Below are 57,671 nucleotides of genomic sequence, written 5' to 3'. Positions count from 1 at the left end.
GGACGCGATGTCCAGAGCCACGATACTGGCGCTGTATTTCTCCGACTCGTCAGTACGGTCGCCGCCCCATTGATCCGGAGTCTGGTTGCCCATCGGCAGGTAAAGCATGCCGAGTTTTTCGTCGACGGCGAACATCGACCACATGTTGGGCGAGTTGCGGGTGTAAGACTGGCCCGCTGCAAGCGGAGTCGTATCGTCCGGATTGCCGCTGTCCCAGTTCCAGACCAGACGGCCGGTGTGGACGTCGAACGCGCGGATCACGCCCGAAGGTTCATCAACCGAAACGTTATCGGTGACGTGGCCACCAATCACTACCAGGTCCTTGGTCACGGCAGGTGGCGAGGTGGAGTAGTAACCGCCCGGCGCGAAAGTGCCGATGTTGGCGCTCAGGTCGATGGCGCCCTTGTTACCGAAGTCTTCACAGACTTTGCCGGTGTCGGCGTTCAATGCGATCAGGCGAGTGTCGGCCGTTGGCAGGAAGATACGGCGTGGGCAAGCGTTGCTCGCCGCGGAAGCAGCAGCCGGTGCTGCCGGGCTTTGCGCTGGCGCTGCGGCATAAGCGGCGTCATCGTGATACGACACGCCACGGCAGGTCATGTGCGCCCAGCCTTTGAAGTTGGCTGCGTTCTGGGTGCTGATCTTCGGATCGTAGCGCCAGATTTCCTTGCCGGTGTCCGGATCGAGGGCAATCACCTGGCTGTGCGGAGTACACACGTAAAGCATGCCGTTGACCTTCAGCGGCGTGTTCTCGGCAGTGGTTTCACCTGGATCGTTCGGCCCCGGAATATCGCCCGTGCGATAGGTCCAGGCCGGTACCAGTTTGCTGGCGTTGTCCGGCGTGATCTGTGCCAGTGGCGAGTAACGGTCACCGAAACCAGTGCGCCCGTAGGACTGCCAGTCGCCATCAGGCATGGCTGGCGCGGCACTGGTGGTGCCCGCAGTGTCACGGTCCAGTTGACCCTTGATTTCACCGGGGTTGGTGAACTGGCTGGCCAGCGCAGTGAGGCCTGCCAGCACTACGGCAACGGTCAGTGCGCCGGTGCCTTTACCGCCAGGCTCGCCACGCAGGACGGGGCGGCGGAACCATGGCAGCAACATGACGATGCCCAAGGCAAACCACAGCGCCAGACGCGGCACCAGTTGCCACCAGTCAAGACCCACTTCCCACAAAGCCCAGACGGTGCTGGCGAACAGGATCAGTGCGTACAGGCCGAATGCCGCCCGGCGTCCGGTGATGAGCAGAATGCCCGTCACCGCGAAGCCAATGCCTGCCAGCAAGTAATACAGCGAACCGCCCAGCTGCAGCAGTTTGACGCCCAGGCCCAGCAGGACCAGGCCCATCAGCAGTATCACCAGCCCGAGCAATGTCGGTAGCAGGCGATTTTTACTCAAAGCACCGTCAGTGCTCATAGTGTGAATCTCCAAGGACAGATTTAAGTGATGAAGCTTTGTTATTCGCGCAGGATTCGCGGAGGAATTGCCTGCAATACTTTGAAACTAGTTGTTGATACGAACTAATGACAGCAGAAATCAGCCGTCGGTCAGAACGATGACTGAATTTTCAGGCCCGCCACCAACGCATCGTCCACCTTGTCCACGCCACCGGGATGGCGAACGAACTGCAGATTCGGGCGCACCGTCAGCCAGTTGGTCAGGTGCACGCCGTAATACAGCTCGGCGTTGTATTCAGTGTCTTGCAGGGGCGTGAAAGCCGGATCGTTGTAGTCGAAAACAGCGGCCGCCTGATTACGTGCGGCGGCATTTTTGCGGTAGGCAGGGTTGACGTGGATGCGCGAGACGGCGAGGCCGATATCATCTTTGGGACGCGCGTCGAACGGGCCTTTATAAAACGCGCCGACAGCGACGTAGTTGTCGACCATGTTGGTCTTCTTGTCGTGCATTGTGCCGTTGGCGAATACGCTCAACCCGCGGCTTTGATCGCCGTCGCGGCTGGTCACCTGCTGCAACAGGTTCAACCACATGCCATGTTTGCTCGACGCTCCGCGGTAGGCGCTGTCGGTTAACGCCGCGGACTGCCCGTTGCTGTTGTTGTAAACGTCCTGGCTGTCGGCGGTGCTGTAGTAATAACCGGCGCGATATTCGCCTGGGAGACCATTGACCTTGGGCGACCAGACCAGCTCAACCGGCAAGACTGCGCCTTGAGTGCCGCTGCCGCTGAGCTTGAAGCCGTTGTCGTTTTCCAGATTCGACGGGTTTTGCTCGAATGCGCCGATCTGGGCGAAGAATTCGGGAGTGATCTGATATTTGATGCGCATCGCCCACTGGCTGACCGGCCAGTTGTAAACGGTGCCGCCATCCCAGTTACCGACTTGAGAGCCACAAAGTGAAAGGTTCTGGAAGTCGCAGGGGAAACTGCCGAAGTCTTCGCCCTGATTGAATCGGCCCAGCTTGATACTCAAGGCCTGATCAAAGAATTTTTGCTGATACCACAGCTGCGTCAGGCGGGTAACGCTGCCACGCCCCCAGACTTCTTGTGACGAAGACAGCGTGCCGGTGCGCGGGTCACTGACCCGGTCGTTGCTGATGTTGTCACCGTTGCGGTTGGTCACGGTCAGTTGAAACTCTGCATCGTGCCAGCCGAGAATCTTCTGCAGATCGAGGTGAGCACCGAGCGCGTACTGGTCGCTGTAACGCACCGCGTTGTCGTGGCTGTAACCACCGTGCAGGTTGGAGCCCATTTCGGCGGTGTAGTCGAGTTTGAAGTCGTAGCCTTGTTGCGACAGCTCGGTGCGTTTACCGCCCCAGTCGCCCAGCATCCATGGCGAATCACTGTCGAATGCCGGGGCGGCCTGAACACAGCTGGCAAGGCCTGCAGCGGCGAGCCCACAGAGCCTGGCAGTCAAGCGACGGCGTGAAGGGAAGGGCAGGGCAATAGCCAAAAAACGTCTCGGGTCGGCAGACATAGGTATCGTTCTTTTGAGTTATTTGAAAAAAGGCGTGCGGCGCTATGCCGCGGCTTCGCAACGTATTTAGAGGTTGCAAAATCGGTTCAGCTGGCAGGTTGTAATGATAGGGGGCTATCGAGTTTGTAAAAAGCAACAAAACTGACATGGATCATTGCGGGGATTGCAACAGTGGGGAGGACGGTCTGTTGGCGCGAGGCTTGCCGCGAATAACCGTCACGCGGTGTCTCGTTACTATCGATGTATTCCCTTCGCGGGCAAGCCTCGCTCCAACAGGTTCTACACCACTCCTGTAGGAGCTGCCGAAGGCTGCGAGGCGGTGTGTCAGACCGAATGCCATCGCAGCCTTCGGCAGCTCCTACAAGGCGATCGACGCAGGTTTTTACCACCCGCACATTGCGCGCGGGCGGCTTTGGATCTAATCAAAACGTCGTCCGCAACCCCACTTCTATACTGCGCCCTGGCGCGGGGGCGATGTCGCGCAGGATTGAGCTGGCGTAGCGCACGGTCTGGTTGGTCAGGTTCTCGCCGTTGACGAAAGCCAGCCACTGGCTGCCACCCAGATCAAACTTGTACCCGGCGCTGGCTCCAAGCGTCGTATAGCCATCAGTCCCGCTCTCGTTATCCGGCACGCGACGCTGAGCGCTGGCGTGCTCCACATCGATCCGGGCCTGCCATTTGTCCAGTTCCCACAACAGGCCGCTGTTCAAACGCAATGGCGCGATACGAGGTAACGCTTCGCCGGTGTCGAGGTTCTTCGCTCGGGTGTAATCGCCGGAAAGCTCCAGTGCCAGGCTACCGTACTGGTTTTGCCCCAGCTTCCAGTGATCTTGTGCCTCAACGCCACTGAACCGCGCACGAACGCCCGAGTAGTTGTATTCCGGAATGCCATCTGCGTCTTCTTCGCCATCGTCATCCAGCGTGCGACCTGTGCCCAGCAAACCGATGTAATTGGAGAAATGACTGTAGAAAACCCCAACGCTGCCTTTGTGGGTGCCATTGTCAAAGCGCAAGGCCAGATCGCTGGACACCGCTTTTTCTTTGGAAAGACCTGCATCGCCGCGCTCATAAGTGCCGGTCGCGACGTGTGCGCCGTTGGCGTACAGCTCATAGAAGGTCGGCGCGCGTTCGGTATATCCCAGCGTTGCGGCAAGCGACCAGATTGGCGTCAAGGTGTAGACAGCGCCCGACGACAGGCTTCCTGCGGTGAAGCTGCTGGAGTTGTCGGCGTTGGCGAAGCGCTCGTTGCCTTTGGCGTCCGGGTCGACCGTGGTGTGTTCGATGCGACCGCCGAGGCTCAACTTTAGCCGCTCAGTGGCTTGCAGCTCTTCGAGGATGAACAGCGCGCCCGCGTCAGTATCGGTCTGCGGCACGAACGCTTCTTCGCCCAGTGCAGAGAATTCGCCACGGGTAATTTGCGCGCCGACTACGCCTTCAAGCGGGCCAATAGGTTGATGACGCGCTTCAACGCGGGCCTCATAGCCCTTGTTCTTGAACGTGGTCCCGACTTCACCGCCTTCGATCTCACGGTGCTCGTATTCGGTATAACCCGCGTCAACTTTCACTGAACTGAAGGGACCCGACAGGTTGCGGATTTCCGACGCAAACGCATAGTGCTGTTGCTCCATGCGGATGCGCACGTCTTGTTCGGCAGGCGATCCGTAGTTGGAGTCATAGTTGCTGTAGGACACACCCGCGTAGCCATCGTCCCAGGTATAGGAACCGCCGACTGCGCCACCATCCTGTCGACCGTCGCTGTTGCTCAGGCGGTGTTTCTTGTCGTTACCTTCCTCGGCTGCGCGTTGCTCGCTGGTACGGGCATAGCCAGGGATGCGCAGGTCGTTGAACTCGCGGGCGTTGGCGTCGATGTGCAAAGCGAACTGGCCATTACCGGCTTCAAGTTTGCCGGCGCTGCTTCGCGTTGTGTCCGCGCCGCCGTAACGCAGTTCTCCTGCGCCGTGGATACCTTCAATGGCTTCGGTCGGGATACGGTTGTCGAAGGTGTTGACCACCCCACCGATGGCATTGCCGCCATACAACAACGCTGCCGGGCCACGAACGATCTCGATGCGCTCGACGTTCACCGGGTCTAGCGGAACGGCGTGGTCGTAGGACAGGGACGATGCGTCCAGCGCGCCCACGCCGTTGCGCAGGATGCGAATCCGGTCGCCGTCCAGGCCGCGAATGATCGGCCGACTGGCTCCCGGCCCGAAATAGGAAGACGAAACTCCTGGCTGTTTATTGAGCGTCTCACCCAGGCTGCCTTTTTGCTGCAACGTCAGGTCGTCGCCTTCAAGTACCGTTGCCGGGGATGCCAATTGGTCGCTGCCCAGTGGGTTGGCGGTAATCACCTGCGGCTGCAGATCAACAGTGTTGGCGGCGTGGGCAGGTGAGACGAGCAGCATGGCAGCTGCCAGTGGCGTGAGGTGCCAGAGCAAGAAATGGGAGGGACGAGACATGCGGAGTTCCTTGGCAGCCGGGCGCGTTCTGAGGCGCCCTGCACAGCGTTGATATCAAGTTGAGATGGATAACTGTTGTTACAATATAACATCTCTTTATCGGCTGAAAGAGGAACTTTTCGGAAACGTCCTACGCTCTAGGTAGGCGGAAGCTGACTGCCGATGCAAAGACTTCGCACGCTAAGCTCTTCCCGCTGTCTGAAGGCTCGGCTAAGGTGCGCAGCTTCCGGGAAGTGCCCCCTATCCATTCAGCTTGAAGGTCTCGCATGACTACACCCCACTCCAACCCTTTGCACGGTGTAACGCTGGAACAAATCCTCAACGCTCTGGTTGAGCATTACGAGTGGTCAGGCCTGGCTGAACGCATTGATATTCGCTGCTTCAAGAGCGATCCAAGCATCAAGTCCAGCCTGACGTTTCTGCGCAAGACGCCTTGGGCCAGGGAGAAGGTCGAGGCGTTGTACGTGAAGTTGCACCGCAGTAAAGGCTGGTAATTTCGCCCGGTTTGAAGGCCGGGTTTCAAGGAACAGTGATGTACTTCCAATACATGAAAAGTGCGCAAGGACAGCGCTGCTATACGATGATTGCTGCGTGCCTGGGATGGTCAGGGCTGGCCATTCAGCTTTACCTAATTTTCATCGCGCGTTGGGCCGATGACGCGAGCCTGATAGGTGGGCTGGTACGGTTTTTCAGCTTCTTTACGGTGTGGAGTAACACGCTGGTGGCGGTTGTGCTGACCAGCGCACTCACCGGCAGACGTTCCCCGGCGCATCGCTTTTTCCAGCATCCCGTGGTGTGCAGCGGGATTGCCGCCAGTATTGTGCTGGTCGGTCTGGCCTATAACGTGCTGCTGCGTCACCTCTGGCAGCCGGAAGGCTGGCAATGGATCGCCGACGAACTGCTTCACGATGTCATGCCGCTGGCGTTTCTGCTGTATTGGTGGCTGTACGTGCCGAAGGGAATGTTGCGGATCGAGCATGTGCTGCTGTGGATTCTCTACCCTGTCATCTATTTCTCTTACGTGCTGCTGCGCGGCAGTTCCATTGGCGATTACATGTACCCGTTTATCAACGTCGGCAACATTGGTTATGTGCAGGCGTTTACCAATGCGGGTGGGGTGTTGATCGGTTTTATCGTGATTGCGCTGGTGTTGCTTGGAGTGGACAGGTTACGCGCCAAGTGCTGAATCTGTAGGAGCGCCCCGGTGTCTTGCACCGCACGGTCTCGCGGCAAACATAGGATCTGTAGGAGCTGCCGGAGGCTGCGATCGCGGTGTATCAGCAGAAATGCTTCGCAGCCTTCGGCAGCTCCTACAGAAAATGCATTTTTGCATGTTGTTTGATGAGCACTACTTGTCCGTCAGCCCTCATCACTCCCATCCAGCCGCCAGTAACCCGCAGCCTTCACGAACTCCTCGTCCAGTCCGAACTCGCCAAGCAATACCCGGCGCAGCTTGCGCGACAGCAGCGATTCAGTCGCAACCCAGGCGTAGAGTTTGCCCTCAGGCATTTCCAGGCGGCGGGTGACGTCCACCAGATCCTGTTCGCCTCGCACGATCCAGATCACATCAACCTGCGCTTTGCTTTGAAAAACCTGCTGCTCAGCGGAGTCCGCAACTTCTACGACGACCAGCGCGCTGCGATTGGCTGGCAGCTCTTCGAGGCGTCGGGCGATGGCGGGCAGGGCGGTTTCGTCGCCGATCAGCAAATAGCTGTCGAATATATCCGGCACGATCATCGAGCCGCGTGGCCCGGCGATGTTCAGCAACTGCCCCGGTTCAGCCTGTGCTGCCCAGGTCGCTGCCGGGCCGTCGCCGTGTAACACGAAATCAATATCCAGCTCGCCGCTCACCGCATCGTAACGACGTGGCGTGTAGTCGCGCATGACCGGCTTTGGTCCGTCGCTGGGTGAGCCCGGTACAAAGTTATCCAGCGCGGCTTGTTCTTCGGGCGTGGTAGCGAAAATCAGCTTTACGTGGTCATCGGTGCCCAGACTGGTGAAGCCGGTCAAGTCCGGACCTCGCAGGGTAATCCGGCGCATTTTGGGTGTGATATCGGTTACACGCAGCACTTCCAGCTTGCGGCGTTTGATCTCATGGCTGACACGGTGGATGGATTGCTGTGAATTCATACCGGCTTCTCCGAGTTGACGTAGGGGCCATCGACGATGGCTTTGGCCGTGTTATTGAGCAGATCCCGAACCCGCAGGATTTCTTCCGGGCTCCAGCGACCGTGATGCAATTGCAAGGCATGGCGCAGGTTGTGCACGGCTTCATGGATTTCAGCGGGGCGGTCGTGGCCGCGCAGTGATCGCTTACTGACGTCGATACGCATACGCACGCCATCCAGCGCGATTTTCTGCTCAGCCAGTGAAGCGCGACCGGCGTCGGTTGCGGCGTAATGTTTCTTTCCACCCTGAGCATCGCCTTCAATCAATTCGCTTTCTTCAAGGAAGGTCAGGGTGGGATAGATCACCCCTGGGCTGGGGCTGTAGGCGCCGTCGAACATGCCTTCGATCTGGCGGATCAGGTCGTAGCCATGGCAAGGCTGCTCGGCGATCAACGCCAGCAGCAGCAATTTCAGGTCGCCAGGTGCGAACACTCGAGGTCCGCGGCCGCCACGTTCCCGCCCGGGTCGTTTTTCAAAACCATCTCGCCCATCGCCATGCTCGCGATGAGGTGGACGATGGTCGTTGTCGTGAGGGTCATCACGCATCTCTTCATCTCCTGTTACACGTTAGATATACCTTAAGATATATCTTAACTGTGAAGCAAGAGATAAAGACGAACGGTTCTCGTTTGCTACTTGGCAGCCGTGCATAGGCACAGTCGGTGTCCCTGACGCCGCACTGTCGCGCTGCAAACACCGAGCCTGTAGGAGCGAGCTTGCTCGCGATGGAGGCAGCTCAGGCGATGAATTTGTCGGCCAAGAAACCGAATCGCGAGCAAGCTCGCTCCTACAGAGGCTTTGTGAGGGCTGCGAGGGAGGTGTTCATAAGCAATGAGCTACATGAGCCCTGTTTTACAGAGCGTATGGCCACCCGGCTCCAGATACGGATTCAGAATCGGCGCCATGCCTTTGAGGACCTGCACCGGCAGTGCCGAGGTGAACCGGAACCCCTCTGCGGCCCGGCCGGGTACGAAGGCCGTTAGCGTGCCAAAGTGGTTATCGCCCAGATAGAACACAAAAGTCGCCGTCCGGTTGATCGCCCGCGAGCTGAGGACGCGTCCGCCTGAGCCGATACTTTCGATGCGGTTGTCGCCGGTCCCTGTCTTGCCGCCCATTGCCAGGATGGAGCCATCCTGCAACTTGAAGCTGCCGTGTACCCGCTTGGCCGTGCCGCTGTCGACCACTTGTGACAGCGCTTCACGCATGGCAGCGGCGACTTCGGAAGGCAACACACGCTGGCCCAGTTCCGGATTGTTCGCCAGGCGTGTTTCGTAAGGCGTGTCGGCTGCAAAATGCAGGCTGTCGATGCGCAGGGTTGGCGAACGAATACCGTCGTTCTGAATAATGCCAATCAGCTCGGCCAGCGCTGCGGGGCGGTCGCCGGAGCTGCCAATGGCGGTGGCCAGTGACGGCACCAGATGGTCGAACGGATAGCCCACACGCTGCCAGCGCTGGTGGATATCGAGAAAAGCCTCGACCTCCATCATGGTGCGAATCCGGCTGTCACGAGCGCTCTTGTGGCGACTCTTGAACAGCCAGCCATACACTTCCTGACGCTCATGGCGACTGGCGGCAACGGCGTCCTTGAACTGCGCTTCCGGGTGCTGCAGCAAGTAACCCACCAACCACAGATCCAGCGGGTGAGCCTTGGCGATGTAGCCCTGGTCAGGCAGGTTGTATTTGCCCGGCCCGTAGCTTTCATAGAGATCGGCCAAACGTTTTTCGCTGAGCTTCGGTCCGACTTTTTCCTCAGCCATGTGCGCGCGGATAAACGTGTTGAAATTGGCCTGACTGGCGCCTGGCAGTAGATACCGGTGTACGGCCGCAAGCCTTATGGGCGTCGGGACAAGACCATCCAGGAAGGTGTCGAGCCGTTCCTGAGTGGTCTTGTCCTTGTAGCGTTTCCAGAAGCGCAGCAGGAACACCGAGCCTTCCCGGTCAGCGAAGCGGCTCAGGTATTCCTGACGGCGCGGATCGTCGTCATCCTTGAGCAATTCTGCACTGTTGTTCGGTCCCTGGTAGGTGCTGTAGCGCACGACATCGCGCATCAGGCGGATGAACGGCAGGTTGATCGACTCACGCAACGATTCGCGCAAGGTCGGCAGGCGGTTGTCGTCTTCCTTGCGAAAGTTATTGAAGTGATGCATGCCGCCACCTGTGAAAAAACTCTCCGCAGGGCTGGCCGAATAACGCCGGTCCAGGGCCGCCGAAAGCATCTTCGTCAGGTCTCGATCCTTGTTCTGCATCAAGTAGTCCAGTGCCCAGCGTGTCAGGCGATCCTGATCGGCTACAGGTTCTTTCCCAAGTGCACTGAGACTCTGTTCCGCGTAACGGTCATGCAGTTCGGCAATGATTTCCAGGTAGGTGGTCAGCACCCGCAACTTGGCTGTAGAGCCCAGTTCGAGCTTGCTGCCTTCATTGATGTCGAACGGCTGATCGGTGCTGTCGGTCTGCACCCGAACCCTGGAACCGTCCGGGCCGCGTTCAAACAGGGTGAAGCTGTAACGAACCTGAGTCGTACTGGCGGGTGTCAGCAAGCGTTCGCCCAGCAGCCCGACCTGTGCAGCAAAAGCCGGGTCCGCCAGATCTTTGAGGTACTGACTGACACTGTTCTGCAGCTCGCTTTGCAAGGTGCTGGTGGCCGACAGATCCAGTCGATCAAGATCGTACAGCGGGCGGTTGAGCAGTGCCGACAGTCGGCTGCGGGCAACGCTGATCCCCTTGTTGGTCTCGATGGGCTGAATCGTGGGTTGTTCAACCCAGTTGCGATAGCTCAGATCCGCTTTGAGCGCGGCATTGGCCAAGGCACTATTGATCACCTGATTTTGCGCCAGCAGACGAATGTGGCTGTCCGTCAACTCGGCCAGCTCGGCACGACCTTTGGCCAGATAGTGCGAGGGCCGACGTTGAGCGATAACCAGTGATAGCACCTCACGTAACGCCAGGCCTCGTGCTGCAAGACTTTGCGGATCGCTGGCGCTGGAAGTGAGCACCTGATTGGTCTTGACGAAGTCCGCGCCATACCAGACCCGTAAACCCTCCGCCATGCCATGCACTTCGCCGTGCCCCGGCACTGCCGACAGCGGCACGCTGTTGAGGTAGTCACGCACCACTCGTTGCCGTGCCTCCAGGGTCTGCTGGCCCGGTTGATAGGCACGCACGCTGGCAGAAATCATCTGCCGAAGCTTTTCCGAACCCGACAACGTGAGGCCATCGGGGGAGTGCCGGTACTTCTCCAGTTGCGTCGCCAGCGTGCTACCACCGGCAGATTGTCCCGGCAAACCGATCAGTTTTGACACCTGGGAAATCGCCGCTTTGGCAAAACGTGGCCAGTCCACCGCAGGGTTGGCCATGGGTTGTTGTGGATCAAGCAAGTCCCGGTTTTCGATGAACAGCAGGCTGTGTACTAAAAGGGGCGGGATCGCGGCGAAGGTCGGGTAGAACTGTTGTGGGTAACGGAACTGGTAGAGGTCGATTCCGCGGCAGTCAGTGATCGACAGGCCCGCCTGAATCTTCTCTTCATACGGCACGAAGAAGCCACGCTTACTGTAGTCGAGCAAGTCCGAAGAAAATCTGACCTGTTCGGTAATCAGATAGTCGCGCTTGAGCAGGCGCGGCAGGAACTCATTCAGCGAGGAGTAGCCCAGACGTTTGTCGAACGGGCCTTCGCCAGGATAGAGCACTGAATCGCTCGGGCCGGGATGCATCGAGTAGCTCAGCTTTGCCGCAAACCGACTGAATTCCAGTGCCTGCAACCGCGAGCTGCGTGACTCGATCACCATCGCGACGGCCAGCGCCGCAATCCCCATGAGCAGTAATACCCAGAATACGCGCCACACGTAACTTTTGCGGCGAGGGGCTTTCGGCATGGGGGCGCGGTCACTACGGTCCGCTGTAATCACCGTCTGTTTCGTATCTGCATGCCGTAAAACGCCCATTTCGATTGGCCCGGTTAAACCTGTTAATCGCACCTGACTCAAGCTTAGTCGCTGACCGGGATTGCGGGGAAAATTGTCCAGGGCGATAGGGCGCATCCTGCGTACCAATCCCTGGTGTGCTCAGGCCGCAGGTCCATCAGCGGCTCTCAAGGTGTATCGGCCAGGGCCTGGATTTTTTAAATCCTTGCGTCGAAAAAGTCTCGAACCGAATGACAGCCCTTTTCTTGGCTTTCCTACAGCCTTTAGGGTGTAACTGAAGAATAGTGAGTAGGAAAATACGCTGATAATAGCGCTAGTGTAGGAAACGTCTGATTTTTAGTGTCTATTATTGACTCGGATATTAAACGCTGGTTACGTCAGTTTTGTCAGTGCTAACAGTGCCTGGCATAAATCGTCTAAACAGAAGTTTAACTATCTAGGAAATTTTATGAACAAGAACAAAAAATGGTTTCTCAGTACAGTCGCGTCTGCAGTTTTGTTAGCCTCTTCATGCCAGTTATTGGCGCAGGCGTGTAACTGCGATGATCCGGTTGTTCCGGACGTGGTTGTCGAAGAATACGTTAACGCTGAGAACGAGCCCGTTGTGACAGGTCTGGAGCCGCAGTTGGCTATCGAGCCAGCGGTAGTGCCTGAAGAACAGAGTGCGGCAGAAGCACCTGACTTCATTGTGCTATCGGACAAGATTCACCAGATTCAAAAGGTTTTGGAAAATAGCGCATCGGTGCATCACTATAGTTTTACTTCGGTTCGTGGCCAGGATGTATTGCTGGGGACGCCAGAGCCGGAGCGCAAGACGCTTAATCAACTTTGGAAAGTCGAGTATCAGGTGAATGGAGGCGATTGGAAGATCAAGGGTGCTTCAGCTCCAGAAGCTTTTCATGCGCTGGATATTGGCTCCGTTGTCAACGTTCGTGTGAGCGCAGTCAAGGGCGCTCAGATTGAAAATGCGCCTTACAAGATTGTATTAGGGTCCTACCCGCATCGTGATTACACCCTCCACCACGAGGAGGGGCTGGCGAGGTTTCCTCATGATTTCAGTAAAGATGGGTTTATTGCAACGCAAGCCATCGAAAAGTCGATGCTGGAGGTAAAGTTCTGGGATTCTAAAGGTGCTCCGCTGGAAGGGGGCGTTTTGGAGCTGAGATTTGGACATTTCGGTCCTGTAAACCTTGGCTCGATTACACTGGTCTCGGGTAGCGACGGCAAAGCTTCGAGACTTCTTGAGTTTGGTAAGTGTGAAGGGGGGACCTTGGCGAAAGAATTTACTCAGAACCTTGAGAAGGGTAGAGCAACGTGGGCCAGCCGTTATAGGACAGGGACGTATGTTGGCACCAATGTCCTGCTTGACCATTTAGCAGATAAGCCTCATGTCTACTTGTTTGGACATATTTGTAATCGATTCCTGATTAACTGGCAGAGCAGGAAATAGTTAAAGGAGGCGCTCTATCTCAAAGAGGGTAGAGCGCCCACTCATTACGCTTTCACGTCTATCAAAGAGTGGTCTCGTGTTTCAGCATTTTTATAAATTTGACTTTCCCAGTCATCGTTTCGATCTGTTTTGATGAAATTCATTATTCCGTAGTCAATGATGGTGTGAAAGTTAAGCAGGCTGATATCATATTTGCCCCCGAACTTCTCGGTGTCATGGTCGACTATACGCATGATGGTCTTGGCGTGATCCTGTATATTACTTTTGAATTCTTTAAATTTGTTCATCGCCTCGGTCAGTCGATCAGTTTCAGCTTCCGTCAGGTTACCCTTAGGGTCCAGTACTTTAACTTCTCCGTCAGGTCCTAACGTGTAACTCCAGTTTTTTACCGCTACGTCAGGGTCCATGAAGTGAAGTTCCTCCATGAATGCGTTAAATATCTTATGCTGCTTTCCAAGCAATATGAATGACTTATGATACTGCCCTTCAACGTATTCCTCTCTGTTGGTCGGAATACGCATTGAATAGTCGGTGTTGGTCATTTTTTTCCAAGGTTCCTCTTCCTTCGTGTAAAACTCCTTCGCAAATTTCTCCGCCCCGGTCAGAATGCGCTCCGGCTTCACGGCAGCGGCTTTTACCTCCTGTTCGATTTTGGTTGGAACAGGCACAGACACAGGCAGTTTTACTGGAGTTGCGGCAATGGCATTGTTGATGTTCACGAGTAGTCCCTCTCAGTGGTGTTTGTCTCCCTTTGCGTAACGGCCAGGCCAGAAGAAACTTGGCCTGATAACGTTGTGGGAAACTTCCGAGAGGGACTCTTATTGAGACGCTGTTCTCAAATAGCGACCGCGTTAGCGGGTTTGGGTTTACCGAGGCGCTTATTAAAGTCGAGCCAGGCAGCCATCAACATCATCAGGCCCAGACCGAGGATCGCGGTGCAGACTTGCATAGGCCAGGTGTCACCGGCCAACGCGTTGATCATGTCAGCCATCGGCGCGAGCAATACGCCCAGGCAGAAGATTTCCAGCGAATAACGACCCATGCGGCAGGTTTGTCGTGCGGGCCAGCTTTGCACCCAGGTGTTGCGGGCGGGCAGCAGTTTGGCGACGCAATAGGCCAACGCCAGAAAGTGCAGCAGACGCATCGGCCCCAGATCAGTCTTGTTGATCGGATACAGCCCGTCGGCAACGAATTGCGGCATGAGCACGGGGTGCAATGCCGGAAACTTCCAGGAGAATGCCATGACCGCAGCGGCCAATACGTATAAGGCTGAAATCGTGAACAGCGGTTGTTGTGTAAGCGGGCGTTGATCGACTTTGATCGCGGGCTTGGCTTCAGACGTCAGTGCGCAAGCGCCGCCAAGCACGAACAGCAATTGCCAGGCCACCGGGTTGAAGTACCAGACGCCGCCGCCTTCATAGGCGGAAATATTCCAGCCCTCCAGCGGCACCATCAAGTACAGCCCAATGGACAGGCCGACCGTCAGGGTCATATTGCGCAGCATCATCGGCAGGATCAACGGCAAGGCCAGCAGCAGCAGGATGTACAGCGGCAACGGGTCGGTCAGGTTGGGTTTAAAGCGCAGCAGCAGTTGATCCGCCAATGCCTGTTGAGGGTCGGCGACAAAATGTTGCAGGCCCATTTCCTGAATCATGTCGCGGGTTTCGACGTAATGATTGGCAACGAAAACAATGCCCATCAACAGCGTCAGCAAGAAGATGTGAACAACGTAGAGCACCCAGGTACGGCGCAGGATTCTCACGGTTGAAACGACAAAGCCGTCACGTCGAGCGATACGGCCATAGGCGAGGATGGCGGCATAGCCCGCCAGGAAGACGAAAATTTCCGCAGCGTCACTGAAGCCGAAATTGCGTACGGTCAATTGGGCGAGGGGGTTGTCCGGCACGTGATCCCAAAAAATGAAGATCAACGCCAGGCCCCGAAAGAAGTCGATGCGCAGGTCGCGTCCGTTATTCATAACGGTAGGCTCTTTAATGTCGTAATGGATAAAGATCAGCCGCGAGGGCTCTAGGTTCCGCGCCGCCGGTCACTCAGGGTGTCCTGACGGGTTCGGCGGCGCGGCAGGGTGGATGATTTTCAGCGCAATTGCAAAGGTGGGCTAATTACAGGATGTCTCGATTGCCTGCTATGCCCCTGATGAGTCTCCGACCATTGGTCATACGCCATTCAGGACGCTGTCCTTTACTAAAGGGGGCATCCAGCTGTGCTGTCGGTTGTCAGGGAAGCCGGTACCCAGAGTACAGCCAGGGACGATGCCCGCATGACGCCTTATCCAAGGGGTTTTTCACGTTATCTATTGATAGGCATCTTGAACACCTTCATTCATTGGACGGTGTTTGTCGCGCTGTGCCTTGGTTGGCACGCCCCGCAATCGCTGGCCAACGCAGCTGGCTTTATTGCTGCCGGATCGTTTTCGTTTTACGCCAATGCTCTCTATACCTTCAACGCCCAGTTGTCATGGTCGGGGTACCTGCTTTTCATAAGCCTTATGGGGGGGCTGAGTTTTGTTGTCGGACACATCGCTGATCTTCGGCAAACGCCTTTGCTGGTGACGCTGGTTGTTTCTTCAGGGCTTGGCCTGAGCCTGGGTTATTGCTGTTCCAGGTATTTGATTTTCAGGAGGTACTCTTGAAGATCTCTTTGATAACGCCGGTTTTTAATGAGGCGCTGGCCATTCCGCTGTTCCATCAGGCTGTCAGGCAGGAATCTTCCTTACAGGAAATTGCCCTGCAGATTGTCTTTATCAATGACGGCAGCACTGATCAGACGGACCTGCTGGTCAGGGGACTCATTGCGGGTGACAACGAGGTGATGCTGATCAACCTGTCCCGCAACTTCGGCAAAGAGGCTGCCCTATTAGCCGGGCTGGAATATGCCGATGGCGATGCAGTCATTCCCATTGATGTTGATTTGCAAGACCCGATAAGCGTCATCCCACGCATGATCAATGAGTGGCAAAAAGGTGCAGATGTCGTGTTGGCCAGACGTCAGGATCGCTCAGTTGACAGCCCGTTGAAACGCTACGCGGCTTCGCTTTTTTATCGCGTGATGAATGTGATCGGCAGTACGCGGATCGAGCCCAACGTAGGCGATTTTCGTTTAATGGATCGTAAAGTCGTGGACGTTATAAAAGCGCTGCCGGAGCATGAGTTGTTCATGAAAGGATTACTCTCTTGGGCGGGGTTTCATACGGTCATCATTGATTATGATCGAGCCGCCCGGGTGGCTGGGCAAACCAAATTCAACGCAAGGAAACTTTGGCATCTGGCGCTGGACGGTGTGACTTCGTTCAGCACGGTACCGCTACGAATCTGGACTTATGTCGGCTGCGCACTTTCGTTGTTTTCGGTGTGTTACGGAGTTTACCGTGCAGTGCAAAGCATCGTGCTGGATAACGATATCCCGGCGTATTCGTCACTGATGACCGCGCTGTTATTGATAGGGGGTATTCAACTGATCGGGATAGGTGTTTTAGGCGAGTATGTAGGCCGCATCTATATGGAAGCCAAGCACAGGCCGCGGTATGTGGTGGAAAGTTCGGTAGGCTTCCAGCCGAGAGGGTCCTGAGAAGAGGGCGGGTTTACGGTCTCAAAGAATTCATGCTGCGTGAGAGTGTTTATAGCGATCGGAAGGAGAGCTCTATGTCGTCCGCATCCCGCTTGGCGCTTGGCATTCTCCTGATCCGTGATTATCAACTCCTGCCTGTCATGACGCTCGCAGTTGCTGTTCGTTTATACGGCATTACCCATTCTGCTATCTGGTTTGATGAAGCCTACAGTGTACTGATAAGCGCAATGCCACCTGCTGATATATGGCGCTACAGCGCCAACGATGTACATCCACCTCTTTATTATTTTCTGCTGCACGTCTGGATGATTTTGTTTGGCGAAGGTGTTTTCTCAGTTCGCCTGATGAGTGCGGTGACCGGTGTATTGACGGTGCCTGTCAGCGTTTGGCTTGTCGGCGTGATCGCTACCCGGCGCGCTGCGATTCTGGCCGGAGTTTTATCGGCGCTTTTGCCTTTTGCCGTTCGATACAGTCAGGAGGCTCGCATGTATGCGCTGGTCGCTCTGTTCTGTCTTGCTTCGACGCTGGCGCTGGTCTATTGGGTGAAAAACTCCAGACACGACAGGTATCTGTATGTTTATGCGTTGATTATGGCGTTAGGTTTCTACACGCATTATTTTGCCGGGCTCTGTCTGGCCGTCCACTGGTTATACCTTCTTACTGTCTGTGAAAGAGGTCGGTCACTGGCAATCAGGCCTGGGTGGTGGATGGCTAATCTGGCAGTGGTTGTTCTTTACCTCCCGTGGGTGCCCGCGTTACTGATGCAGTTGACACATTTGCATTCAGTCGGCTGGATACCTCAGATGAGTGTCCGCTCTGTCGTCTCACAAATCTGGCTGTTTCTGACACTTGAGCCCGCCTCGGACAGGCCATTGGTAGCCTACTTTTGTGCTCCTGTCATAGTCGTGTTGATGACGGTCGCGCTGCTGAAACGGGAGCCTGGTCACTACCGTTTCAACGCGTTACTGACGTTGTACACGTTCGCACCCATTCTTCTGGTCGCGTTGGTGTCTTTCAAAGTAGCGCTGTTCTGGCCCCGTTATTTTTTGTTCGCAGCAATGGGGCTCCCCTTGCTGCTGGCGCTGGGCCTGGACCAACTGATCGCTCGTCGCCGTCGGCTCGGCATTGTCTGCCTGATTGTGCTGATGGGGGTGCAGGTGAGCGGTCTGCGTAACGTTTATGCCGGACAATACAAGATCAATAATCCGTATCAACGTCAGGAAAGTGGCATTGATAGAGTCTCGGCTTACGTGAACGCGCACGGGGCGACGGGTGATCGTGTGCTGGTCTATGGTCTTAACTTTTATCCAAGTGCCCTTTACTACAATAAAACCGATACGAAACCGCTTTTATTCATGCCGGTTAATGTGTTCGGCGAGCGTCCTGATAGTGTGCGAGCTGGCTCGCTGTGGGATCAGGACGGCAAGGCATTTTATATAGATAGTTTGGGGCGAGTCCCTGTGGACACGCGCCGCGTCTGGTTTATTTACGAAGATTCTCAAACGAGGCCCGATTTTCCTGACCATTGGCGCCTCGTCGATTGCATGACTGTTGGCGACACTACACTTTCGCTCTACACGCTTGAGCCCCCGTCGCTTCGCTGATCAACAGAGACTGTCGCGCTTTCACCCAATGGCGTTGGGCTCAAAACTGTCCGCCCGCGCCATTTGCCACATGTTGGAATAAAAGCTGCCGTCCACTTCGCCGGTCAGCAACTGTCCGGGTTCCAGAAACACATGGGACTGCGAGAACAGTTTGATTTCGGTGGCTGACATGCGCCTCACCAGATGTCTGGCTTCCAGTTGCGAAGGGTGATCCAGACCTGCTGCGGCGAGCATTTCCGCCAGACCTTTGAGCGTGTTGCGATGGAAGTTGAAGACCCGTTGGGCCTTGTCCGGCACCACCAGTGCGCGCTGACGCAGGGCGTCTTGAGTCGCGACGCCGGTAGGGCATTTGTTGGTGTGGCAGCTCTGCGACTGAATACAGCCAATGGCGAACATAAAGCCGCGCGCCGAGTTGGCCCAGTCTGCGCCGATGGCCAGTACGCTGGCGATATCGAAGGCGCTGACGATTTTGCCACTGGCACCCAGTTTGATCTTGTCTCGCAGGTTGAGACCCACGAGGGTGTTGTGCACAAACAGCAAGCCTTCGCGCATAGGTACGCCCATGTGGTCGGTGAACTCCACAGGTGCTGCGCCGGTGCCGCCTTCCGTACCGTCGACCACAATGAAGTCCGGCAGAATGCCGGTTTCCAGCATGGCTTTGGCAATGCCCATGAACTCCCATGGATGGCCAAGGCAGAACTTGAAGCCTACCGGTTTGCCGCCCGACAGCTCACGCAGTTGAGCAATGAACTGCATCAGTTCGCACGGCGTTGAGAACGCGCTGTGACGGGACGGCGACACGCAGTCTTCACCCATCAGAATGCCGCGGGTTTCGGCGATTTCTTTGGTGACCTTGTGCTTGGGCAGGATGCCGCCGTGGCCCGGTTTGGCGCCCTGGCTCATCTTGATCTCGATCATTCGCACCTGCGGGTCTTTGGCTTGTTCGGCGAATCGTTGTGGATCGAAGCGTCCGTCGGCTGTCCTGCAACCAAAATAACCGCTGCCCAACTCCCATGTCAGGTCGCCGCCGTGCTCGCGGTGGTAGGGGCTGATGCTGCCCTCACCGGTGTCATGGGCAAAATTGCCGAGCTTCGCGCCCTGATTCAAGGCGCGGATGGCATTGGCGCTGAGCGAACCAAAGCTCATGGCCGAGATATTAAAGATCGAGGCTGAATAAGGCTGGGTGCATTGCGGTCCACCGACGATCACCCGAAAGGCATTGGGGTCGCTAAGTGGCGCGGGGCGCATGGAGTGGCTGATGAACTCGAAGCCGGTCTGGTACACATCAATCAGGGTGCCGAAGGGTCTGTCTGCCGACTCGTTCTTGGCTCGTGAGTAGACCAGCGAGCGTTGTGCCCGGGAGAAGGGCAGGGCATCGCTGTCGGATTCCAGCAGGTACTGGCGGATCTCCGGGCGAATAGCCTCTACGGCGTAGCGAATATTACCGAGAACCGGGTAGTTGCGTCGCACCGAGTGGGGCGACTGCAACAGGTCGATTATCCCCACTACTGACAGCACGCCGGTCAGCAGCGTGAAAGGCCATAGCCACTCGTGATGCCAGAACGGCAAGCTGAACAAGGTAAAAAGCACGCAACCAACGAAGAAGGCGTAACGACTGAGAATCGACAGACTCATACGGTTTCCTGGGCTAATGACGGTGGTTTTCGATCTGATTTTTTTGGGGTGTTTCCGGCACGGCACTGTTCCGGGGGGAGATGCTCACGCAGTGCCTCAAGAAGGCTCGATGCTTCAACCACCCGAAAGCGGCTTCGGCAAAGCAGGTGCTTCGTTCTGAAAGGCTATCGGCCGGATTGAGAATAGCTCAATGACAGGGATCGAACGGCAGCGTAGCTGAATTCAATCCTCTAGCACCCAAGGCTTGATATGGCGGATGCGTCCGGCCATTTCGTAGACATCTTCGCGTCCTTCGAGGCTTGTCCAGCGCAGGTGCTCGATCAACGTCCGCTCTTTAGGGTTGAGCGCGACGAAGCCCAATTCATCCGCTTTATGCATGAACGCTTCACGGGGTTCTGAAGGCGTGCTGGCGGCGATCACTTCCTGCAGCGCGCTTTGCAGCATCGACACGTAGCCGACCAGCATGGATGGATTGCACAGCACGTCAGTCTTGTTGACATAGCCGTCTAGCAGACGCAGCGAATCCCTTGCTTCGATCAGGCGGCTATAGGCATGGAGGGAGATTTGGTAGTGATCTGGTTGAGACATGGCTTGTTTCCATCCGGCCAATACGCCAGGAGCCCAGTCCCGGGCCGCTGATCCTGCAACGGCGGGGCGAACCTTAGCGGCAAGCGTCGGCCTAATCAAGTTCACGAATGATGCAAGTCACGACAATCGATTTGGGTCTCAAATGAGTGATATGTTATGTTGTAACCATCTTATCATCACGCTCTGGAGGCATCATGAAACCTGATATCCATCCTCAATACCGTCAAGTGCTGTTCCACGACACTGCGGCTGATGTTTACTTCCTGATCGGTTCGACCGTCGACACTGACCGCACGCAAAAACACAGTGACGGCGAAACCTATCCCTACGTGGCGCTCGATGTGTCCAGCGCTTCTCACCCGATGTACACCGGGCAACAACGTAAAACGACGACAGAAGGCCGGATCGCGGGCTTCAACAAGCGCTTTGCCACGTTTGGCTCCGGTGCAAAAAAAGACACTGCAGCCGCTGAATGATGCAGTGTCGGTCTCGCGGCATGGACGATCAGAACCTGATCATCCATGCCGCGAGATTTTTTTTGCCTTTTATTTGATTTCGACGACCACCTGCACGCATCGCCACTGGACTAACGGGCAAATTTGCTTTTGACTCTGCGGCCTGAAAATCAGGAGTTGTCGCTTTGAAAAAATCAGTCGCCATCCTCTTCGGCGGACAATCCAGCGAGCACGAAGTCTCGCTGCAGTCAGCGAGGAACGTGATCAACGCGATCGATCGTAGCGCCCACGATCTGACGCTGATCGGCATCGACAAGTCGGGCCGCTGGCTGCACTTCGATGAGAGCGATTACCTGCTGAATGCCAGTGACCCGGCGAAGATCAGCCTCAGTGCTTCAGGTAAGCGGTTGTCTTTGCTGCCGGGTAGTACTGACGGGCAGTTCGTTGACGTGGAGTCGGGCATCGAGCTGCCGCGCATAGACGTTGTTTTCCCGTTGATTCACGGAGCATTCGGTGAGGACGGTTCGTTGCAGGGCCTCCTGCGTCTGCTGGCCATTCCTTTTGTCGGCCCTGATGTACTCGCATCTGCTGCGTGTATGGATAAAGACGTGACCAAGCGCCTGCTGCGTGACGCCGGTATTGCTGTTGCGCCGTTCGTGGTGGTCAGTCACGGGGAGTCAGTGGCGTATGCCTCCGTAGTCGCTCAGCTTGGCTTGCCGATATTCGTAAAGCCGGCGAGTCAGGGCTCTTCGGTGGGCGTCAGCAAGGTGACCGACGAAGCCAGTTATAGCGCGGCTTTGGCACTGGCTTTCGAATACGATCACAAGGTTCTGATCGAAAAGGGCATCGTTGGCCGCGAAGTGGAATGCGCAGTGCTCGGCAACCGTCAGCCGCAAGTCAGTGTCTGTGGTGAAGTGATTGCCAACGACGAGTTCTATGCCTACGACACCAAGTACCTGAACGGTGATCAGGCGCGTATCGCAATCCCAGCCGAGCTGGCGTCCGATGTGAGCGATGAGGTCCGCGCCGTTGCATTACGCGCGTATCAGGTACTCGGTTGCGCGGGGCTGGCGCGTGTGGACTTCTTTGTCACCGAGGCTCGGGACATCATCATCAATGAAGTGAACACGATTCCCGGTTTCACCTCTATCAGCATGTACCCCAAGTTGTGGCAGGCTACCCAGTTGTCTTATTCAGGCTTGATTGACCGTCTGATCGAGCTGGCTCTGGAGCGCGCCGAGGAAGCCAGGCACCTCAAGACCGAGATATTTGCATGAAGCTGATTCACATCGCTGCGGCGTTATTGATCGGGGAAGACGGGCGCACGTTGCTGGTGCGCAAACGGGGTACCCAGGCATTCATGCAGCCAGGTGGCAAGATTGACGCGGGCGAGTCTGCTGCGCACGCTTTGGCGCGTGAACTTGAGGAAGAACTCGGGTTGCATATCGATCCTGCCAGCGCCGGGTATCTGGGCTCATTCGCGGCGCCTGCCGCCAACGAGCCAGGCTACGAGGTGCGCTGCGAGTTGTTTGAAGTGCGTATCAAGGTCGATGTAGTGCCCGCTGCAGAGATCGAAGAGGTCGTGTGGATCAGTGCCCAGAGCCATCCGGAGCTGAATCTGGCACCGCTGACCAGGGACACGATTCTGCCGATTTACCGAGGCATGTTCGCCCAAGCCTGATAGTGATCAGGCTTTCCCGGTAATCCCGTATTTACGCAAGCGATGGGCAATGGCGGTGTGCGAGGTCTGTAGGCGCGCCGCCAGTTGCCGGGTTGATGGATAGTCGGCATAGAGCTTCTCCAGCAAGGCTTTTTCGAAGCTATCGACGGCCTGCTCCAGGCTGCTCACTTCGCCTTCATTGTCTCCGGCAACTGCAGTTCCGGCGATATCCAGATCACCGATGTCCACCAGATTGCTGTCACTGATGGCCGCGGCGCGGAAAATCACGTTCTGTAACTGACGCACATTGCCCGGCCAGCGGTTGCCGAGCAGTGCCGGATAAGTGCTGTTGGCAAGGCGGCAAACCGGGCGCTGAATCTGCGCGCAGGCCTGTTCCATGAAATAGCGCGCCAGCAGCAGAATGTCCTGGCCGCGATCGCGCAGTGGTGGTACTTCCAGATTGAGTACGTTCAAACGGTAGAACAGGTCTTCCCGGAAGCTGCCTTCGCTGACCATTTTTTCCAGGTTGCGATGGGTGGCGCTGAGGATGCGCACATTGACCTTCACTTCCTTGTCGCCGCCGACACGCCTGAAACTTCCGTCATTGAGAAACCGCAGCAGCTTGGCTTGCAGGTAGGGTGACATCTCGCCAATTTCATCGAGAAACACTGTGCCATGGTTGGCCAGTTCCATCAGGCCCGGTTTCCCACCCCGTTGCGCGCCGGTGAACGCGCCAGGGGCGTAACCGAACAGCTCACTCTCGGCGAGGTTTTCCGGCAGAGCAGCACAGTTGAGAGCCAGAAAGGGCGCGCTGTGCCGCGTGCTGGTGGCGTGGCAGGCGCGGGCCACCAGCTCTTTGCCGGTACCGGTTTCACCCTGGATCAATAGCGGCGCATCCAGTGCAGCAACCCGTTGTGCACGGGCTTTCAAAGTTCGAATTGCGGGTGACTCACCCAGGAGTGCGTCGAAGCCTTCTGCGTGGTCGTGATGCAATGCCGACAGGCGTTCACCTATCCGGCTTGGCTGATAAAGCGTGAGCAACGCGCCGGCGTCAGTAATCGGTGTCGCATCCAGCAGCAGGGCTTCGCCGTTGAGGGTGACTTCACGCAGCGGCAGGCGGAAACCGTTTTCCAACAGTGCGCTGTGCAAACCAGGGTCGCTAAACAGCTCAGCCACCGGCTCACCGGCGGGTTCGCGACCGATCAGCGCGATTAATGCCGGGTTGGCGAGCAATACATGCCCGGCGCTGTCCAGAGCCAGAACCGGATCCGTCATGGCCGCCAGCAATGCATCGAGTTGCAGATGGCGGCGCTGACCGGGAAGGATATCGACCACGGTAATGGCTTCGACTCCGCGAACCCGAAACAGCGCGTCCTTGAGTTCTTCCAGCACCTGATGGCTGAGGGTGGGGGCGTCGATGTAAACGTTGGGCGGGACCATTTCCACCGCATCCAGATTCAGATTACGCCCACCCAGAATGGCGAGGACTTCCTGAGTGATACCGACGCGGTCGATGAAGCTGACGTGGATACGCATGAGGCGTTAAAGGTTCTGGGTGAAGAAGTGGGCGATTATGCCAGCAAAAGCGGGGGGGAACGCTCAATCGGAATGAGTCTGGCGGGGTAACTGTCATTTGAACAGCCATAGTTGCCTACCGTAGACCGCCTTTTCACAGCGTTCCGTTGGAGCGAGGCTTGCCCGCGAATCAGCCGACGCGGTAGGGCAGATGCACCGCATTATCGTTCTTCGCGGGCAAGCCTCGCTCCAACAGTGCCTCAGCGCACTATTTCAAACCAAATGCTCCGGCTTTACAGGCTCGCCTGGCTCAAGGCCCAGTTTGTCGCGTACATCCTTGAACATACGGTCGTATTCTTCATGCATCGCCAGCGGCAGCACGGCAATGTGCGGCATGCCATGTTTGACGGCAACCTGGTTGGCGTTATGGGCAAAATTGCAGGCTAGATCTCGCGGCAGTTCGAACTCATCTTCAAACGTATTGCCAGCAACCTCGCCTTGCATGGAGAAGTGCATGCATTTGCCTTCCTCGGGGTTCTCGCTGACTTCATAGCGGATATGAATGTCGTAGCCGAAATCCGATGCTTGCAGCGGTGCACGGGTGATATGCAAATGGCCTGGTTCGAACATGTCAGTGCCCCTTGGTTGCTCAGTGAGTGTACCGGTAGACCCTTTGAGTCTATTGACGTTCGGTGGGAGTCGAGCCTCAACCTTAGACCATCGTGAGTGACAGGGGCATGACGTGGATCAGGAGGCGTCGCTGACGGGCTCTGGTCGCGACCAGATCCACAGGTTGCCCAGCAACATACCGCCAATGGCGGCATAGACCGGCCAGCCGTGCATCAGGTACAGCATCAGGCCCGCACAGACCAGCATGCTGATGGTGGCGCTGACTTTGGCATTGCGCGTCACCCGGCGACCGTTGCGCCAATTGCTCAGGATTGGCCCGAACAACTTATGATTTTCCAGCCAGGCACTCAGGCGCGGCGAGCTTTTGGTCGCCGCCCACGCCGCCAGCAATATGAACTCGGTGGTGGGCAGGCCCGGAATGAAAATAGCCGCGATGCCTATACCAAGGCTGGTATAGGCGAGGAGGCCGAACAGAAGGCGAGAGAGTCGCGAACCGGGTGGTTTGGAGGTCATAGTCACTACAGGCAGGTTCAGAAAGCCCGGCCAGCTTAACAGCACCGGGCGTTTTTTCATGCTTGAACCAGCTCTGCCTTTGGTGCGTGAGCATAGGCGTGCTGCAACAGCACATTGAAGCGTTCGAAGGCTGCGAGTGCGCCTTTATCTGCTTCGGCTTCCTCCTGCTCTGTGAAATTCAGTCCGTCCAGCGTTCTGATAAAGCTTTTCCAGCCTTCGGCGCGGCCACCGGCAGGCTCGCTCAGATGCCGGGCACCAAAGTTTTCGCTCAGGTTCAGCGCAACGGCACGCTTGATCAGAAAAGCCGCTCCCAGCTTCGAGCCTTCGGACACGAACAGCCAGCCCAACGCCTCAGCCTTGCCCGGTTGGCTGACGGCACCGTCGATTGTTTCAGGGATTGCGGTATTCAGATCTGCAAGGTCAGCCTTGGCCTGCTCCGCACGGCAACGAGCAGGCAGGTCAGGGATAACTTGCTTCAGCTCGGGGTCGTTGTACAGACCCTGCAGCTCAGCCTGAAACAGGTACTGGGCGACCACAAAGCGTTTGTAGCTTTCCAGCGTTTCGAAAGGCGCATTGGCTTTTACAGCCTTGTCGAGCCGCTCATGGGGCGCATGGGTGATCTGATTAAGGCGCTGGGAACGCAGGGCAGGGCGGTTCTGCTCGGTGCTCATAGGGTCTTCCTTGGAAAATGGAGGGGATGTTGAATAGACGAATGACAGACGTTTGAAGCGTAAAAATCGTGAGACCGGCTTTAGCCGGGAAAGCGGTATACCCGACGAATCATTTTCTGTGACTGTAAGGGCCTCTTCCCGGCTCAAGCCGGTCCCACGACGTGAAGTCCGTGGGGGCATTGCTTAATCAGATATCCCAGACCACGTTGACGCTGAAGTTGCGGCCGGGCTGAGTCAGACGATCAAGGTTGGCCGGGGAGGTGACGGCTGCTTCTCCAGCGCTGTCGTAGCCGCGCACGTCGTCCCATAGCCAGTATTTTTTGTCGGCGAGGTTGTACAGTCCGGCATTCACGGTCACATCGTTGGTGACTTTGTAATAACCGCTGAGATCAAGAACACCAAAACCCGGAGTCTTGAACTGGCTCGATGAACCGTCTGGTTCATTGAAATCAACGTCACTCACACGGTTCTTGCGTTTGACCAGCGTCCAGCTGAGCAGCCCACCGTAGTTATCCTGTTCATAGCCCAGACCGAACACACCTGTCAGTGGATTGATGCTATTGAGCGGTTCACCACTGTCGTTGTTACGGCCGTACAGGTAGCTAATGGCGCTTTGGGTATAGAGACCTTCAGGTGCTCCAAACGTATCGAGGTTCAGGCGACCCTTGAGCTCAATGCCCTTGATAGTCGCGTGAGCGATGTTGTTCGCCCGGAAAGTCGCTCCGGTTGCAGTGCCTGGCTGAATCTGGTCTTCATCGATGAAGTCGCGGTATTTGTTGTAAAACACCGCAACGTCGAAGGAGCCAGCTTCAAAGCGACCGCGCAATCCGGTTTCATAGCTCTTGCTCTTTTCCGGCTCCAGATCAGGGTTGGGTTCTACGGTGTAACCGCTTTGCAGGTTTTCGAAGCGCCCGTAAAGCGCTTTGGCGCTCGGTGTGCGGAAGCCTTCCGCATATTGGCCGTACCACGTGTATTGATCATTGAATGCATAGGTCACCCCCATCTTGGGCGACACTCGATGCCATTTTTGGCTTTCGTCACTGACGCTGTTCCGATCCTCACCCACCGTGTTGAGAAATGCCTGAGTGATGTGCGGGTCCAGGCGGGTGTAGTCGTAGCGTGCGCCTGGCATGAAGGTCCAGTCGTTCCAGCGGATTTCGTCCTGTGCAAACACGCTGTAGGTATTGATAGTGGGGTCCGGGAAGTCACTGGACGGGGCCAGTGTGTTTTGAGGCAGTACCTGGCCGACCGCCCTGCACGTACCAAAACCCGCCGTCGATGCACAGACTTCACCCCCGCTGCGCTGGCCGGTGACTTTCTGCTGCTTGAGGGTGGTGCCGTAGGTCAGCAGGTGATCCGTATCGCCAATACTGAACGCTTTGTCCAGTTGAGCATCGAGAATCCACTGACGTTCTTTGTAAGTGGTTTCTCGAGAGCGCCACACATCCCGGGAGATCGGGAAGTAGCGCTCGAGCGTCGTCTGGTCGGTCTTGGCAATCTGATAGTTCAGGCTCCATTTGACGTTATCCGCCAACAGGGTATTGAGCTCGAAACTGTTTTCCAGACCAAACCGCTCGCGGGTGATGGTGTCGTTCCCGGTGCGTCCACGGTAAAAGTTCAATCCGGTGCCTGCACCACCAGTGAACAGCCCGCCTACAGCGCTCTGTTGGTCAGTATCACGGTCATCCTTGTACTTTTCGTAGGTCAGGCCCAGGCGTGCACCTTCGTCATAGTTCCAGCCCAGCTTGGCCAGGATATTGGTGGTGCGCGCATCTTCCGGGTTGGCTTCGGTGCGTTCCAGCCCGGTGCCACCAGTGCTGCCGTAAGACTCGATTTCGTGGCCGTTGCGCTGGCTGAGGTGCAGCAGGCCGTCGAAGTCGCCCTGGCGCGCGGCAATAGTGCCAGACGTCAGCCAGCTTTCATCAGCCGAGCTGTAGCCGGTTTTGAGACGAGCACCGACATCCTTGCCGTCCTTGATGATGTCATTGGCATCGAGGGTGTAGTAGCTCACAGCGCCGCCAATGGCGCTGCTGCCGTAGAGCGCGGAGGCAGGGCCACGAAGAATCTCAACACGCTTGACGATTTCCGGATCGACGTAGTTACGATGGGTGTTCGCATAGGGGCCGGAGAAATAGTTGTCCGGCACTTCGACGCCATCCACCTGAGTCAGGATCCTGTTACCGTCGATACCGCGAATGTTATAGCCGGTGGTGCCCGAGCGCTGACCCGCACCGCCTACCGAAACGCCTGGCTCGTAACGCACCAGATCGCGAATGGTGTTCACGTTCTGGCGGTCGAGTTCGGCACGTTCGTGTACTGAAACGGTGTTGGGAACGGACGCAATATCCTGTGCCTGACGGGTTGCACTCACTGTGATCTGGTCCAGTGCGACAACCCCGGCGCTACGCTTTTCCAGCACCACATTGTTGTTGCTCATGGCTCGGTAGCTCAGGCTAGAACCCGCCAGCAGTTTCTCCAGTGCATTGGCAGGTGTGAGTGAACCGTGAGCCCCCGGAGAGGTGACGTTGTTTGCCAGCTCTGCAGAAACGCCCACTTGCCAACCCGTGACGCGGCTGAACTCATTGAGTGCCGAAGCCAATGGCTGCTGCGCAATGTTGAAGGCGTAAACCCCGGCAGTTCGAGTCGGCGCCGTCGCGGCCTCGGATTCGCCGGGGGTGGCTGCGTGCAGTGCACCGGACCATCCTGCGGCGGATAGCACCGCAAGGGTCAGCAGCGATAGGGCAGACTTTTGCAGCCCGGCGGTGCGGGACGCGTTAGGCGTGGCGGGATTGCGCATTGTCGATGGGGCTCCGTGTTGCAATCTTTTTAGTTTTTTGCGACTGACGCTAATACGAATCAGTTGCATTGGCTAAGACGAGACGCGCGACGGATAGCTATCGAGTAAAAATAAATTCGTTTAGTTGAGGATGACCAGTGCGGGCAGCTCATGCATCTGTGCGGCGGTGATATGTGCCAGTGAACGAACCACTTCCATTGGGTTGTCCAGGCGGTAGTTTCCGGTCACGGCAACGCTTTCCAGCTTGCTGTTGGTGTTGATGATCCAGCCAGGGTAATAGCGCCGCAGCTCGGCAAGCACCTCACCCAACGGACAATTATCAAACACCAGTCGGCCCTGAACCCAAGCCAGGTCTGTGGTTTGATCAAGCTTTTGCCGATGACTGAAACCCTCAGGGCCCACACGGATACTGTCGCCGCCAGCAAGCTTGACTGCCTCGTTACTCTGCGGAGCACGGACGTCCAGCGCACCGCGCTGTACCTGGATTTGCGCGATGCCATTCAGGTAGCGCACGGCGAAAGCGCTACCGCTTGCGCGCATGCTGACCGCCCCGGCAAGCACCTCCAGTGGTTGTCCCTGACTGGCCGGCACTTCGAAGAACGCCTCACCCTGCAGCAGCTTGGCAACCTGATTGGTGTCAGTGGCTTTGCTGGAGAAGGCGGAGTTTGTGTTGAGCAACACCTTCGAGCCGTCATCCAGTTGCAGGCGTTGGCGCTCACCCACCACGGTCAGGTGATCCGCTTGCAGGCGCAGCCCCAGATTGCTGAAGCTGAACAGGCCGATCAACAACACGGCGGCGGTGCCCAGCTTGATCCAGTGGGGACGCAGGCGGCGCCAGCGCGAGGGTCTGATCGCAGCCAGCTCCACGGCTGCCTGGGTGACCGGTTGTGAGTGCCAGATAGCCTGGACTTTGTTAAACGCTTCCCGATGGGCAGGGTCCGCCATCAGCCAGTTCTGGAAACGGGCCTGCTGCTGTTCGTCGCTGCCGTCCAGTTCGATCAGCCAGCTCAAGGCTTGATCCATCACGCGGTCGCTCAGCATCTCTTCAGCGACAGTGCGCGCGCGATGGAGGTCAGGATCCTTCACGAGAAGTCCTCGGTTGTTCTTGTCGATCGTCGGCCAGTGCCGGATTTGCCGCAGCCTGCTGCATCACTCAAGGGTGGTCAAGTCTTGTGGCAACAGCGACGCAGATCGCCATGATCAGTTTCAGCTCCTTCTGCACGGTGCTCGCAGATACGCCGAGTTGCTCTGCAATCTCCACATAGCTGAGGCCCTGCAGACGGCTGAGACTGAAAATCTGTTGTTGGCGCGACGTCAGCGTAGCAAGACTTTTGCTCAGGCCTTCGACCATGCGCCGTGCATGGGTTGCGTCTTCTAACGACGTCACGGGAGCGCTGACGTTTTCCATATCGGCCGTCGTCGCGTCCTCGGCCAGCGTACGTTCTCGCACACGCCGGGCACGCAAATGATCCAGCGCCAGGTTGCGGGCGGTCTGAAAAATGAACGGCTCAAGATGCTCGATTGCCCGGTTGCTCAGTGCACCGGTCACGCGTAGGTAGGTTTCCTGAAGCAGGTCTTCTGCAGTGCTGTGATTGCTGACGATCCGCTGCAGGGTGCGCAGCAGAACAGGTCTGTGAGAGACAAATACTTCGTTTAAACGCGATTGACTCACCAGAAGAGTACTCGACCAAAAAAGCAGTGGATGATAATGCTTCTCATCCTCTTGTTTGGTCAAGGGGTGTTTGCTGTTGTTGTCTTTAGGAAGAGTGAACTCCCTGTGGGAGTGCCCCGGTGTCCCTGACACATCGCTCTCGCGTAGCGAGCACCGGACCTGTAGGAGCGAGCTTGCTCGCGATTCGGTCTGTCAGTCGATGTTCATATCGGCTGTGCTGACGCCATCGCGAGCAAGCTCACTCCTACAAAGAGATCCGTCCCGACTCAGGAATGATGGTTCCTCAAACTCAGAGCTTCACTCTGCGTTATGCAGCGCCAGGCAGTTGTCCAGCATCCGGTTGGAGAACGCCCATTCGTTGTCATACCAGGCAAGGACTTTGAGCAACTTGCCGCTGACTTTGGTGTGATTGGCATCGAAAATTGACGACAACGGATTGTGGTTGAAGTCGTGCGAAACCAGCGGCAGGGTGTTATAGCCCAGCACTTTCGAGTGCTGGCTGGCTTCTTTCATCAGCGCGTTCACTTGCTCGGCAGTAGCTTCGCGAGTGAGTTGCACGGTCAGGTCCACCAGAGACACGTTGATCACAGGAACCCGTACCGCCATCCCGGTCAGCTTGCCTGCCAGCTCTGGCAGAACAAGGCCTACCGCTTCAGCAGCACCGGTCTTGCTCGGGATCATCGACTGGGTTGCCGACCGTGCGCGGTACGGATCGGTGTGGTAAACGTCGATCAGATTCTGATCGTTGGTGTACGCATGAATAGTGGTCATCAAGCCGCTTTCGATGCCCAGTTCGCGGTGCAGTACCTGTGCGACCGGCGCCAGACAGTTGGTCGTGCAGGATGCGCTGGAAATGATTTGATGCGATTGGCGCAGGGTGTCGTGGTTCACGCCATAGACGATGGTCGCGTCGGCACCTTGAGCCGGGGCCGAGATAATCACCTTGCGAGCACCGGCAGTCAGGTGTGCAGCAGCTTTGTCGCGGCTAGTGAACAAGCCGGTGCATTCGAATACCACATCAATGTTCTGGGCTTTCCAGGGCAGCTCGGCAGGGTTGCGAATGGCGCTGACCGCAATACGGTCACCATTGACCGTCAGGCTCTCGCTGTCACACTCGACAGTGCCGGAAAAAGGCCCGTGAACCGTGTCGAAACGCAGCAGGTGAGCGTTCATCTCACTGTCGCCCAAATCATTGATGGCGACGACCTGCAGGTCTTGGCGGTAGCCTTGGGTATACAGTGCTCGCAGGACGTTGCGGCCGATGCGGCCAAAACCATTGATTGCAATACGAAGAGTCATACAGCCGTCCTTTCTGAATTTGTTGTTGGAATTACAAGATTATTCGCATAGAAATAGAAAACAAGCCTTTTTAGTGGCAATATTTTGTTTTATCTACAACGAGAAGCCTGTAAGGCCAAAACAGTTGATCGAGATCAAGCTTTTACAGCCAAGGCGATAGCCTCGATATCTGCAAGGTCTGAAACGGGTGACCACATACGTTAGCCTGGAGTTCAGCACATGCATCCCCGCATCCTTGAAGTAACCGAGCGGCTGATAGCCCGTAGTCGCGAAACCCGGCAGCGCTATCTGCAACTGATTCGAGGTGCCGCCAGCGACGGCCCGATGCGCGGCAAGCTGCAATGCGCCAATTTCGCTCATGGCGTAGCGGCTTGCGGTCCTGAAGATAAAAACAACCTGCGCATGATGAACGCGGCTAACGTTGCCATCGTGTCCTCCTACAATGACATGCTCTCGGCGCATCAGCCCTACGAGCATTTCCCGAACCAGATCAAACAGGCTTTACGTGACATTGGTTCGGTCGGTCAGTTTGCCGGTGGCGTACCCGCCATGTGCGATGGTGTCACTCAAGGTGAACCCGGCATGGAAATCGGCATCGCCAGCCGCGAAGTGATTGCCATGTCCACGGCGGTTGCGCTTTCCCACAACATGTTCGACGCCGCCTTGATGCTGGGCGTCTGCGACAAGATCGTGCCGGGCCTGATGATGGGCGCACTGCGTTTCGGTCATCTGCCGATGATTTTCATTCCGGGCGGCCCTATGGTTTCCGGCATCTCCAACAAGGAGAAAGCCGATGTCCGCCAGCGCTACGCCGAAGGCAAGGCCACTCGCGAGGAACTGCTGGATTCGGAGATGAAGTCCTACCACGGCCCAGGCACCTGCACCTTCTACGGCACAGCCAATACCAATCAGTTGCTGATGGAAGTCATGGGTCTGCACTTGCCCGGCTCTTCGTTCGTCAACCCTTACACGCCGCTGCGTGATGCGCTGACCCTTGAGGCTGCGCAGCAGGTCACGCGCATGACCATGCAGAGCGGCAACTTCATGCCTATCGGCGAAATCGTCGACGAGCGCTCGCTGGTCAACTCGATTGTCGCCCTGCATGCCACGGGCGGTTCGACTAACCACACGCTGCACATGCCAGCCATCGCTCAAGCTGCAGGTATTCAACTGACCTGGCAAGACATGGCTGACCTGTCCGAAGTCGTGCCGACCCTGACCCACGTCTATCCCAACGGCAAAGCCGATATCAACCACTTCCAGGCCGCTGGCGGCATGTCATTCCTGATCCGTGAATTGCTGGAAGCCGGTCTGCTCCACGAAGACGTCAACACGGTGCTGGGTCGCGGCCTGAGTCGTTACACCCAGGAGCCGTTCCTGGAAGATGGCAAGCTGGTATGGCGCGAAGGTCCGATTGAGAGCCTCGATGAAAACATCCTGCGTCCTGTCGCCAAAGCGTTCTCGCCTGAGGGTGGCCTGCGTGTGATGGAAGGTAACCTGGGCCGCGGTGTGATGAAGGTTTCGGCCGTCGCGCTGGAGCATCAGGTTGTTCAGGCACCTGCACGGGTTTTTCATGATCAGCAGGATCTGGCTGACGCGTTCAAGGCCGGTGAGCTGGAATGTGATTTCGTCGCCGTCATGCGCTTCCAGGGGCCGCGTTCCAACGGGATGCCCGAGTTACACAAAATGACACCATTTCTCGGGGTGCTTCAGGATCGCGGTTTCAAGGTCGCGCTGGTGACTGATGGACGCATGTCCGGCGCGTCGGGAAAGATCCCGGCAGCCATACATGTCTGCCCTGAGGCCTATAGTGGTGGCCCTTTGGCACTGGTTCGCGACGGCGACATCATTCGCGTTGATGGGGTAAAAGGGACCTTGCAAGTTCTGATCGAACCGGCAGAATTGGCCGCCAGAGAACCTGCGGTAGGTCACCTGGATAACGCGGTCGGCTGCGGTCGCGAGTTGTTCGGTTTCATGCGCATGGCCTTCAGCTCCGCCGAGCAGGGCGCCAGCGCCTTTACCTCGAATCTGGAGACGCTTAAGTGAAGTTGGCCCTGGTCGGTGATATTGGCGGTACCAATGCACGTTTTGCCATTTGGGAAGACGACAAGCTGCATTCGATCCGGGTATTCCCGACCATCGACTACGCCAGTCCGGAGAAGGCCGTTGAGGTCTATCTTCAGGATCTGGAGCTGCAACGGGGTGATGTGGGCTCTGTATGTCTGGCGGTCGCGGGGCCTGTGGATGGTGATGAGTTCGAGTTCACCAACAGCCACTGGAAGCTCAGCAAATCGGCGTTCTGCGCCAACCTCAAAGTTGATGACCTGCTGCTGATCAATGACTTCAGTGCCATGGCGCTGGGCATGACGCGTCTGGCAGATGACGAATACCTGACGGTTTGTCACGGTATCAGCGAGCCGGATCGCCCGCGTGTGGTGGTCGGGCCCGGTACAGGGCTGGGGGTTGGTACCTTGCTCAGTGTCGGCGTCAATCACTGGATGGCTTTACCGGGCGAGGGCGGACATGTTGATCTGCCGATCGGCAACGCGCGTGAAGCCATGTTGTGGATGCGCCTGATGGCCGAGCACGAACATGTCAGCGCGGAAACCGTGCTCAGTGGCGCAGGTCTGCTGGGGTTGTATCAGGTCAGCTGTGCGCTGGATGACATCGAACCGGTGCTCAAGTCTCCGGCCGCCATTACCTCTGCGGCTGTGGCGGGCGATCCGGTTGCGGCAGCGGTGCTCGAACAGTTCTGTGTGTTTCTCGGGCGTGTCGCGGGCAACAACGTGCTCACCGTCGGCGGTCGCGGTGGGGTGTACATCGTCGGTGGTGTGGTACCGCGGTTTATCGAGTTTTTCATGAGCAGCGGTTTCAAGCGCGCCTTCGCGGAAAAAGGTGTGATGAGCGATTATTTCAACGGCATCCCGGTGTGGCTGGTGACTGCCGAGTATCCGGGCCTCATGGGCGCAGGTGTTGCGTTGCAGCAAGCATTTGGCGAAGAGCGCGCGGTAGAACTGTAGCTGCGGGGCAATATAGCTCTCAAGTTGGAATGCAGTTCCTGTGGGAGCGGTGCTTGCCCGCGATAAGGACACCGCGATCCAGGGTGAATCGCGTCCAGCCTTATCGCGGGCAAGCACCGCTCCCACAGTTCAGGATGTGAGTAAGATTTCAGTTCCACCCCTAACAATAACGATCCATAGCAACAAGGACGACCCCAGTGAGCTCAGTCAGTAAATCGATCCTGCTGGTCGATGATGACCAGGAGATTCGTGAGTTGCTGCAAACCTACTTGAGCCGTTCCGGTTTTCAGGTGCGCGCCGTCGGCGATGGCGCGGGTTTCCGTCAGGCTTTCACTGAAGAGCCAGGCGATCTGTTGATTCTCGATGTGATGCTGCCCGACGAAGACGGTTTCAGTCTCTGCCGTTGGGTGCGTCAGCACGTTCGCTACCCCCATGTCCCCATCATCATGCTCACCGCCAGTTCCGATGAGGCAGACCGCGTTATCGGCCTTGAATTGGGTGCCGATGACTATCTGGGTAAACCTTTCAGCCCGCGGGAGCTGGTCGCGCGTATCAAAGCCCTGTTGCGGCGCGCCCAGTTCGGTCAGGAACGCGTCGGTGGCGATGTGCTGACCTTCGATGAATGGCGGCTGGACATGGTCAGTCACAGGCTCTTCCACAGTGACGGCGAAGAAGTGATTCTGTCCGGCGCTGACTTTGCGCTGCTCAAACTGTTCCTCGATAACCCACAGCAGATCCTTGATCGTGACACCATCGGCAATGCGACGCGGGGTCGCGAGTTGATGCCGCTTGAGCGAATCGTCGATATGGCGGTCAGTCGGTTGCGTCAGCGTTTGCGTGACACTGGCAAGTCACCGCGGCTTATCCGTACCGTACGTGGCAGTGGTTATCTGCTGGCGGCGAACGTGATCTGCCAAGCCAACAGTGGTTACTGAGTGTTGATCTACGACGCACCAAAACGCTCGTTGCCGTTGCCGCGCTCCCTCCTCGGGCGCATGTTGCTGTTGACCCTGCTGGCGGTGTTGCTTGCTCAGGCGCTGTCCAGTGTCATCTGGTTGTCGCAATTACGTGCGACGCAAATGGAAGGGTTGGTGACCAGTGCGCGCAGCCTGGCCCACTCCATGGCGGCCAGCGTCAGTTACTTTCGGTCCTTGCCTCTGGCGTACCGCCCGTTGGTGCTTGACCAGCTACGCAGCATGGGCGGCACTCGTTTTGTCGTGTCCCTCAATGACCGTCCGCTGGACATGCAGGTGCTCGATGCCACGCCGCGCAAACAGGCAGTGCTGACTGCTGTCGATGAAGTACTGCGTCAGCATCTGGGTACCGATCCGGCCATCGCGGTGTGGTTCGTGCGCCCGGAGGATTTGCGCATCTTCAACAGCGGCCTGAAACTCGACGAATTACCTCGCTCCTGGGCGCATTACGCCCTGACTCTGGAACCGGTGAATCCGCCGGTCCTGGTCACGCAGATCGAGCTCGCGGCGGGGGAGTGGTTATACATCGCGTCGCTGTTGCCTGAGCCCTACACCACGCTTGAAGAGCAGGACTTGCCGCTGCAGCAGGTCTGGTTTATTGCCCTCACCAGCGGTTTTCTGCTGTTGTTCATTGGCCTGTTGGTGCATTGGCAAAGTCGTCCGCTCAAGCGTCTGGCGCGTGCGGCGAGAGACATGTCATTGGGAGCGGATGTCGAGCCGGATGTCGAAGGGGGCGCCAGTGAGGTGGTGGAAGTCAGCCGGGCCTTCAGTGCGATGCGCACCCGCATCAGTCGGTATTTAACCGAGCGTGGTCAGTTGTTCAGCGCTATCTCCCACGACTTGCGCACCCCGATCACCCGTCTGCGCCTGCGGGTAGAGCTGCTTGAAGACGAAGCGCTGCAAGCCAAATTCACCCGCGATCTCGATGAGCTGGAGCTGTTGGTCAAAGGCGCGCTGCAGTGCGTCAAGGACACCGATATTCACGAGAACATCGAGGCCGTGGACCTCAATCATGTGCTCGATTGCCTGGTGGAGCCTTACCTGCTGCCTTACGGTAATGGCAACGCTACGCAGGAAGGCAAAGCGCTGGCGCCTTACCCCGGCAAGCCGCTGGCGCTCAAGCGCTGTATCGGCAACCTGATCGACAACGCCCTCAAATACGGCACCCGGGCCCATCTCAAAATCGAAGACAACGTTCAGGCGTTCGTTCTGCACGTGGACGATGAGGGGCCGGGCGTACCGGAGCAGCGTCTGGAACGGGTCTTCGAACCGCACTTCCGGCTCGCGGGCAATCAGCAGCAAGGTTACGGCCTTGGCCTGGGCATTGCCCGCAACATCGCCCACAGCCACGGCGGCGAAGTAAGCCTGCAAAACCTGCGCGGTGGCGGCCTACGGGTAACGTTGTATTTACCGCGCACGGTGGAATGACTGACGCCGCGGAATCCTCGTGGGAAATTGGAAACCCAATTCTGGACGTGTGGGACCGAATTCATTCGGGAAGGCGGTACTCCAGGCGATGCACAGGCTGCGGATGTACCGGCCTCTTCGCGAATGAATTCGCTCCCACGGGTATTGTATTTGCAGGCCAGCATAGAATCTCCCGCAGGGTTTCTGTCCATATTTCCAATGTAACCATCCTGTGACCATTGCGCGTCGCTTCGTTACTATTCTTTCAAAACCCTTGGTTAGACTCCATGCAGCGCAAGCACAGACTTGCTCATGCATAACAACAAGAAAAGGTTAAATCGATGAATTCAATTTCCCGCCTCGCAGCTGTCATCTCTGTCGCCTCGTTGTTCCCTCTGAGCGCTCTAGCCGCTGATTCGAAAGGCACCGTCGAAGTTGTCCACTGGTGGACCTCCGGTGGCGAGAAAGCGGCTGTGGATGTGCTCAAGGCTCAGGTAGAGAAAGACGGCTTCACATGGAAGGACGGCGCAGTTGCCGGTGGTGGTGGTTCGACGGCCATGACTGTGCTCAAGAGCCGCGCCGTATCCGGTAATCCACCGGGCGTCGCGCAGATCAAAGGCCCGGATATTCAGGAATGGGCGTCCACCGGCTTGCTCGACACTGACGTCCTGAAAGACGTTGCCAAAGAAGAGAAGTGGGACGGCCTGCTGGACAAGAAAGTCTCCGACACCGTCAAGTACGACGGCGACTATGTGGCCGTGCCGGTCAACATTCACCGCGTCAACTGGCTGTGGATCAACCCGGAAGTCTTCAAGAAAGCCGGTATCGAAAAAGCCCCCACCACCCTTGATGAATTCTACGCCGCAGGCGACAAGCTGAAAGCCAAGGGCTTCATCGCCCTGGCTCATGGTGGTCAGCCATGGCAAGACAGCACCGTCTTTGAAGCCGTGTTGCTGTCGGTCATGGGCGCTGATGGATACAAAAAAGCCTTTGTCGACCTGGACGAGAAAACCCTGACTGGCCCGGAAATGGTCAAGGTGTTTACCGAGTTCAAGAAGGTCGCTGGTTACATGGACCCGAACCGTGCCGGTCGTGACTGGAACGTCGCTGCTGCGGACGTGATCAACGGCAAGGCCGGTATGCAGATCATGGGTGACTGGGCCAAGAGCGAGTGGACTGCTGCCAAGAAGGTAGCGGGCAAGGATTATCAGTGTGTGGCGTTCCCGGGCACCGACAAGGCCTTTACCTACAACATCGACTCTCTGGCGGTCTTCAAACAGAAAGACAAAGGCACCGCTGCGGCTCAGCAAGACATTGCCAGAGTCGCGCTGGGTGAAGACTTCCAGAAGGTCTTCAGCATCAACAAGGGTTCGATCCCGGTTCGTAACGACATGTTGAACAACATGGAAAAGAACGGTTTCGATTCCTGCGCCCAGACCGCAGCCAAGGACTTCCTGGCTGACGCGAAAACCGGTGGCCTGCAGCCAAGCATGGCGCACAACATGGCGACGACCCTTGCCGTGCAGGGCGCGATCTTCGATGTGGTGACCAACTACATGAACGATCCAAAGGCTGATCCTGCCAAAGCGCCGGCCCAACTGTCCTCGGCTATCAAGTCCGCCAAGTAACGCTTTCTGAAGCTGCACCGCTGGTTCGCCAGCGATACACCCAGCCGTAGTGCGTGCTGCCGACACCAGAGTCTGGTGTCAGGCACGCCTGCGCACTGGAAACGATGTTTTCAATGTGGATGATTCGATGAGCTCTGTCGCTGCCCTCAGCAAAGCCTCGCCACTCGATGCGCTGCAACGCTGGCTGCCCAAGTTGGTGCTCGCGCCGAGCATGTTCATCGTGCTGGTCGGTTTTTACGGTTACATCCTGTGGACGTTCGTGCTGTCGTTCACCACCTCGACTTTCCTGCCCAGTTACAAGTGGGCCGGGCTTGCGCAGTACGTGCGTCTGTACGAAAGCGACCGTTGGTGGGTGGCAAGCAAGAACCTGATCGTTTTTGGCGGCATGTTCATCGCCATCAGCCTGGCTATTGGCGTCGTGCTCGCGGTGTTTCTCGATCAGCGTATTCGTCGCGAAGGGTTTATCCGCACGATTTATCTGTACCCGATGGCGTTGTCGATGATCGTCACCGGTACTGCCTGGAAGTGGTTGCTCAACCCGGGTCTGGGCCTGGACAAAATGCTTCGGGACTGGGGCTGGGAAGGCTTTCGCCTGGACTGGCTGGTAGACCCTGATCGCGTGGTGTACTGCCTGGTGATTGCTGCTGTGTGGCAGTCGTCCGGGTTCATCATGGCGATGTTTCTTGCCGGGCTGCGTGGCGTTGATCAATCGATCATCCGTGCCGCGCAGATTGATGGCGCGAGCATGCCGAAGATTTACTGGAAAGTGGTGCTGCCAAGCCTGCGTCCGGTGTTCTTCAGTTCGGTGATGATCCTCGCGCACATCGCAATCAAGAGTTTCGACCTGGTGGCGGCGATGACGGCTGGCGGACCGGGTTACTCCTCGGATTTGCCCGCCATGTTCATGTACTCGTTCACCTTCAGCCGTGGCCAGATGGGCATGGGTTCGGCCAGTGCGATTCTGATGCTTGGCGCGATCCTGGCGATTCTGGTGCCGTATCTGTATTCCGAGCTGAGGACCAAGCGCAATGACTAGTCATGTCGGCAAACCAGCCTTCAGCTTCGGTCGTATCGCCATTTATGCGGTATTGATCCTCGCGTGTCTGCTGTACCTCGTACCGCTGGTGGTCATGTTGCTCACCAGCTTCAAAACACCTGAAGACATCGGCACCGGCAACCTGCTGAGCTGGCCCACCGTGGTCACCGGGATTGGCTGGATCAAGGCCTGGGCGACGCTGGATGGCTACTTCTGGAACTCGATCAAGATCACCGTGCCCGCTGTTCTGATTTCAACGGCCATCGGTGCACTCAACGGCTACGTGCTGTCGATGTGGCGTTTTCGCGGCTCGCAGTTGTTCTTCGGCCTGCTGTTGTTTGGCTGCTTCCTGCCGTTTCAAACGGTATTGCTGCCTGCGTCTTTCACGCTCGGCAAGATGGGGCTGGCCAGCACTACCACCGGGCTGGTGTTCGTGCACGTGGTTTACGGTCTGGCCTTCACCACGCTGTTCTTCCGTAACTACTACGTGAGCATTCCGGACGCGCTGGTCAAGGCTGCGCGGCTGGATGGTGCGGGTTTCTTCACGATCTTCGGCAAGATCATTCTGCCGATGTCGACGCCGATCATCATGGTTTGCCTGATCTGGCAGTTCACCCAGATCTGGAACGACTTCCTGTTTGGTGTGGTGTTCTCCAGCGGCGATTCGCAGCCCATTACCGTGGCGCTGAATAACCTGGTCAACACCAGTACCGGGGTCAAGGAATACAACGTTGATATGGCGGCCGCGATGATCGCCGGGCTGCCGACATTGCTGGTGTACATCGTCGCTGGCAAGTATTTCGTGCGTGGGCTCACGGCCGGCGCAGTCAAGGGGTAAACATGGCAACGCTCGAATTACGTAATGTAAACAAGACCTACGGCGCGGGCCTTCCGGACACGCTGAAAAACATCGAATTGCAGATCAAGGATGGCGAGTTCCTGATTCTGGTCGGGCCTTCCGGCTGTGGTAAGTCGACCCTGATGAACTGCATCGCAGGGCTGGAAAACATCAGTGCCGGGTCGATCCTGATCGACGACGCCGATGTCAGCGGCATGAGCCCCAAGGATCGAGACATCGCCATGGTGTTTCAGTCCTACGCGCTGTACCCAACCATGAGCGTGCGCGAGAACATCGAGTTCGGTCTGAAGATTCGCAAGATGAGTGCTGCGGCCATCGACGAAGAGGTCACCCGCGTCGCCAAGCTGCTGCAGATCGAGCATCTGCTCAATCGCAAGCCGGGGCAGTTGTCCGGCGGTCAGCAGCAGCGCGTGGCGATGGGGCGTGCCCTGGCACGACGGCCGAAGATTTATCTGTTCGACGAACCCCTGTCCAACCTCGACGCCAAGCTGCGCGTCGAGATGCGTACCGAAATGAAGCTGATGCACCAGCGTCTGAAAACCACCACGGTTTACGTCACCCACGATCAGATCGAAGCAATGACTCTGGGCGACAAAGTGGCGGTGATGAAAGACGGCATCATTCAGCAGTTCGGTACGCCCAAACAGATCTACAACGATCCAGCCAACCTGTTCGTTGCCAGCTTTATTGGTTCGCCACCGATGAACTTCATTCCACTGCGTCTGCAACGCAAGGAAGGGCGTCTTATTGCGTTGCTCGACAGTGGCCAAGCGCGTTGCGAGTTGCCTTTGGGCATGACCGACGCGGGGCTGGAAGACCGCGAAGTAATCCTTGGTTTGCGCCCTGAGCAAATAGTGCTCGCGCCTTCGGAGGCCAACGGCCTGCCGACCATTCGCGCCGAAGTTCAGGTCACCGAACCCACCGGGCCGGACACACTGGTGTTCGTCACGCTCAACCAGAGCAAGGTCTGCTGCCGTCTCGCACCAGACGTTGCGCCGCAGGTAGGTGAAAGCCTGACCCTGCAATTCGACCCGGCCAAAGTTCTGCTCTTTGATGCCGCCACTGGCGAGCGACTGGGCGTGCTTGCCAGCCAGCAGCCAGTCGAACGTGCAGCCAATGTCACCCAGATCAACCGTAACTGACCGGACACTGCCAGCCGGGCGCTCACTGCCATTCAGAGCGTTCTGCCAGCGAACACGAAGTAGTCGATGTCAATGCCGTAAAAGCTAATAACAATAAAATGAGGATCCAAGGGATGAAGAAGCTACGCAATAAATCGCTTAATCAGTTCCAGCTTGTCGGTGGTTTGTCCGTATTGAGCGCGCTGGTTTTTTCCAGTGCGGCTTACGCCATCGAGCCTTACAACCCCAACGGGCATATGACCGGTGACTGGGGTGGCGTGCGTAAAGAACTGTATGACAAGGGCTATGATTTCTCGCTGGAATACGTTGGCGAGATGGGCTCCAACATTCACGGCGGCTACGACACCGACAAGACGGCTCGCTACAGCGACCAGTTCGCACTCGGCGTTAACATCGACCTGCAAAAAGCTTTCGGCTGGAACGATGCTGAGTTCAAGCTGGCAATCACTGAGCGTAGCGGCAAGAACATCTCCAATGATCGTCTCGGCGATCCGCGCGTCGGCACACTCAGTTCCTCGCAGGAAGTCTGGGGTCGTGGTCAGACCTGGCGCCTGACACAGATGTGGGTCAAACAGAAATTCTTCGACGGCAAGCTCGACATCAAGGCCGGCCGCATGGGCGAAGGCGAAGACTTCGGCAGCTTCCCTTGCGACTTCCAGAACTTGACGTTCTGCGGCACTCAGGCCGCCAACTATGTGGATACCTGGTACAACTGGCCTGTCAGCCAGTGGGCGTTGCGTGTGAAATACAACATCACGCCTGAGGTGTACGCACAGATCGGCGTCTACGAGCAGAACCCGTCCAACCTGGAAACCGGAAACGGCTTCAAGCTGAGCGGCAGCGGTTCCAAAGGGACGCTGGTGCCGGTTGAAGTGGTGTGGTCGCCAACCGTTAACTCGCTGCCTGGCGAATATCGGCTGGGTTATTACTTCAGCAGCCCGAGTGCCGACGACCGCTACGAGGATGTCAACGGCCAGCCTCAAGGTCTGACCGGTGCAGCGTTCAAGTCGCGTAACGAAAAAACTGGCTGGTGGGTCGTGGCGCAGCAACAGGTCAGCACCTTCAGTGGCGATCCGTCTCGCGGCCTGACCCTGTTTGCCAACGCCACCGTGCATGACAAGGACACCAACTTCGTCGACAACTTCCTGCAAGTCGGTATGGTCTTCAAAGGGCCTTTCGATGCGCGTCCGAAGGATGACATCGGCATCGGTGTTTCGCGTATCCACGTCAACGATAACGTCACCGATCGTGCCCGTCAGATCAACGCCGTCAATGGCATCAGCGACTATGACAACCCAGGCTATCTGCCTATCCAGAAGAGCGAGTACAACTCCGAGATCTACTACGGCGTACACGTTACCGACTGGCTGACTGTCCGCCCCAACCTGCAATACATCAAAAGCCCGGGTGGCGTAGATCAAGTGGATAACGCTCTGGTCGCGGGTATCAAATTGCAGACCAAGTTCTAAACGATCAAGGGTCGTGTGTGCTTTGCGGGCAGCCTGGCTGCCCGTTTTTTTGAGCAAAAGAATGCTTTGTCTGTAGGAGCTGCCGAAGGCTGCGATCGCGATCTGCCAGATGTACCGCATCGCAGCCTTCGGCAGCTCCTACAGACCCAGTGGCGCAGGACAACAATGACCACCAATCAAGCAGATGCATCCGAACACCCCCTACAGCGCTTCTTCACATCCCGACGCGCCCGGCCGACCTTCGAATGGGAGCGTCATCAGCGACGCGACGTGTTGCTGATTGATCATCCGTTGTGTCAGGCAGTGTTCAGCCGGCAGGGCGCACAACTGCTGCATTTCCAGCCCACGGGTCAGAAACCCTGGCTGTGGTGCGCATCGCGCTGGCCGCAGGTGGGTGCGATCCGTGGCGGTGTGCCGGTGTGTTGGCCCTGGCATGGGAGGCATCCCGTTGAGTCGGGCTGGCCCGCGCATGGCTGGGGTCGATTGCTGGACTGGAAACTGATCGACAGCCGCGAAAGCGAATCCGGCGTCAGTCTGCATTGGCGTTTGCAGCTGTGTGACTGGCAGGCCGATCTGTATGCCGAGCTGGGGGAGGGTATGGAATTGCGCCTTGGCACCTCTCACGAAGACAGCGAACCCTGTCAGTTCGGCCACGCTTTGCACGCTTACTGGCGCATCAGTGACGTCGCCGATGTGGCCTTGCACGGCCTGGAAGGCGCTGAGGGCTTCGATCAGTTGAATCGACGGGCATGTCGGCAGGAGGGCGAGTTACGCGTCGCGGGTGGCTGCCAGCGGGTATTCGAGCACAATGGTCCGTTGCAGCTACAGGATCAATCCTGGCAGCGCCGTCTGAGTATTAACAGTGGCGCCAACGCCAGTACTGTCGTCTGGCATCCTGGCAGCCGACCCTTGCTGGGTGTAGCAGGCAAGGAGGCATCAGGTTTCGTTTGCGTTGAAGCAGCGTCAGGCGGCGATGAAAGCCTGAGCCTTGCGCCGGGAGAGCAGGTCGAGCTGAGTTTACAGGCGTGTTTGCTGCATTGAAGGCAAACACAGGAGCCAACATGCAACTACTGGATTTCTGTAGGAGCTGCCGAAGGCTGCGAAGCATTTATCCTGATACGCCGCGATCGCAGCCTTCGGCAGCTCCTACAGAAAGCTTTAAGCGCTACCCCTGATCCTCAACCGGATACCGGCTGTCATTCAAACTTTCCTTGATCTTGCGCAGGTGCGGCTGGAAGTCCACGCCGCGGCGCAGGGTCATGCCGGTAGCCAGCACATCGAGCACTGTGAGCTGGATGATCCTGGAAGTCATCGGCATATAGATGTCGGTGTCTTCCGGCAGTGGAATGTTCAGGCTTACCGTGCTGGCTTGGGCCAGGGGCGAACCGGCTGCTGTGAGCCCCAGCACTGAAGCGCCATTGGCCCGGGCAATGCGCGCCACTTCCACCAGTTCCCGTGTACGGCCTGTGTAGGAAATGATCACGAACAACTCGCCGGTGTGCGCCACCGAGGCAATCATGCGCTGCATGAGCACGTCGGCATGGGCGGTGACCGCCAGATTGAAGCGGAAGAATTTGTGTTGGGCGTCCAGCGCCACCGGTGCGGAAGCGCCCAGACCGAAGAAGTGGATCTGGCGCGCCTGAATCAACATGTCTACCGACTTGCTGATCAGGGCCGGGTCCAGTTGCTGAACGGCGCTGTCCAGTGAGGCAATTGCGCTGCCAAATATCTTTTTGGTGTACGCCTCGGGGTCATCGTCGGCTTCTACCGCACGGCTGACGTATGCAGCACCGCTGGCCAGGCTCTGCGCCAACTGCAATTTAAGTTCCGGGTAACCACTGACGGCGAAGGAACGGCAGAAGCGATTGACCGTTGGCTCGCTGACTTTGGCTGCCTGGGCTAATGCCGCAATACTGAAGCGAGTTGCTTGTTGTGGGTTAAGAAGAATCGCTTCAGCAACCTTGCGTTCAGCCTTGTTGAGTTCTTCGAGGCGGCTCTGGATCTGCTCCAGAAGATTTCTTGAGTGGTCCATTCAAAGTCCTAATCAGGCAGATTTGCTCAGGTTTTTTTGAGGGCAGGCAGATAGGCCCTTTAGCCTGTAGCAAAGGTGGCCTATCGTACTCAGGGCCTGTGTTGATCACCACTGGAATATGCTTTTAGATTGAATGTTGTGGTTATTACTACATATGGCCTTGAGTAACGCCTTTAAAAAAGGTATTTGTAGCTTAACTTGATAAAAGAACCAACATTATGCTCTCGATTACGGTTGAACCGTGCACTTTTGCCTTGTTTGGCGCCTTGGGCGACCTGGCAGTGCGCAAGCTGTTCCCGGCGCTTTATCAGCTCGACCGCGCTGGATTGCTGCATGCCGACACGCGAATTCTCGCGTTGGCGCGTGAGTCTGGCGACGCACAGCAGCATTTGGCACACATCGATGAATCGTTACGCCGCTTCGTTCCTGAAGCACAGCTTGAAACGGAACACGTGGAGCGTTTTCAGGCGCGTCTGAGCTACCTGCACGTCGACTTTCTCAAGGCTGAGGATTATGTCGCACTGGCAGAGCGCGTGGGCGACGCAGAAACCCTGATTGCCTACTTCGCCACGCCTGCTTCGGTGTATGGCGCGATCTGTGAAAATCTGGCCTCGGTGAACCTGACCGAACGTACTCGTGCAGTGCTGGAAAAACCTATCGGCCATGACCTCGCTTCTTCGCGTCGGGTCAACGACGCCGTGGCGCAGTTCCTCCCGGAAAGTCGCGTTTATCGTATCGACCACTACCTGGGCAAAGACACCGTTCAGAACCTGATCGCCCTGCGCTTTGCCAACAGCCTGTTTGAAACCCAGTGGAACCAGAACCACATTTCCCACGTTGAAATCACCGTGGCAGAGAAAGTGGGCATTGAAGGCCGTTGGGGTTACTTCGATCAGGCCGGGCAATTGCGCGACATGATTCAGAACCACTTGCTGCAATTGCTGTGTCTGATCGCCATGGACCCGCCGAGCGACCTGTCTGCTGACAGTATTCGTGACGAAAAAGTGAAGGTGCTCAAAGCCCTCGCGCCCTTCACCCCGGAGCGGCTGGCTACTCAGGTGGTTCGCGGTCAATACACGGCGGGTTACAGCGAGGGCAAGGCCGTGCCGGGTTATCTGGAGGAAGAAAACTCCAACACCCAGAGCGATACCGAAACCTTCGTTGCGCTGCGTGCCGATATCCGTAACTGGCGCTGGTCGGGTACCCCGTTCTACCTGCGTACCGGCAAGCGTATGCCGCAGAAACTGTCGCAGATCGTGATCCATTTCAAAGAGCCGCCGCACTACATCTTCGCCCCCGAGCAGCGCATGCAGATCAGCAACCGTCTGATCATTCGCCTGCAGCCGGACGAAGGCATTTCCTTGCAGGTGATGACCAAGGATCAGGGCCTGGACAAAGGCATGCAGCTGCGCAGCGGCCCGTTGCAACTGAATTTTTCCGACACTTACCGCAGCGCGCGCGTCCCTGATGCCTATGAGCGTTTGTTGCTGGAAGTCATGCGCGGCAATCAGAACCTGTTTGTTCGCAAAGATGAAATTGAGTACGCCTGGCAATGGTGCGATCAACTGATCGCCGGCTGGAAAAAGGCGGGCGATGCGCCCAAGCCTTATGCCGCCGGATCGTGGGGGCCGATGAGCTCCATTGCCCTGATTACTCGTGATGGGAGATCGTGGTATGGCGATATGTGAACTTGAATTTCCCCAAGGCCTTGTGGCCCGGGAGTTCGATAATCCTCAGCAGTTGGCGCAGACGTTGGCCGCCAACGTTGCCGAACAGCTTAACGCTGCAATCAGCGCCAATGGCGTAGCGACCCTGGTGGTTTCCGGTGGTCGCAGCCCGGTGGCGTTTTTCCAGAGCCTGGCTCAGCAGCCGCTGGACTGGTCGAAAGTGGTCGTCAGCCTGGCTGACGAACGCTGGGTGCCGGTCGAGCACGCCGACAGCAACGCAGGCCTGCTGCAGCGTTTCCTGTTGCAAGGCCCGGCGGCCAAGGCGCGCTTCTTCGGTCTATACACCGTCGCGCCGAGCCTTGAAGAGGCCGCCGACGCGGCTGATCAGGCACTGGCTGAGCTGCCGCCGATTGACGTGCTGATTCTGGGCATGGGCGATGACGGGCACACCGCATCGCTGTTCCCCGAGAGCCCGAACCTGAGCGAAGCGTTGCGACTGGACAGTACTCGCCGTTGTTTACCGATGCTGGCGCCTGCTGTTCCGCATCAACGCTTGACCATGACGCGTCAACTGCTGGCTTCGGCGCGCCTGCCGATCCTGTCGGTTTCCGGTCAGGCCAAGCTCGACACCCTGCGGGCCGCATTGGCGGGCGATGACCTCGCTGAAATGCCAATACGCGCCTTTCTTGACTCTTCACTTGAGATTTACTGGTGCCCATAACAAAAGGATCCGCCGCCATGAACACCGTCGATAACACTCAGCCGCTGAACAGCATGGCGAACAAGATCAAGCAGATTGACGAACTCTGCGCCAAGGCAAAAATTTTGCCGGTCATCACCATCCTGCGTGACGAGGACGTCCTGCCGCTGGCTGACGCCTTGGCCGCCGGTGGCATGACGGCGCTGGAAGTCACTTTGCGCTCGGCATTTGGCCTGAGTGCAATCCGTATTCTTCGTGAGCAGCGCCCTGAGCTGTGCGTCGGTGCAGGCACCATTCTTGACCGGCACATGCTGGCCGACGCCGAGGCGGCGGGTTCGCAATTCATCGTCACGCCGGGCAGTACGCAGGACTTGCTGCAAGCCGCGCTCGACAGCCCGTTGCCGCTGTTGCCGGGCATCAGCAGTGCGTCGGAAATCATGATTGGCTACGCCATGGGCTATCGTCGCTTCAAGCTGTTCCCGGCGGAAATCAGCGGCGGCGTCGCGGCGATCAAGGCGCTTGGCGGTCCGTTCAATGAAGTGCGTTTCTGCCCAACCGGCGGCGTCAACGCCGACAACCTCAAAAGCTACATGGCCCAGCCCAATGTGATGTGCGTGGGCGGGACGTGGATGATCGACAACGCCTGGGTCAAGAACGGCGACTGGGGCCGTATCCAGGAAGCCACCGCGCAGGCGATGGCGTTGTTTGACTGATTAATCCGCGGTTTGTGGGAGCAGAGCTTGCTCGCGATAAACGATAACGCGGTATGGCTTCTGGCTGCGTCTTATGCATCGCGAGCAAGCTCTGCTCCCACAATTCGAAATCCGTTGCTCACCCCAACTGCTGCAACGCCTCAACCAACAGCTCCATATCCGCCGCTGAGGTACTGAACCCCGGCGTAATCCGGATACACGGTCCACAGGCAGCGCCTTGGCGGGCGACGGTGAACAGGTTGTATTCCTCCAGCAAGCGCTCAACCATCCGCTGCTGATCCTGTTGCCGAGTAAAGCGCAACGCGGTAATCCCGCAATACAGGCGCGGGTCGTCCGGGGTCAGAATTTCAACCTGCTCCAGGTCTCTTGCCGGCTTGACCCAAAGGTCTCGCAGGTAGCTCAGACGTGCGCCCTTAACTGCCGAACCGCCCATCGCCAGATGCTCTTCGAATACTTTGGGCAGCGTCATCCACGCCGGGATGTTCGGCGTGCCATAAGGCACCAGTGACAGGATGTCATCGGCATCGTAGCGGGTGTCGCCCATGTCCGGGTCGACAGCCGAAATGCGCTCGCGGGCCACATAGATAAACCCCAGACTCAACGGCGAGCCGATCCATTTCTGCAGGTTGTATCCGGCGAATGCCACGCCCAACTCGTCGAGTTTGAAGTCCAGTTGGCCGAGTGCGTGGGCGCCGTCGAGGATGACATCCACGCCGTGCTCTTTAGCCAGACCGGCAATGGCCTGAACCGGCATCACCAGCCCCGTGCGATGGGTGACATGAGTCAGCGCCATCAGCTTGAGCCGGGGATACTGCTCGAACGCCTGCTGATAGCTGTTGAGCAGGCTGTCGTAGGTGGCGGGATGGACGTGGGAGATTTCGATGACTTCGACACCACGGCTTTTCGCCAGCCAGCGCATGGCGCTTTGCACACTGATGTAATCAAGATCGCAGATCAGCACCTGATCACCGGGCTGCAACTGGTTGTAGTTACGGATCAGCGATTGCAGGGATTCGGAGGCGCAGCGGGTAATGGCAACTTCCTGCGCGCTGACCTGGAGCAATTGCGCCAGTTGCGCGTGGATCATGCCGCTGTCGTAGGCATCGAACTGGCGACGCACGTACACCGAGTTGCTGCGGTTCACGTAATCAATGTTGCGCCGGTAGTCCTCCTGCACCTCGCGGGTCATGCGGCCGAAGTAACCGTTCTCTAGATTGATCGGCCCCGGTTCCACGTCATATCGTCCAGCGATACCCTGCCAGAACTGTTCATCCCTTGCCTGTTGCTTGAGCATTGCGTCCTCTCTTTCTGACTGAATGACTGCTCCTACAGGGGCAATCTGCACGCAACATTGGATGGCCCTGAAAATCCATTGCTATTGGCGGTCGTTGTACTTCTTTCTGGGCCTCGTGCGCAGCGGATCAAGCAGCTCCGACAGACCGTTATGATCGATCTCCTGCATCAATGCCAGCAAACTGCCTAGCTCACCTTTAGGAAAGCCTTCGCGCGCAAACCAGTTCAGATACTGGCCCGGCAAGTCAGCGAGCAGCCGCCCCTGATATTTGCCAAACGGCATCTCGCGAGTGACCAGCAGCAAAAGTTTTTCCGGATCCATAAGGTTTACATCGCCTGATTTCAGAACATCCCCACGATACGTGCATTCTGCATGCAGGCCAAAGGACAGTTCATGCATAAATCACGAGCCATCTGTCTGGTGTTAATACTAAGTTGATGATTTTAAAGGAATAAATAAATTTAAAAAAGCTGGCATGCGCCCTGCAATTACTCATGCATGCAAATCATTTTGTATAAACCTGCCCATAAGGAACTTGAAAAATGACTGACATCAATAAAGAATCGATCTCCCTTCTGAACGACCTGATCGAAACCAGCAAAGATGGCGAGAAAGGTTTTCAGACCAGTGCAGAAGACATCAAAAACCCTGCGATCAAAGCATTCTTCCTGAGCCGCTCTGCAGAGATCAAAACGTCGGTTGCTGAATTGCAAGCCGAAGTGCGCTCGCTGGGCGGTGATCCAGAAACTTCTTCCAGCGTAAGCGGTACTTTGCACCGCGCCTGGGTTGATCTGAAGTCGGCGCTGACCGGCAAGGACGACAAAGCGATCCTCGAAGAAGTAGAACGTGGCGAAGATGTCGCGCTGAAAGCGTACAAAGAAGCGCGCGAGAAAGCGGTCAAGGACAATCTGCCAGCATCCGTGCAGTCGCTGATCGACAAGCAACTGCAAGGCGTTCAGGCCAACCACGACAAAGTTCGTGACCTGCGCAATGCTGCTCGTGCCGAGAAAGCTGCACACTAAGACGTGAATGTCTGAAAAAACGCCAGCCAGTCTGGCGTTTTTTTATGGCTGCAATCTGCTCCGTCAAGCTGTACGTCGGTTGCAGCTCAAAGGCTAAGCGGGCTCAACCCGGTTACGCCCTTTGCTTTTGGCGACGTACAACGCCTTGTCCGCTGTCTTGAACAACAGGTCGATGGTCTCACCCGTTTTAGCCTCAGCGCAGGCGATGCCAATGCTCACGGTAATCGGCTGGCTATCGCTGGCGTAGGGCGGGATCGCTTCCACTGCTTTACGAATGATCTCTGCGATTACACGGGCGCCCTCCAGGCTCGTCTCACCTAACACCACCACGAACTCTTCGCCGCCATAGCGCGCAACGAAGTCGCCTGGTCTTCTGATGTTGTGGGCGATGGTCGATGCAACGTTGCGTAGCGCTTCGTCCCCGCCGTGATGCCCATGACGATCATTGAAGGCTTTGAAGTGATCGACATCTACCACCAGCAGCGAAAGCGGTTTGCCTGAGCGCATCCCGCGCGTCCATTCGCTTTTCATCACTTCGTCGAGCCGACGCCGATTGGCCAGCCCCGTCAGGGCATCGGTTGACGCGCGGGCTCTGAGCTCGCTTTCTGCCTGATGCCGCAGCCTCAATTCGCGGCGCAGCAACAGGCTTAGCCAGAGAATCCCCAGGCACAATACGGTGGTGGCGGCCCCGACCAGCAGCACATTACGGTTCCAGAGGGCATAGACCTCTTTTACGGACTGGCCTACCACCACAATCAACGGTAACTCGCCAACATGAGAGAAGGTATACAGCCGCTCTTTGCCGTCCACCGACGAAATTCCGGAAAAGCTGCCGTTACCTTCTTCAAGAATGCGTTTGAAATTGGGGCTGGAGGCAAAGCTTTCGCCGATGATGTCTTTGCCGGGTATGTCCGGGTGACGAGCGAGCAGCGTGCCGTCAGTGTTGAGCAGCGTGACGTTGCTGTCCGGACCGATGTCCAGCGTGCGAAACAGTTGCTTGAAATACACCAGGCGCATCGCAGCGCTGGCGATGCCCTGAAACGAACCGTCTTCGCCAGAGATGCGACGGCTGAAGCTGATGCACCAGTCTTTGAAACCCCAGTGCGCCTTGAAAGGTGCACCGACCATCATGTCCAGCGACGGGTTACTCATGTGCTCCTGAAAATGAGGGCGGTCGGCAAGGTTATAGGGACGTGGTTCAAGTGATGTGGAGTCAGCGAGAATTCGGCCGTCTTTGTCGATTAACAGCAGGTCACCTTTGTAACGCGCTGCAGTGGAGCGATCGAACAAAACCAAATGGCGCAAGTTCGGGGCAATGCCCTGCAACTCGGGCAGTTGCCACGCGTTGATCATGCCTTGCAGTGAAGTGTCGTAAAGCTCTGCATTACGTAATACATCGGCATCAATCAAACGCACGATATTGGAAGACGCCCGGGCTGCTGCTTCATTTGCATCCCGGCGCTCGCGGATCAATAACGAAACGACAATGATCGCGATAGCGGTGATCGCCAGCACACTGCCGAAAATCAGAATAATTTCTGGTCGCTGCCAATTTTTACGAGATGCCTGCATGGCTTGGGGAGCAATCATTGCTGGGGATAAACTCGGAAAATGATGAATGCTTCTTCAACTCTTTGTTTTTAAAGAGTTTAAAGATTTTAAAGAGTTTTTATATATTCAGGATCAATGTCGACCCGGTATTTATAACCTATGTGGGGCGGGTCGAAACAGGTGTGATTTTACCGTGTGTGTGAATGCGCTTTTATTTCGTGAAAGATCTTACGGTTTGGCAGACGGTACATGCGGTAGACATTAATCCCTGTGGGAGCGTTGCTTGGCTGGTCAGGGGCAGGACATCACAACGGCAATTTGATGCCGAAGGTGTTGATACCCTCACGGCTGTGTACGAACACGCTGCCGCCGTGCATCAACGCAATAGCCTTGACGATAGCCAGCCCGAGACCGTGGTTGGCACCACTGTTGGCGCGTGATGCATCCACCCGGTAAAAGCGTTCGAACAGTTTGGGCAGGTGTTCGCTGGCAATTTGTGCACCGGGGTTGGCGACGCCAACGCTGACATGGTCAGTCTGTTCGGTGATATCCACGCGGATCAACTGGCCCGCTTCGGTGTGCTGCACCGCGTTGTGCAGCAGGTTGATCAGTGCCCTGCGCAAGTGGGCTTTTTCCATCGGTACGCAGGCATCGCCGTAGACTTCGACCTGTACCTGGGCATCCTCAAGAATGAAGTCCAGATAATCCAGCGTGGTCGCCACTTCCTGAGCCAGTGAGGCGCAGGTCAACTCTGTGACTTTGCTGCCCTGATCGGCGCTGGCCAGGAACAGCATGTCGTTGATGATTGAGCGGAGTCGTTCGAGTTCTTCCAGGTTCGATTGCAGCACCTCGAAGTAATGTTCTGCCGAGCGCCCCCGGGTCAGGGCGACCTGGGTCTGGCCGATAAGATTGGTCAGCGGTGAACGCAGTTCGTGGGCGACATCGGCGTTGAACGACTCCAATCGCGCATAGGCCTGCTCGACCCGCTCCAGCGTCGAGTTGAACGAGGTGACAAACTGGTTGAGTTCCGGTGGCAGTGGCGTCATCTGCAGCCGGCCGGAGAGTCTGGGTGGTGCGAGCTTGCGTGCCTCCAGTGACAGGTTGGTCAACGGCCGCAGACCAATGCGCGCGACCCAGTAACCCAACACCGAAGCCAGCAGAATGCCCAGCGCTGCGAAGCCGATCAGGGCAATCATCAAAGCATGTTGGGTCTGCAGAAAGGTTTCGGTATCGACGGCAATCAGAAATCGCAACGGAGGGCGCTGTTCCTTGGCTTCGAACTGACTGACCAAGACCTTGAACGGGAACTCATGCCCGGTAATTTTCAGGTTGCGCATGCCCAGAGGGCCGTTGGCGAAGCTGCGAATGTCGGCATCCGGATTGCCGAACTCGTAGGTTGGATTGTCACTGACGACCCAAAAGCGCAGGCGCTTGTCTTCTTCGCTAAGCAGCTTGAGTTTGCTTTTGATCCGTCCCCAGTGCTCGACATCACTGTGCCGGTTGACTGCAGATTCGAGCACGCTGTAACGCGCCTCGGCCTCGGCTTCCGGTAGCAGTGCCATGCTTTTGTCGACCTGCAAGTACAAGGCCCAGCCGATCAGGGTGAAGACCAGCAATGCCACCAGTGCAAACAGGCCGCTTAGACGCAGGGCAATCGAGTCAGTCTTCACTGCGGCTCTCCGGCGCGGCTCTCCAACACGTAGCCCATGCCGCGAATGGTATGCAGCAGTTTGTGCTCGAATGGCCCGTCCAGTTTGGCGCGCAAGCGTTTTATCGCGACTTCGACGACATTGGCATCGCTATCGAAATTGATATCCCAGACCATTTCAGCGATGGATGTCTTGGACAGAATTTCCCCCTGCCGACGCGCCAGTACGCTGAGCAACGAGAACTCTTTGGCGGTGAGGTCCAGGCGCAGTCCGGCGCGAGTTGCCTTGCGGCTGATCAGGTCGATCCACAGGTCGGCAATGCTGATCTGCACCGGCTCGTGACCGCTGCTGCGTCGGGTCAGGGCCTGTAAGCGGGCGACCAGCTCAAGGAACGAGAACGGTTTGCCCAGGTAGTCATCGGCCCCTTCGCGAAGGCCGCGGATACGGTCGTCCACTTGCTCGCGGGCGGTGAGCATGATCACCGGCGTCTGTTTACGTGCGCGCAACGTGCGCAATACCCCAAAGCCATCCAGGCCGGGCAGCATTACGTCGAGAATGATCACGTCGTAATCGCTCTCCAGCGCCAGATGCAGCCCCTCGATGCCATCGCGGGCGAGGTCCACGGTAAAGCCTTGCTCAGTCAGGCCGCGATGCAGGTAATCGGCGGTCTTCTCTTCGTCTTCGATGATCAGGACACGCATGGGGCAGTTCTCGATAGGTGAACCATAACTTTTTAAATGCGCTGGACCTTGTGGGCTCTTATCAAACAACGCGCATACCACTGAATTGAAGCGCATCTTCTGTAGGAGCTGCCGAAGGCTGCGAAGCATTTATCCTGACATGCAGCGATCGCAGCCTTCGGCAGCTCCTACAGGTCTCTTATTGGTCATCACTTTTGCATGACCAAAGCCGGCTCAGGCTCAGCCTTTCGCTTATGAAACACCCGCTCCAGCTGCAAGTAGATCACCGGCGTCGTGAACAGCGTCAGCATCTGACTGACCAACAGCCCGCCGACCACCGCAATCCCCAGCGGCTGGCGCAGTTCGGCGCCGACGCCATAACCGAGCATCAAGGGCAGGGCGCCCAGTAGCGCGGCCAGTGTCGTCATGATGATCGGGCGGAAACGCGTCAGGCAGGCTTCATGAATGGCGTCCAGGGGGCTCATGCCCCGGTCGCGTTGTGCCTCAAGGGCGAAGTCCACCAGCAGGATACCGTTCTTCTTGACAATGCCGATCAGCAGGACCACACCGATCAACGCCATGATCGAAAAATCCTGTCCCATCAACCACAACAACAGCAGCGCGCCGATACCCGCCGAGGGCAGGGTGGAAATAATGGTCAGTGGGTGGACGAAGCTCTCATAAAGCACCCCAAGAATGATGTACACCGCCACCAGCGCCGCGAGAATCAACCAGGGTTGATTGGCCAGCGAACTCTGAAACGCCTGCGCCGCCCCCTGGAAGTTACCGATGATGGAGGCTGGCATGCCGATCTCGTTTTTGGCCTGATCGAGCATGCGCACTGCATCGCCCAACGCAACGCCGGGGGACAAGTTGAAGGACAGGTTGGCGGCCGGGAACATGCCGTCATGGGCAATCGACAACGGACCCATGGTAGGCGCGCCGACTTTGGCCAGCGCCGACAGCGGCACCATCTCGTTGGTCAGCGGCGAGCGCAGATAAAAATACGCCAGGCTTTCGGCCTTGCCACGTTGTTTGGCGTCCAGTTCCAGAATCACTTTGTACTGGTTGATCTCGGTCTGGAACTCGCTGATCTGCCGTTGACCGAAAGCGTCATACAGGGCCTGGTCAACGTCATTGGTGGTCAGCCCGAAACGGGCAGCGGCGCTACGATCAATATTGATGTGAGTGACGCTACCGCCCAGTTGCAGGTCGTTGGACAAGTCGCGGAACGCCGGATTGCTTCGCAGCTTTTCCGTCAGGCGCTGGGTCCAGGTGTTGAGCAGCGGACCGTCATTGCTCTTGAGCACATACTGATACTGGCTGCGACTCGGGCCGGGGCTGAGATTGATGTCTTGCCCGGCCCTCAGGTACAGGACAATGCCGGGGATTTTCGCCAGCTTCGGACGTATCCGGTCGATGAACTCACTCACCGACACGTCACGCTCACCTCTTGGTTTGAGGGAGATCCAGAAGCGTCCGTTGGCGATGGTCTGGTTGCTGCCGCTGACGCCCACCGAGTGGGAAAACGCCTGAACGGCAGGATCGGCACCGACGATTTTTGCCAGTTGCAGGTGTTTTTCCACCATGTCGGGGTAGGAAATATCTGCCGCAGCCTCACTGGTACCAAGGGCAAAAGCCGTGTCTTGCACCGGAAAGAACCCTTTCGGAATCAGCACGTAGCCAACGCCTGCCAATACCAGCGTCAGGCCAAAAATCCCGAGCATGATCCGTTGATGGGCCAGCGCCTTGTTCAGCCCGCGCTCGTAAAGCGCCAACAGGCGTTCACTGAACCCCGGCTTCGCGTGTGGATCATGTTTTGGTGCGCGCATGAACAGGGCCGCCAGTGTTGGCGCCAGGGTCAGTGAAACGACGACCGAGATCAGAATGGTCGCGGTCGCGGTCAGGGCGAACTCCTTGAACAGCCGCCCGACCACACCGCCCATGAACAGCAACGGAATAAAGGCCGCCACCAGCGAGAAGCTGATGGAAACCACCGTAAAGCCGATTTCTCCCGAACCCTTGATCGCCGCTTCACGCATGCCGTCACCGGCTTCAAGGTGTCGGTGGATGTTCTCCACCACGACGATAGCGTCGTCCACCACGAACCCGACGGCCACCACAATCGCCACCAGCGTCAGGTTGTTCAGGCTGAAACCAAACACGTACATCATTGCGAAACTGGCAACCAGCGAGACCCCCAGCACCGCGCTGACGATCAGGGTTGCCGAGAGCTGCCGCAGGAATAGCGCCATGACCGCGACCACCAGCAGAATGGCGATCACCAGCGTCAGTTCCACCTCATGCAGCGAGGCGCGAATGGTTCGGGTACGGTCATTGAGTACCGAAACGTCAACTGATGCCGGAAGCATTTCCAGCAGACGTGGCAGTTCGCGCTGAATGCGATCCACGGTTTCCACGATATTTGCGCCGGGCTGGCGGAAGATCGTGACGTTGACGCCTTGCTGATCACCCGACCAGGCCTGCACGTAGGCGTTTTCCGAACCGTTGATGACCCGCGCCACATCCTTCAGGTGCACGGGCGCACCGTCCTTGTAAGAGACGATCAGTTGCGCGTAATCCTGAGGCCGGAATAGCTGATCGTTGGAAGCGATCGTGGACACGCTGTCTTTGCCGTACAACGCACCTTTGGCGAGGTTAAGACTGGTCTGCTGCACCGCGACGCGGATGTCCGCCAGCGTCAGGCCCAGTGCAGCAAGCTTCTCCGGCGCAGCCTGCACGCGAATCGCCGGGCGTTGCTGGCCGGTAATGAACACCTGACCCACACCGTCGATCTGACTGAGTTGCCTTGCCAGCAACGACTCGGTGACGTCGCTGAGTTCGGTGGGCGGCATCAGATTGGAGCTGACGCTGAGAATCAGCACCGGGCTGTCGGCCGGGTTGACCTTGCGCCATGTTGGCAAATTGGGCATGTCAGCGGGAAGGCGCCCCGCGGCGGTATTGATCGCAGCCTGAACTTCCTGCGCGGCGGTATCGATACTTTTATTGAGGGTGAATTGCAGGGTCAGGTTAGTCGAGCCCAACGCACTGCTGGAAGTCATTTGGGTCATGCCGGGGATCGCGCTGAATTGCACTTCCAGCGGTGTCGCGACCGACGACGCCATGGTTTCCGGACTTGCGCCGGGCAATTGGGCTGTCACCTGAATAGTCGGAAACTCGGCCTCCGGCAGCGGTGCAACCGGCAGGCGAGGGAAGGCAATCGCCCCCAACAAGACCATGGCAAACGTCAGTAGCAAGGTGGCGACCGGATGGTCTACGCACC

General features: G+C 57.3%; 48 protein-coding genes (2 of these 48 cut by a window edge). 23 read left to right on the top strand and 25 right to left on the bottom strand.

Annotated elements, in window-relative coordinates; all coding sequences use genetic code 11:
- The 3 genes from EE949_RS17520 to EE949_RS17510 form a co-directional block, all read right to left on the bottom strand.
- Positions 1-1,410, bottom strand: the 5' portion of a protein-coding gene (locus EE949_RS17520) for a glucose/quinate/shikimate family membrane-bound PQQ-dependent dehydrogenase (RefSeq protein WP_122665421.1). The gene continues 1,005 nt to the left of window position 1, outside the view; 1,410 of the gene's 2,415 nt are visible here — the first part of the coding sequence; it begins with the start codon at positions 1,408-1,410; its stop codon lies beyond the left edge, outside the window.
- 131 nt (positions 1,411-1,541) lie between these two features.
- Positions 1,542-2,924 carry a carbohydrate porin gene (locus EE949_RS17515; RefSeq protein WP_122665420.1) on the bottom strand — a complete coding sequence of 461 codons (1,383 nt, stop codon included), beginning with the start codon at positions 2,922-2,924 and terminating at the stop codon, positions 1,542-1,544.
- Positions 2,925-3,346: 422 nt separating this feature from the next.
- Positions 3,347-5,383, bottom strand: a complete 2,037-nt coding sequence (locus EE949_RS17510; protein ID WP_122665419.1) for a TonB-dependent receptor — start codon at positions 5,381-5,383, stop codon at positions 3,347-3,349.
- A gap of 266 nt (positions 5,384-5,649) precedes the next feature.
- On the opposite strand from EE949_RS17510, the gene EE949_RS17505 reads away from it, so the two are divergent.
- Both EE949_RS17505 and EE949_RS17500 read left to right on the top strand, forming a co-directional pair.
- The gene (locus EE949_RS17505) at positions 5,650-5,877 is read left to right on the top strand and encodes a VF530 family DNA-binding protein (protein ID WP_087264664.1); all 228 of its coding nucleotides are present in this window, start codon (positions 5,650-5,652) and stop codon (positions 5,875-5,877) included.
- A 38-nt stretch (positions 5,878-5,915) separates the two neighbouring features.
- Positions 5,916-6,569: a Pr6Pr family membrane protein gene (locus EE949_RS17500; RefSeq protein WP_122665418.1), complete on the top strand. Its 654-nt coding sequence runs from the start codon at positions 5,916-5,918 to the stop codon at positions 6,567-6,569.
- Between the two features lie 173 nt (positions 6,570-6,742).
- On the opposite strand, the gene EE949_RS17495 is transcribed toward EE949_RS17500, so the two are convergent.
- From EE949_RS17495 to EE949_RS17485, 3 genes are all read right to left on the bottom strand, one after another.
- Entirely contained in the window at positions 6,743-7,513 is a 771-nt protein-coding gene (locus EE949_RS17495) for a siderophore-interacting protein (RefSeq protein WP_122665417.1), read from the bottom strand.
- The gene (locus EE949_RS17490; protein ID WP_122665416.1) at positions 7,510-8,097 is read right to left on the bottom strand and encodes a PadR family transcriptional regulator; all 588 of its coding nucleotides are present in this window, start codon (positions 8,095-8,097) and stop codon (positions 7,510-7,512) included. The genes EE949_RS17495 and EE949_RS17490 overlap by 4 nt, the downstream gene beginning before the upstream one ends.
- A gap of 290 nt (positions 8,098-8,387) precedes the next feature.
- Complete coding sequence (locus EE949_RS17485; RefSeq protein ID WP_122665415.1) at positions 8,388-11,489, bottom strand: biosynthetic peptidoglycan transglycosylase; 3,102 nt, start codon at positions 11,487-11,489, stop codon at positions 8,388-8,390.
- A gap of 427 nt (positions 11,490-11,916) precedes the next feature.
- Here EE949_RS17485 and EE949_RS17480 point away from each other — a divergent pair, with 427 nt between their 5' ends.
- Entirely contained in the window at positions 11,917-12,918 is a 1,002-nt protein-coding gene (locus EE949_RS17480; protein ID WP_122665414.1) for a hypothetical protein, read from the top strand.
- Positions 12,919-12,962: 44 nt separating this feature from the next.
- On the opposite strand, the gene EE949_RS17475 is transcribed toward EE949_RS17480, so the two are convergent.
- The gene (locus tag EE949_RS17475; protein WP_122665413.1) at positions 12,963-13,637 is read right to left on the bottom strand and encodes a hypothetical protein; all 675 of its coding nucleotides are present in this window, start codon (positions 13,635-13,637) and stop codon (positions 12,963-12,965) included.
- Between the two features lie 116 nt (positions 13,638-13,753).
- On the bottom strand, positions 13,754-14,896 hold the full coding sequence (locus tag EE949_RS17470; protein WP_122665412.1) for an OpgC domain-containing protein: 1,143 nt from the start codon (positions 14,894-14,896) through the stop codon (positions 13,754-13,756).
- Positions 14,897-15,199: 303 nt separating this feature from the next.
- Between EE949_RS17470 and EE949_RS17465 the strand changes: the two genes are divergently transcribed.
- The 3 genes from EE949_RS17465 to EE949_RS17455 all read left to right on the top strand — a co-directional run bounded on the left by EE949_RS17465 (position 15,200) and on the right by EE949_RS17455 (position 18,110).
- Positions 15,200-15,571 (top strand): GtrA family protein, encoded by a 372-nt coding sequence (locus tag EE949_RS17465; protein ID WP_122665577.1) that lies wholly within the window; start codon positions 15,200-15,202, stop codon positions 15,569-15,571.
- Positions 15,568-16,506: a glycosyltransferase family 2 protein gene (locus tag EE949_RS17460; RefSeq protein ID WP_122665411.1), complete on the top strand. Its 939-nt coding sequence runs from the start codon at positions 15,568-15,570 to the stop codon at positions 16,504-16,506. Before EE949_RS17465 ends, EE949_RS17460 begins: the two co-directional genes overlap by 4 nt.
- 74 nt (positions 16,507-16,580) lie before the next feature.
- The gene (locus EE949_RS17455) at positions 16,581-18,110 is read left to right on the top strand and encodes a glycosyltransferase family 39 protein (RefSeq protein WP_162874436.1); all 1,530 of its coding nucleotides are present in this window, start codon (positions 16,581-16,583) and stop codon (positions 18,108-18,110) included.
- Between the two features lie 21 nt (positions 18,111-18,131).
- On the opposite strand, the gene EE949_RS17450 is transcribed toward EE949_RS17455, so the two are convergent.
- Both EE949_RS17450 and EE949_RS17445 read right to left on the bottom strand, forming a co-directional pair.
- Entirely contained in the window at positions 18,132-19,745 is a 1,614-nt protein-coding gene (locus EE949_RS17450) for an FMN-binding glutamate synthase family protein (protein WP_122665409.1), read from the bottom strand.
- 222 nt (positions 19,746-19,967) lie between these two features.
- Positions 19,968-20,333: a hypothetical protein gene (locus tag EE949_RS17445; protein ID WP_122665408.1), complete on the bottom strand. Its 366-nt coding sequence runs from the start codon at positions 20,331-20,333 to the stop codon at positions 19,968-19,970.
- Positions 20,334-20,527: 194 nt separating this feature from the next.
- On the opposite strand from EE949_RS17445, the gene EE949_RS17440 reads away from it, so the two are divergent.
- From EE949_RS17440 to EE949_RS17430, 3 genes are all read left to right on the top strand, one after another.
- Positions 20,528-20,809, top strand: coding sequence for a type B 50S ribosomal protein L31 (locus tag EE949_RS17440; RefSeq protein ID WP_122665407.1), 282 nt, complete (start codon positions 20,528-20,530; stop codon positions 20,807-20,809).
- 164 nt (positions 20,810-20,973) lie between these two features.
- Positions 20,974-22,065, top strand: coding sequence for a D-alanine--D-alanine ligase (gene ddlA, locus EE949_RS17435; RefSeq protein ID WP_122665406.1), 1,092 nt, complete (start codon positions 20,974-20,976; stop codon positions 22,063-22,065).
- Complete coding sequence (locus EE949_RS17430) at positions 22,062-22,469, top strand: NUDIX hydrolase (RefSeq protein WP_122665405.1); 408 nt, start codon at positions 22,062-22,064, stop codon at positions 22,467-22,469. The genes ddlA and EE949_RS17430 overlap by 4 nt, the downstream gene beginning before the upstream one ends.
- Before the next feature lie 6 nt (positions 22,470-22,475).
- Here the strand turns inward: EE949_RS17430 and EE949_RS17425 are convergent, their stop codons facing one another.
- The 8 genes from EE949_RS17425 to gap all read right to left on the bottom strand — a co-directional run bounded on the left by EE949_RS17425 (position 22,476) and on the right by gap (position 31,545).
- A complete protein-coding gene (locus EE949_RS17425) occupies positions 22,476-23,984 on the bottom strand; it encodes a sigma-54-dependent transcriptional regulator (RefSeq protein ID WP_122665404.1) in 1,509 nt (502 codons plus the stop codon).
- 252 nt (positions 23,985-24,236) lie between these two features.
- The gene (locus EE949_RS17415; RefSeq protein ID WP_122665403.1) at positions 24,237-24,593 is read right to left on the bottom strand and encodes a DUF5064 family protein; all 357 of its coding nucleotides are present in this window, start codon (positions 24,591-24,593) and stop codon (positions 24,237-24,239) included.
- Positions 24,594-24,710: 117 nt separating this feature from the next.
- Positions 24,711-25,166: a YbaN family protein gene (locus tag EE949_RS17410; RefSeq protein WP_122665402.1), complete on the bottom strand. Its 456-nt coding sequence runs from the start codon at positions 25,164-25,166 to the stop codon at positions 24,711-24,713.
- Complete coding sequence (locus tag EE949_RS17405; protein ID WP_122665401.1) at positions 25,163-25,777, bottom strand: biliverdin-producing heme oxygenase; 615 nt, start codon at positions 25,775-25,777, stop codon at positions 25,163-25,165. Before EE949_RS17405 ends, EE949_RS17410 begins: the two co-directional genes overlap by 4 nt.
- Positions 25,778-25,964: 187 nt before the next feature.
- Positions 25,965-28,574 carry a TonB-dependent receptor gene (locus EE949_RS17400; protein WP_122665400.1) on the bottom strand — a complete coding sequence of 870 codons (2,610 nt, stop codon included), beginning with the start codon at positions 28,572-28,574 and terminating at the stop codon, positions 25,965-25,967.
- A gap of 120 nt (positions 28,575-28,694) precedes the next feature.
- Positions 28,695-29,615 carry a FecR family protein gene (locus tag EE949_RS17395; RefSeq protein ID WP_430735951.1) on the bottom strand — a complete coding sequence of 307 codons (921 nt, stop codon included), beginning with the start codon at positions 29,613-29,615 and terminating at the stop codon, positions 28,695-28,697.
- 112 nt (positions 29,616-29,727) lie between these two features.
- Positions 29,728-30,246 (bottom strand): RNA polymerase sigma factor, encoded by a 519-nt coding sequence (locus EE949_RS17390; protein WP_122665575.1) that lies wholly within the window; start codon positions 30,244-30,246, stop codon positions 29,728-29,730.
- Between the two features lie 297 nt (positions 30,247-30,543).
- Positions 30,544-31,545: a type I glyceraldehyde-3-phosphate dehydrogenase gene (gap, locus tag EE949_RS17385; protein ID WP_122665399.1), complete on the bottom strand. Its 1,002-nt coding sequence runs from the start codon at positions 31,543-31,545 to the stop codon at positions 30,544-30,546.
- A 219-nt stretch (positions 31,546-31,764) separates the two neighbouring features.
- Here gap and edd point away from each other — a divergent pair, with 219 nt between their 5' ends.
- The 10 genes from edd to EE949_RS17335 all read left to right on the top strand — a co-directional run bounded on the left by edd (position 31,765) and on the right by EE949_RS17335 (position 44,121).
- Positions 31,765-33,591 (top strand): phosphogluconate dehydratase, encoded by a 1,827-nt coding sequence (gene edd, locus EE949_RS17380; RefSeq protein ID WP_122665398.1) that lies wholly within the window; start codon positions 31,765-31,767, stop codon positions 33,589-33,591.
- The gene (locus EE949_RS17375) at positions 33,588-34,565 is read left to right on the top strand and encodes a glucokinase (RefSeq protein WP_122665397.1); all 978 of its coding nucleotides are present in this window, start codon (positions 33,588-33,590) and stop codon (positions 34,563-34,565) included. Before edd ends, EE949_RS17375 begins: the two co-directional genes overlap by 4 nt.
- Positions 34,566-34,762: 197 nt before the next feature.
- Positions 34,763-35,500 carry a response regulator gene (locus tag EE949_RS17370; protein ID WP_122665396.1) on the top strand — a complete coding sequence of 246 codons (738 nt, stop codon included), beginning with the start codon at positions 34,763-34,765 and terminating at the stop codon, positions 35,498-35,500.
- Between the two features lie 60 nt (positions 35,501-35,560).
- Positions 35,561-36,967: an ATP-binding protein gene (locus EE949_RS17365; RefSeq protein ID WP_122665574.1), complete on the top strand. Its 1,407-nt coding sequence runs from the start codon at positions 35,561-35,563 to the stop codon at positions 36,965-36,967.
- 320 nt (positions 36,968-37,287) lie between these two features.
- Entirely contained in the window at positions 37,288-38,574 is a 1,287-nt protein-coding gene (locus EE949_RS17360) for an ABC transporter substrate-binding protein (RefSeq protein WP_122665395.1), read from the top strand.
- Between the two features lie 127 nt (positions 38,575-38,701).
- Positions 38,702-39,610: a carbohydrate ABC transporter permease gene (locus EE949_RS17355; RefSeq protein WP_122665394.1), complete on the top strand. Its 909-nt coding sequence runs from the start codon at positions 38,702-38,704 to the stop codon at positions 39,608-39,610.
- On the top strand, positions 39,603-40,448 hold the full coding sequence (locus EE949_RS17350; protein WP_122665393.1) for a carbohydrate ABC transporter permease: 846 nt from the start codon (positions 39,603-39,605) through the stop codon (positions 40,446-40,448). The genes EE949_RS17355 and EE949_RS17350 overlap by 8 nt, the downstream gene beginning before the upstream one ends.
- Before the next feature lie 2 nt (positions 40,449-40,450).
- Positions 40,451-41,611: an ABC transporter ATP-binding protein gene (locus EE949_RS17345; protein WP_122665392.1), complete on the top strand. Its 1,161-nt coding sequence runs from the start codon at positions 40,451-40,453 to the stop codon at positions 41,609-41,611.
- Positions 41,612-41,724: 113 nt separating this feature from the next.
- On the top strand, positions 41,725-43,080 hold the full coding sequence (locus tag EE949_RS17340) for a carbohydrate porin (protein ID WP_122665391.1): 1,356 nt from the start codon (positions 41,725-41,727) through the stop codon (positions 43,078-43,080).
- A 165-nt stretch (positions 43,081-43,245) separates the two neighbouring features.
- Positions 43,246-44,121, top strand: a complete 876-nt coding sequence (locus tag EE949_RS17335) for a D-hexose-6-phosphate mutarotase (RefSeq protein WP_122665390.1) — start codon at positions 43,246-43,248, stop codon at positions 44,119-44,121.
- Between the two features lie 124 nt (positions 44,122-44,245).
- Here EE949_RS17335 and EE949_RS17330 read toward each other — a convergent pair whose 3' ends face one another.
- The gene (locus EE949_RS17330; protein WP_027901054.1) at positions 44,246-45,112 is read right to left on the bottom strand and encodes a MurR/RpiR family transcriptional regulator; all 867 of its coding nucleotides are present in this window, start codon (positions 45,110-45,112) and stop codon (positions 44,246-44,248) included.
- Between the two features lie 218 nt (positions 45,113-45,330).
- Between EE949_RS17330 and zwf the strand changes: the two genes are divergently transcribed.
- Genes zwf through EE949_RS17315 form a run of 3 tightly spaced genes read left to right on the top strand, consistent with a single transcriptional unit; the run spans position 45,331 to position 48,192 of the window.
- Positions 45,331-46,800, top strand: coding sequence for a glucose-6-phosphate dehydrogenase (zwf, locus tag EE949_RS17325; protein WP_122665389.1), 1,470 nt, complete (start codon positions 45,331-45,333; stop codon positions 46,798-46,800).
- On the top strand, positions 46,787-47,500 hold the full coding sequence (gene pgl, locus EE949_RS17320) for a 6-phosphogluconolactonase (RefSeq protein WP_122665388.1): 714 nt from the start codon (positions 46,787-46,789) through the stop codon (positions 47,498-47,500). Before zwf ends, pgl begins: the two co-directional genes overlap by 14 nt.
- Positions 47,501-47,517: 17 nt before the next feature.
- Entirely contained in the window at positions 47,518-48,192 is a 675-nt protein-coding gene (locus EE949_RS17315; protein ID WP_122665387.1) for a bifunctional 4-hydroxy-2-oxoglutarate aldolase/2-dehydro-3-deoxy-phosphogluconate aldolase, read from the top strand.
- 118 nt (positions 48,193-48,310) lie between these two features.
- Here EE949_RS17315 and EE949_RS17310 read toward each other — a convergent pair whose 3' ends face one another.
- Both EE949_RS17310 and EE949_RS17305 read right to left on the bottom strand, forming a co-directional pair.
- Positions 48,311-49,486 (bottom strand): aminotransferase class V-fold PLP-dependent enzyme, encoded by a 1,176-nt coding sequence (locus tag EE949_RS17310; RefSeq protein WP_122665386.1) that lies wholly within the window; start codon positions 49,484-49,486, stop codon positions 48,311-48,313.
- A gap of 81 nt (positions 49,487-49,567) precedes the next feature.
- The gene (locus EE949_RS17305) at positions 49,568-49,807 is read right to left on the bottom strand and encodes a DUF3820 family protein (RefSeq protein ID WP_122665573.1); all 240 of its coding nucleotides are present in this window, start codon (positions 49,805-49,807) and stop codon (positions 49,568-49,570) included.
- A gap of 221 nt (positions 49,808-50,028) precedes the next feature.
- Here EE949_RS17305 and EE949_RS17300 point away from each other — a divergent pair, with 221 nt between their 5' ends.
- The gene (locus EE949_RS17300) at positions 50,029-50,508 is read left to right on the top strand and encodes a PA2169 family four-helix-bundle protein (protein ID WP_122665385.1); all 480 of its coding nucleotides are present in this window, start codon (positions 50,029-50,031) and stop codon (positions 50,506-50,508) included.
- 93 nt (positions 50,509-50,601) lie between these two features.
- On the opposite strand, the gene EE949_RS17295 is transcribed toward EE949_RS17300, so the two are convergent.
- From EE949_RS17295 to EE949_RS17280, 4 genes are all read right to left on the bottom strand, one after another.
- Positions 50,602-52,098, bottom strand: a complete 1,497-nt coding sequence (locus EE949_RS17295) for a sensor domain-containing diguanylate cyclase (RefSeq protein WP_122665384.1) — start codon at positions 52,096-52,098, stop codon at positions 50,602-50,604.
- Positions 52,099-52,364: 266 nt separating this feature from the next.
- Positions 52,365-53,729, bottom strand: a complete 1,365-nt coding sequence (locus EE949_RS17290; RefSeq protein WP_122665383.1) for a heavy metal sensor histidine kinase — start codon at positions 53,727-53,729, stop codon at positions 52,365-52,367.
- A complete protein-coding gene (locus EE949_RS17285) occupies positions 53,726-54,409 on the bottom strand; it encodes a heavy metal response regulator transcription factor (protein ID WP_122665382.1) in 684 nt (227 codons plus the stop codon). The genes EE949_RS17290 and EE949_RS17285 overlap by 4 nt, the downstream gene beginning before the upstream one ends.
- 188 nt (positions 54,410-54,597) lie before the next feature.
- Positions 54,598-57,671, bottom strand: the 3' portion of a protein-coding gene (locus EE949_RS17280; protein ID WP_122665381.1) for a multidrug efflux RND transporter permease subunit. It continues 28 nt past the right edge of the window; only the last 3,074 of its 3,102 coding nucleotides appear in the window; its start codon lies off the right edge, out of view — the gene reads right to left on this strand; the stop codon is at positions 54,598-54,600.

Source organism: Pseudomonas viridiflava (genome assembly GCF_900602065.1).
In the GTDB taxonomy this organism is placed as follows: domain Bacteria; phylum Pseudomonadota; class Gammaproteobacteria; order Pseudomonadales; family Pseudomonadaceae; genus Aquipseudomonas.
Note: the sequence above shows the minus strand (reverse complement) of the source record. Positions and strands in the feature narration are given on the sequence as shown.

What these genes read in the sequence shown, in the direction of transcription:
- EE949_RS17350 (WP_122665393.1), top strand. Translation starts at nt 39,603, where the DNA reads ATGACTAGTCATGTCGGCAAACCAGCCTTCAGCTTCGGTCGTATCGCC.
- EE949_RS17515 (WP_122665420.1), bottom strand. Translation starts at nt 2,924, where the DNA reads ATGTCTGCCGACCCGAGACGTTTTTTGGCTATTGCCCTGCCCTTCCCT.
- edd (WP_122665398.1), top strand. Translation starts at nt 31,765, where the DNA reads ATGCATCCCCGCATCCTTGAAGTAACCGAGCGGCTGATAGCCCGTAGT.
- zwf (WP_122665389.1), top strand. Translation starts at nt 45,331, where the DNA reads ATGCTCTCGATTACGGTTGAACCGTGCACTTTTGCCTTGTTTGGCGCC.
- EE949_RS17500 (WP_122665418.1), top strand. Translation starts at nt 5,916, where the DNA reads ATGTACTTCCAATACATGAAAAGTGCGCAAGGACAGCGCTGCTATACG.
- EE949_RS17425 (WP_122665404.1), bottom strand. Translation starts at nt 23,984, where the DNA reads ATGCGTATCCACGTCAGCTTCATCGACCGCGTCGGTATCACTCAGGAA.
- EE949_RS17400 (WP_122665400.1), bottom strand. Translation starts at nt 28,574, where the DNA reads ATGCGCAATCCCGCCACGCCTAACGCGTCCCGCACCGCCGGGCTGCAA.
- EE949_RS17505 (WP_087264664.1), top strand. Translation starts at nt 5,650, where the DNA reads ATGACTACACCCCACTCCAACCCTTTGCACGGTGTAACGCTGGAACAA.
- EE949_RS17410 (WP_122665402.1), bottom strand. Translation starts at nt 25,166, where the DNA reads ATGAAAAAACGCCCGGTGCTGTTAAGCTGGCCGGGCTTTCTGAACCTG.
- EE949_RS17455 (WP_162874436.1), top strand. Translation starts at nt 16,581, where the DNA reads ATGTCGTCCGCATCCCGCTTGGCGCTTGGCATTCTCCTGATCCGTGAT.
- EE949_RS17490 (WP_122665416.1), bottom strand. Translation starts at nt 8,097, where the DNA reads ATGCGTGATGACCCTCACGACAACGACCATCGTCCACCTCATCGCGAG.
- EE949_RS17415 (WP_122665403.1), bottom strand. Translation starts at nt 24,593, where the DNA reads ATGTTCGAACCAGGCCATTTGCATATCACCCGTGCACCGCTGCAAGCA.
- EE949_RS17315 (WP_122665387.1), top strand. Translation starts at nt 47,518, where the DNA reads ATGAACACCGTCGATAACACTCAGCCGCTGAACAGCATGGCGAACAAG.
- EE949_RS17395 (WP_430735951.1), bottom strand. Translation starts at nt 29,615, where the DNA reads ATGCTGAGCGACCGCGTGATGGATCAAGCCTTGAGCTGGCTGATCGAA.
- EE949_RS17450 (WP_122665409.1), bottom strand. Translation starts at nt 19,745, where the DNA reads ATGAGTCTGTCGATTCTCAGTCGTTACGCCTTCTTCGTTGGTTGCGTG.
- EE949_RS17355 (WP_122665394.1), top strand. Translation starts at nt 38,702, where the DNA reads ATGAGCTCTGTCGCTGCCCTCAGCAAAGCCTCGCCACTCGATGCGCTG.
- EE949_RS17285 (WP_122665382.1), bottom strand. Translation starts at nt 54,409, where the DNA reads ATGCGTGTCCTGATCATCGAAGACGAAGAGAAGACCGCCGATTACCTG.
- pgl (WP_122665388.1), top strand. Translation starts at nt 46,787, where the DNA reads ATGGCGATATGTGAACTTGAATTTCCCCAAGGCCTTGTGGCCCGGGAG.
- EE949_RS17470 (WP_122665412.1), bottom strand. Translation starts at nt 14,896, where the DNA reads ATGAATAACGGACGCGACCTGCGCATCGACTTCTTTCGGGGCCTGGCG.
- EE949_RS17495 (WP_122665417.1), bottom strand. Translation starts at nt 7,513, where the DNA reads ATGAATTCACAGCAATCCATCCACCGTGTCAGCCATGAGATCAAACGC.
- EE949_RS17465 (WP_122665577.1), top strand. Translation starts at nt 15,200, where the DNA reads ATGACGCCTTATCCAAGGGGTTTTTCACGTTATCTATTGATAGGCATC.
- EE949_RS17485 (WP_122665415.1), bottom strand. Translation starts at nt 11,489, where the DNA reads ATGGGCGTTTTACGGCATGCAGATACGAAACAGACGGTGATTACAGCG.
- EE949_RS17330 (WP_027901054.1), bottom strand. Translation starts at nt 45,112, where the DNA reads ATGGACCACTCAAGAAATCTTCTGGAGCAGATCCAGAGCCGCCTCGAA.
- EE949_RS17360 (WP_122665395.1), top strand. Translation starts at nt 37,288, where the DNA reads ATGAATTCAATTTCCCGCCTCGCAGCTGTCATCTCTGTCGCCTCGTTG.
- gap (WP_122665399.1), bottom strand. Translation starts at nt 31,545, where the DNA reads ATGACTCTTCGTATTGCAATCAATGGTTTTGGCCGCATCGGCCGCAAC.
- EE949_RS17300 (WP_122665385.1), top strand. Translation starts at nt 50,029, where the DNA reads ATGACTGACATCAATAAAGAATCGATCTCCCTTCTGAACGACCTGATC.
- EE949_RS17445 (WP_122665408.1), bottom strand. Translation starts at nt 20,333, where the DNA reads ATGTCTCAACCAGATCACTACCAAATCTCCCTCCATGCCTATAGCCGC.
- EE949_RS17310 (WP_122665386.1), bottom strand. Translation starts at nt 49,486, where the DNA reads ATGCTCAAGCAACAGGCAAGGGATGAACAGTTCTGGCAGGGTATCGCT.
- EE949_RS17405 (WP_122665401.1), bottom strand. Translation starts at nt 25,777, where the DNA reads ATGAGCACCGAGCAGAACCGCCCTGCCCTGCGTTCCCAGCGCCTTAAT.
- EE949_RS17440 (WP_122665407.1), top strand. Translation starts at nt 20,528, where the DNA reads ATGAAACCTGATATCCATCCTCAATACCGTCAAGTGCTGTTCCACGAC.
- EE949_RS17480 (WP_122665414.1), top strand. Translation starts at nt 11,917, where the DNA reads ATGAACAAGAACAAAAAATGGTTTCTCAGTACAGTCGCGTCTGCAGTT.
- EE949_RS17345 (WP_122665392.1), top strand. Translation starts at nt 40,451, where the DNA reads ATGGCAACGCTCGAATTACGTAATGTAAACAAGACCTACGGCGCGGGC.
- EE949_RS17510 (WP_122665419.1), bottom strand. Translation starts at nt 5,383, where the DNA reads ATGTCTCGTCCCTCCCATTTCTTGCTCTGGCACCTCACGCCACTGGCA.
- EE949_RS17335 (WP_122665390.1), top strand. Translation starts at nt 43,246, where the DNA reads ATGACCACCAATCAAGCAGATGCATCCGAACACCCCCTACAGCGCTTC.
- EE949_RS17365 (WP_122665574.1), top strand. Translation starts at nt 35,561, where the DNA reads ATGTTGCTGTTGACCCTGCTGGCGGTGTTGCTTGCTCAGGCGCTGTCC.
- EE949_RS17305 (WP_122665573.1), bottom strand. Translation starts at nt 49,807, where the DNA reads ATGGATCCGGAAAAACTTTTGCTGCTGGTCACTCGCGAGATGCCGTTT.
- EE949_RS17340 (WP_122665391.1), top strand. Translation starts at nt 41,725, where the DNA reads ATGAAGAAGCTACGCAATAAATCGCTTAATCAGTTCCAGCTTGTCGGT.
- EE949_RS17295 (WP_122665384.1), bottom strand. Translation starts at nt 52,098, where the DNA reads ATGATTGCTCCCCAAGCCATGCAGGCATCTCGTAAAAATTGGCAGCGA.
- EE949_RS17430 (WP_122665405.1), top strand. Translation starts at nt 22,062, where the DNA reads ATGAAGCTGATTCACATCGCTGCGGCGTTATTGATCGGGGAAGACGGG.